Origin of the sequence: Bacteroides sp. M10 (genome assembly GCF_014334015.1) — a bacterium.
GTDB lineage: Bacteria > Bacteroidota > Bacteroidia > Bacteroidales > Bacteroidaceae > Bacteroides > Bacteroides intestinigallinarum.
Genome location: NZ_CP060488.1, coordinates 6238955 through 6296625 on the forward strand (window position 1 = coordinate 6238955; position 57671 = coordinate 6296625).

30 protein-coding genes and 1 pseudogene (2 of these 31 running past the window's edge) are annotated in these 57671 nt (G+C 41.9%); 7 read left to right on the plus strand and 24 right to left on the minus strand.

The features are described from left to right. On the plus strand, positions 1–436 hold the 3' portion of the coding sequence (locus tag H8796_RS23285; protein ID WP_074637856.1) for a chromate transporter. 113 nt of this gene lie to the left of the window's left edge; 436 of the gene's 549 nt are visible here — the last part of the coding sequence; its start codon lies beyond the left edge, outside the window; the stop codon is at positions 434–436. A 92-nt stretch (positions 437–528) separates the two neighbouring features. Here H8796_RS23285 and H8796_RS23290 read toward each other — a convergent pair whose 3' ends face one another. Then, positions 529–2115 carry a glycoside hydrolase family 10 protein gene (locus H8796_RS23290; protein ID WP_187343885.1) on the minus strand — a complete coding sequence of 529 codons (1587 nt, stop codon included), beginning with the start codon at positions 2113–2115 and terminating at the stop codon, positions 529–531. 16 nt (positions 2116–2131) lie between these two features. Here H8796_RS23290 and uvrA point away from each other — a divergent pair, with 16 nt between their 5' ends. Beyond that, positions 2132–4900: an excinuclease ABC subunit UvrA gene (gene uvrA, locus H8796_RS23295; RefSeq protein ID WP_117937369.1), complete on the plus strand. Its 2769-nt coding sequence runs from the start codon at positions 2132–2134 to the stop codon at positions 4898–4900. A gap of 113 nt (positions 4901–5013) precedes the next feature. Here the strand turns inward: uvrA and H8796_RS23300 are convergent, their stop codons facing one another. Genes H8796_RS23300 through H8796_RS23310 form a run of 3 tightly spaced genes read right to left on the minus strand, consistent with a single transcriptional unit; the run spans position 5014 to position 7161 of the window. Then, on the minus strand, positions 5014–5499 hold the full coding sequence (locus H8796_RS23300; protein ID WP_117937367.1) for an outer membrane beta-barrel protein: 486 nt from the start codon (positions 5497–5499) through the stop codon (positions 5014–5016). Between the two features lie 4 nt (positions 5500–5503). After that, positions 5504–5734: a hypothetical protein gene (locus H8796_RS23305; RefSeq protein WP_117937365.1), complete on the minus strand. Its 231-nt coding sequence runs from the start codon at positions 5732–5734 to the stop codon at positions 5504–5506. Then, positions 5731–7161 (minus strand): carbon starvation protein A, encoded by a 1431-nt coding sequence (locus H8796_RS23310; protein ID WP_117937363.1) that lies wholly within the window; start codon positions 7159–7161, stop codon positions 5731–5733. The genes H8796_RS23305 and H8796_RS23310 overlap by 4 nt, the downstream gene beginning before the upstream one ends. 108 nt (positions 7162–7269) lie before the next feature. Here H8796_RS23310 and H8796_RS23315 point away from each other — a divergent pair, with 108 nt between their 5' ends. Further along, positions 7270–8736 (plus strand): glycoside hydrolase family 10 protein, encoded by a 1467-nt coding sequence (locus H8796_RS23315; protein ID WP_117937361.1) that lies wholly within the window; start codon positions 7270–7272, stop codon positions 8734–8736. Positions 8737–9054: 318 nt separating this feature from the next. Here the strand turns inward: H8796_RS23315 and H8796_RS23320 are convergent, their stop codons facing one another. From H8796_RS23320 to H8796_RS23360, 9 genes are all read right to left on the minus strand, one after another. After that, complete coding sequence (locus H8796_RS23320; RefSeq protein ID WP_117936004.1) at positions 9055–11418, minus strand: PDZ domain-containing protein; 2364 nt, start codon at positions 11416–11418, stop codon at positions 9055–9057. A 233-nt stretch (positions 11419–11651) separates the two neighbouring features. Beyond that, positions 11652–13775, minus strand: coding sequence for a heparin-sulfate lyase HepC (gene hepC / locus H8796_RS23325; protein ID WP_117936005.1), 2124 nt, complete (start codon positions 13773–13775; stop codon positions 11652–11654). 16 nt (positions 13776–13791) lie between these two features. Continuing rightward, positions 13792–15480 (minus strand): RagB/SusD family nutrient uptake outer membrane protein, encoded by a 1689-nt coding sequence (locus H8796_RS23330; RefSeq protein ID WP_187343886.1) that lies wholly within the window; start codon positions 15478–15480, stop codon positions 13792–13794. 12 nt (positions 15481–15492) lie between these two features. Beyond that, entirely contained in the window at positions 15493–18474 is a 2982-nt protein-coding gene (locus H8796_RS23335; RefSeq protein WP_117935867.1) for a SusC/RagA family TonB-linked outer membrane protein, read from the minus strand. A gap of 24 nt (positions 18475–18498) precedes the next feature. Continuing rightward, on the minus strand, positions 18499–20274 hold the full coding sequence (locus tag H8796_RS23340) for a RagB/SusD family nutrient uptake outer membrane protein (RefSeq protein WP_117936007.1): 1776 nt from the start codon (positions 20272–20274) through the stop codon (positions 18499–18501). 10 nt (positions 20275–20284) lie between these two features. Further along, positions 20285–23539, minus strand: a complete 3255-nt coding sequence (locus tag H8796_RS23345; protein ID WP_117935869.1) for a TonB-dependent receptor — start codon at positions 23537–23539, stop codon at positions 20285–20287. 34 nt (positions 23540–23573) lie between these two features. After that, positions 23574–24995 carry an alpha-L-fucosidase gene (locus H8796_RS23350; protein WP_117935871.1) on the minus strand — a complete coding sequence of 474 codons (1422 nt, stop codon included), beginning with the start codon at positions 24993–24995 and terminating at the stop codon, positions 23574–23576. Positions 24996–25154: 159 nt separating this feature from the next. Beyond that, complete coding sequence (locus tag H8796_RS23355) at positions 25155–29240, minus strand: hybrid sensor histidine kinase/response regulator transcription factor (protein ID WP_117935873.1); 4086 nt, start codon at positions 29238–29240, stop codon at positions 25155–25157. Between the two features lie 123 nt (positions 29241–29363). Further along, the gene (locus tag H8796_RS23360) at positions 29364–30566 is read right to left on the minus strand and encodes a glycoside hydrolase family 88 protein (RefSeq protein WP_117935875.1); all 1203 of its coding nucleotides are present in this window, start codon (positions 30564–30566) and stop codon (positions 29364–29366) included. Positions 30567–30924: 358 nt separating this feature from the next. Between H8796_RS23360 and H8796_RS23365 the strand changes: the two genes are divergently transcribed. After that, entirely contained in the window at positions 30925–32481 is a 1557-nt protein-coding gene (locus tag H8796_RS23365) for an ATP-binding protein (protein ID WP_117935877.1), read from the plus strand. Positions 32482–32531: 50 nt separating this feature from the next. Here H8796_RS23365 and H8796_RS23370 read toward each other — a convergent pair whose 3' ends face one another. Next, positions 32532–33731 carry a hypothetical protein gene (locus H8796_RS23370; protein WP_117935879.1) on the minus strand — a complete coding sequence of 400 codons (1200 nt, stop codon included), beginning with the start codon at positions 33729–33731 and terminating at the stop codon, positions 32532–32534. A gap of 162 nt (positions 33732–33893) precedes the next feature. Between H8796_RS23370 and H8796_RS23375 the strand changes: the two genes are divergently transcribed. The 3 genes from H8796_RS23375 (at position 33894) to H8796_RS23385 (ending at position 40107) form a co-directional block, all read left to right on the plus strand. After that, a complete protein-coding gene (locus tag H8796_RS23375) occupies positions 33894–35072 on the plus strand; it encodes an ATP-binding protein (RefSeq protein ID WP_117935880.1) in 1179 nt (392 codons plus the stop codon). A 32-nt stretch (positions 35073–35104) separates the two neighbouring features. Further along, complete coding sequence (gene nifJ, locus H8796_RS23380; RefSeq protein ID WP_117935882.1) at positions 35105–38656, plus strand: pyruvate:ferredoxin (flavodoxin) oxidoreductase; 3552 nt, start codon at positions 35105–35107, stop codon at positions 38654–38656. A gap of 248 nt (positions 38657–38904) precedes the next feature. Continuing rightward, entirely contained in the window at positions 38905–40107 is a 1203-nt protein-coding gene (locus H8796_RS23385) for an LruC domain-containing protein (RefSeq protein ID WP_117935884.1), read from the plus strand. Positions 40108–40220: 113 nt separating this feature from the next. Here the strand turns inward: H8796_RS23385 and H8796_RS23390 are convergent, their stop codons facing one another. The 10 genes and pseudogenes from H8796_RS23390 to H8796_RS23435 all read right to left on the minus strand — a co-directional run. Beyond that, entirely contained in the window at positions 40221–41087 is an 867-nt protein-coding gene (locus tag H8796_RS23390; RefSeq protein ID WP_117936009.1) for a glycine betaine ABC transporter substrate-binding protein, read from the minus strand. Positions 41088–41110: 23 nt separating this feature from the next. Then, positions 41111–41935: a proline/glycine betaine ABC transporter permease gene (locus tag H8796_RS23395; RefSeq protein ID WP_117935886.1), complete on the minus strand. Its 825-nt coding sequence runs from the start codon at positions 41933–41935 to the stop codon at positions 41111–41113. Next, positions 41932–43158: a glycine betaine/L-proline ABC transporter ATP-binding protein gene (locus H8796_RS23400; protein WP_117935888.1), complete on the minus strand. Its 1227-nt coding sequence runs from the start codon at positions 43156–43158 to the stop codon at positions 41932–41934. The genes H8796_RS23395 and H8796_RS23400 overlap by 4 nt, the downstream gene beginning before the upstream one ends. Positions 43159–43456: 298 nt before the next feature. Further along, entirely contained in the window at positions 43457–43795 is a 339-nt protein-coding gene (locus H8796_RS23405) for an MGMT family protein (protein ID WP_117935890.1), read from the minus strand. A 196-nt stretch (positions 43796–43991) separates the two neighbouring features. Continuing rightward, complete coding sequence (locus tag H8796_RS23410) at positions 43992–46862, minus strand: substrate-binding domain-containing protein (RefSeq protein WP_317127767.1); 2871 nt, start codon at positions 46860–46862, stop codon at positions 43992–43994. A gap of 4 nt (positions 46863–46866) precedes the next feature. Then, positions 46867–52449 (minus strand): annotated as a pseudogene (locus H8796_RS23415) (carboxypeptidase-like regulatory domain-containing protein). Positions 52450–52773: 324 nt separating this feature from the next. Beyond that, entirely contained in the window at positions 52774–53892 is a 1119-nt protein-coding gene (locus H8796_RS23420) for a toxin-antitoxin system YwqK family antitoxin (RefSeq protein WP_117935891.1), read from the minus strand. 149 nt (positions 53893–54041) lie between these two features. Then, complete coding sequence (locus H8796_RS23425; protein WP_117935893.1) at positions 54042–54929, minus strand: carbohydrate kinase; 888 nt, start codon at positions 54927–54929, stop codon at positions 54042–54044. 35 nt (positions 54930–54964) lie between these two features. Next, positions 54965–56134, minus strand: a complete 1170-nt coding sequence (locus H8796_RS23430; RefSeq protein WP_074637871.1) for an MFS transporter — start codon at positions 56132–56134, stop codon at positions 54965–54967. A gap of 101 nt (positions 56135–56235) precedes the next feature. Beyond that, a protein-coding gene (locus tag H8796_RS23435; protein ID WP_004311738.1) for a GH32 C-terminal domain-containing protein crosses the window boundary here: on the minus strand, positions 56236–57671 show its 3' portion. 391 nt of this gene lie beyond the right edge of the window; the window shows 1436 of its 1827 coding nt (coding positions 392–1827); its start codon lies beyond the right edge, outside the window; the stop codon is at positions 56236–56238.

A 57671-nucleotide genomic window follows, 5' to 3' on the forward strand; every position in this document is an offset into this window, starting at 1 on the left:
GGTGAGTTCACAGGAGTTTACTGATATTGTAGCAATCAGCCAGATGACTCCGGGACCTATCGGCATTAATGCAGCGACCTATGTAGGGTTTACTTCTACCGGAAGTGTTTGGGGTTCCATCATTGCAACCTTTGCAGTGGTCCTCCCCTCTTTTATCTTGATGCTGACCATTAGCAAGTTCTTTTTAAGGTATCAGAAACATCCTGTGGTGGAATCTATCTTCGACGGGCTGCGCCCGGCAGTAGTAGGACTACTCGCTTCCGCTGCGCTAGTATTAATGAATGTAGAAAATTTCGGCTCGCCTACGAAAGATACTTATTCATTCGTCATCAGTATCATTATATTCCTGATCGCTTTCATCGGAACAAGAAAATACAAAGCCAATCCGATATTAATGATTATCGGCTGCGGCATTGCAGGATTACTACTTTATTAGTTGATAGGTGATAGGTGATAATTGATAGTTAGCTGCGCTATGCTGCATAGTCACTTTCAATTATCAACTATCACCTATCAACTATCAAATAATCAAAGTTTCAACTTCTTACTTACAGACTTGGATTCATTATGCAAGCGATCTAAAGCTGTCACTACATAACGGCATTTTGTTTTCCCTGTTTCATAAGGAAGTTTATAGAATGGATTCCGCGTGATAGCTACAATATGAGAAGGATCGTCCAAATCCACCTTTTCTTTACCGTCAAAACGATAGACTACATATTGAACTGCCTTATCCATCTCTGTATCAGCTTTCGGAGCTGTCCAGAAAAGGATATAGCCATCTTCTGTCCATACCTTTTTCATTTTACGTACCTTGCCCGGAGCTTTATCATCCATAAAATCAAAGACTGGAATCAAAGCAGGATATTTATGATATTCACTGATTAAAGCATCGCGATATCTACCCTGGTTCTCAACAACAGCTGCCGCATACCATTGACAGCTACCTCCGATTGTTTGGTAAGCACGTTGCAAAGCCATCTTGCGGGGAAGCTGATTGATAGAAGGATTCTGCGGATCGGCAAACTGAACTGTCTTTGGCACCGACTGACCAATGAACAACGGCCGGTTTTCCGAATGAGTAGCCCACCATTTCACCAGTGTCTCATAGTCGGCAGCTTTGTGGCCAATCTCCCAGTAAATTTGCGGAATATTATAATCAATCCATCCTTCACGTGCCCAAAGGAGTACATCGGCATAAAGATCATCATAGTTCTGCAAACCATTAGTGTTACTTCCCAACGGATCGCTCTTCTGATTACGATAAATACCGAACGGACTGATACCAAACTTCACCCATGGCTTGATGCCACGAATCGTTTCGTGAAGCTTCTTTATCAACACATTCACATTACTACGACGCCAATCTGCCTTATTGGTGAAACCTCCACCATAACGGGCGAAACTTGCATCATCCGGAAAATCCAATCCATTAACCGGATAAGGATAGAAATAATCATCCATGTGAATAGCATCTACATCATAACGAGACACAATATCGGTCACGATTTTACAGATATGCTCCCGGCTTTCAGGAAGTGCCGGATCGAAATATAACTGATCGCCATAAGTAACAAACCATTCCGGATGCTGGTGATAAATATGCTCCGGTGCCAACTTATTCTTTAATGAGGTCTTCACGCGGTAAGGATTGATCCAGGCATGAAATTCCATATTCCGTTTCTGACATTCTTCAATCATAAACTGCATCGGATCCCACATAGGAGAAGGCGTCTGACCTTGCGTTCCTGTCAGGAAACGGCTCCACGGCTCATGCTGGGAAGCATATAATGCATCCGCCTCAGGGCGTACCTGAAAGATGATTGCGTTAATGCCGGCTTCCTGAAGAGAGTTCAACTGACTAACCAATATTTGTTTCAGTCTCTCTGTGGGAATGCCACGAAACTGACCGTTAACAGCTTGTATCCACGCTCCACGGAATTCACGTTTAGGATATTTATTGCCTGATGGCACCTGTGCCCTCACTCCTACCACCAGAAGAAGAGCTAAAAGTAAAAGATAGTTTTTCAGCTTCATAATATTCTTAAATCGTAATAATGTGACGCAAAGATAATACAAACTCCCGATAAATTCGCTAACTTTGCCGACTACCATAAAAAAGGAGTATTTTATGTCAGAAAACAACTATATTTCGATCAAAGGCGCACGCGTCAACAACCTAAAAAACATCGATGTAGATATTCCCCGCAACAAACTTGTTGTTATCACCGGATTATCGGGTTCGGGAAAATCATCTCTTGCTTTTGATACGCTCTACGCAGAAGGACAACGCCGCTACGTGGAAAGTCTAAGCAGTTATGCGCGCCAGTTTCTGGGACGAATGAGCAAACCGGAATGTGACTTTATCAAAGGGATTCCTCCCGCCATTGCTATCGAACAGAAAGTGAACAGCCGCAATCCCCGTTCTACCGTGGGCACCTCGACTGAAATTTACGAATATCTACGCCTGTTATATTCGCGGGTAGGGAAAACGTATAGCCCCATCAGCGGACAAGAAGTGAAGAAGCACTCTACAGAAGACATTGTCAACTGCATGCTCTCATACCCGGAAGGTACAAGATATACGGTACTGACACCTATCCGCCTGCGTGAAGACCGCACCTTGCAACAACAACTGGAAATAGACCTGAAACAAGGGTTCAACCGTATCGAAGTGAACGGTGAAATGAAGCGTATTGATGAATATACGCCTGTGGCAGGTGATGAAGTATATCTACTGGTGGACCGTATGGCGGTTGCCAATAGCAAGGACGCCATCAGCCGACTGACCGATTCTGCCGAAACAGCCATGTATGAAGGTGACGGAACCTGTATGCTGCGTTTTTATCTATCAGACGGAACCACAAAGTTACATACTTTCAGCACTAAATTCGAAGCAGACGGTATCATCTTCGAAGAGCCGAATGACCAGATGTTTTCATTCAACTCTCCTATCGGTGCTTGCCCTGTATGTGAAGGATTCGGTAAAGTGATCGGTATTGATGAGCATTTAGTTGTTCCGGATCGTTCCTTATCCGTATATGAAGGTGCTATCGTATGCTGGCGAGGTGAAAAGATGGGTGAATGGAAAGAAGAACTGATTCACAATGCGGATAAATTCGACTTCCCGATTTTCACTCCCTATTATGAGTTGACAGATGCGCAACGCCGTTTACTTTGGGAAGGCAATCAATATTTCCATGGCATCAATGATTTCTTCAAGATGCTGGAAGAGAATCAATATAAGATACAATACCGGGTAATGCTGGCACGTTACCGCGGAAAGACACTTTGCCCGAAATGCCACGGCACTCGCCTGAAACCGGAAGCCGGATATGTCCGGGTGGGTGGAAAAAACATTTCCGAACTGGTAGATTTGCCTATCACAGAACTGAAGGAATTCTTCGATCATTTGGAACTGGACGAGCACGACAGCAACGTATCCCGACGTATCCTGGTTGAAATAAATAGCCGGATTCGTTTTCTAATTGATGTAGGTTTGGGCTATCTGACTTTGAACCGGCTTAGTAATTCTTTATCGGGTGGAGAAAGTCAACGTATCAATCTGGCAACTTCACTGGGAAGTAGCCTTGTTGGTAGCCTTTATATTCTCGACGAGCCAAGTATCGGACTGCATAGTCGTGATACGGACCGTCTGCTCCATGTGTTGCGTCAACTGCAACAATTAGGCAATACGGTAGTAGTGGTAGAGCACGACGAAGAGATCATCCGTGCTGCAGATTACATTATTGATATAGGTCCTAATGCAGGACGTCTGGGTGGAGAGGTTGTTTACCAAGGCGATATGAAGGATTTGAAGAAAGGAAGCAACAGTTACACGGTACGTTATCTTTTGGGAGAAGATGAAATTCCCGTTCCGGAACATCGCCGGCCGTGGAATAATTATATAGAATTGAAAGGCGCACGTGAGAATAACCTGAAAGGAGTAAACGTACGTATCCCACTTAATGTGATGACAGTCGTTACCGGTGTTTCCGGTTCCGGAAAGAGTACATTAGTGAGAGACATTTTCTTCCGGGCATTGAAACGTGAATTGGATGAATGCAGTGACCGTCCGGGAGAGTTCTCCTCAATCGGAGGAAGTTTGCGCGACCTGCGGAATGTAGAATTTGTAGACCAGAACCCTATTGGAAAATCATCACGTTCTAATCCGGTGACTTACATCAAAGCCTACGACGAAATTCGTAAACTGTGGTCTGAACAACCGCTAGCTAAACAAATGGGGTATACTCCCGGATTCTTCAGTTTCAACAGTGAAGGCGGACGTTGCGAAGAATGTAAGGGGGAAGGAACCATCACCGTAGAAATGCAATTTATGGCAGACTTAGTGTTGGAGTGTGAATCTTGTCACGGAAAACGGTTCAAGTCTGATACACTGGAAGTGAAATTCAACGATAAAAGCATCTACGATGTGTTGGAGATGACCGTCAATCAGGCGGTTGAGTTCTTTAACGAACATGGACAAAAGAAAATTGTGAAGAAGTTACTTCCTTTGCAGGACGTAGGACTGGGATATATTAAATTAGGACAGTCGTCTTCCACTCTTTCCGGTGGTGAAAACCAACGTGTCAAACTGGCATTCTATTTGAGCCAGGAGAAAGCCGACCCGACGATGTTTATCTTTGACGAGCCGACTACCGGACTTCATTTCCATGATATTCGCAAACTTCTGGATGCTTTCGACGCACTGATTCGCCGGGGACACAGTATCGTTATCATTGAACATAATATGGATGTCATCAAATGTGCCGATTATGTAATCGATCTCGGACCGGAAGGCGGAGATAAGGGTGGAAACATTGTAGCAGTGGGCACCCCGGAAGAAGTTGCCGCTTGCGGAGCAAGTTATACAGGACAATTCTTGAAAGAAAAACTTTAATAGTTGATAGTTGATAAATGATAGATGATAGTTGGCTGCGCAATATTTGCTGCATGGTAATTCTTACCTATCATTTATCATCTATCATTTATTATCTATCATTTATCAACTATTTAAAAGTAGAATCCGAATCCTATCTTCACACCAAAACGTGAATTATCGGAGTCATCAAAACGCCATTTATAATAAACAGCCGGTTCGATGGTTACTGTTTTGGAAAGAAAGTACGCATATCCGGCTTCAATGCCCAATCCCCAATCATTGTTATGGCCACCACCTTTGTAACGGACACGTTCCCAATCAAAACCACCTCCGAGATAAATCCCCGTTGTATTGAAATAGCAACGCATTCCTGTACCCAGTGTATATGTATCCTTCGGTTGCGACCAGTCTGCTCCAAGATTTACCATCAATGCAAAACCATCTGCCAAAAACGTACCGGCTTGCGCACCAATACCAAACTTAGCATCATCATTTTTACTGTAAGAAAAATCCAGTCCTGTGACGGAAGGGTTGAGAATCATCGTTCCTTTCTCAAATTGTGCCTGTGCAGTGAAAGAGACTGCCAATAAGCAAAGTGCCAAAGCTAATTTCTTCATAAACTTATTTTTTTAAGTGAATAGATTGTTCGTCTTTTTTGCGGCGTTCACGCATTTGTTCCTTTTTCCGAAGCACTAGCCAAAGAAGAAGAACGATAACATAAGAACCCGCCACCGTCAGGATTTTCTCTGTCTGGCTGACTTCCGTATTACGTGGCAACAGATAAGCCGCTGTTACCGAAACATAAATAAGGAATGCAATTGCCACTCCTGTCGATTTTCTTATTTTCTTCATTCTGATAATTTTCTTGTTTTTTGCTTGCTCATCCAGATATAGAACCAAATCACTGCAACGATCACACACGTTATGCCAACGCCATAGGAAACAGTGTGTGAAAGTCCCAATCCTTCGGGAGCAATACATATATAAGTAGAACATACGCATGTCATAAACAGTGCCGGTATCAAGGTAATGATATAAGATTTCTTAGATACCACCAAAAAAATCGTTATAGCCCACAGGGTAAACACAGCCAATGTCTGGTTTGCCCAAGCAAAATAACGCCATATCATATTAAATCCGTTTGCATCACGCAAGCTATACAAAAGCAGACCGATAGCAACTACAAACATAGGAATGCAAATGTACAAACGACGGCGCATACTTTTTTGCTCCATCCCCAAAAAGTCCGCCACAATCAGACGGGCAGAACGAAAGGCCGTATCTCCCGAAGTAATCGGAGCGGCAATGACTCCCAAAATAGCAAGCACTCCACCGATTGCCCCTAACCATTCTTTTGTAATAGCATCAACAATAACGGAAGCATTGCTTTCTTCCATTCCATTCTCATGGAAAAAGTAAGTAGCGGCAGCCGCCCAAATCAAAGCAACAATACCTTCTGTAATCATCGCTCCATAAAATACCGGACGTCCATGCCGTTCCGAAGTCATGCAACGAGCCATCAAAGGACTTTGTGTAGCATGAAAACCGGAGATGGCACCACATGCAATACTCACAAACATAATCGGAAAAATAGGAAGCTCACTCGCTTCGGGGTTTGTATTTTGCAATCCATCCCAAAGTTCAGGCAAAGCCGGATGGTTAACGTAAAGCATTACCAAGATGCCGACTGCCATAAACAACAGGGCAACCGCAAAGATCGGATAAATCTTACCGATGATTTTATCTACAGGAAGCAAGGTTGCCAGAATATAATAAGCAAACACAACAACAATCCAAAACGTAGTATCCAAATGTTCCGGAGTGAGTTTAGCCAATAGCCCGGCAGGACCTGCTACGAAAACGGAACCTACCAGAATCATTAAAATAACAGTGAATCCTCTCATCACCTGCTTGGTAGTCAGTCCCAAATAACGACCTATTATTTCCGGCAGGCTTTCACCTCCATTACGCAAAGAAAGCATTCCGGCGAAATAATCATGCACCGCACCGGCAAAAATACTTCCCAACACAATCCACAAGTATGAAGAGCTACCGAATTTCGCTCCCATGATTGCTCCGAAAATAGGACCTAATCCGGCAATATTAAGAAACTGAATCATGAAAATCTTCCAGGTGGGCAATGGAATATAGTCCACTCCATCAGCCTTGGTAAGAGCCGGTGTTTTACGGTCATCAGGACCAAAGACGCGTTCCATCAGGCGTCCATACGTAAAATAGCCTACTATCAGTGCCAGCAGGCATAGAGTAAATGTAATCATAGCGTGTCTTTTTTTAACTTGGCAAATGTAACATAATCTCACGAAACAGCCCAACAATACCGACACTTTTACTAACTTTGCAGGGATTTAAAACAAAAAATAAAGAATATGCGCCTAACTATTTTCATTCTTTCACTTTTGTTTCCTTTCCTCACAATTGCCGCACAACCCAAACACGAAGTTCGTGCGGCATGGGTCACAGCTGTGTACGGACTGGATTGGCCTCGTACACGTGCAACAACTCCCCAAACAATTCGCAAACAGAAAGAAGAGTTAATAGGTATTCTTGATAAGTTGAAGGCTGCCAACTTCAACACTGTCCTATTTCAAACCCGTACACGTGGAGATGTATTATATCCTTCAGCAATCGAACCATTCAATTCAATCTTAACTGGAAAGACAGGAGGAAACCCCGGCTATGATCCACTGGCTTTCGCCGTTGAGGAATGTCATAAACGGGGAATGGAATGTCACGCCTGGATGGTAACTATTCCACTGGGGAATAAGAAACATGTTGCTTCGCTCGGAAGTCAGTCCGTCACCAAGCGGATGAAAGATATCTGCGTCCCTTACAAAAGTGAATATTTCCTCAACCCGGGGCATCCGGCTACGAAAGAGTATTTGATGAAACTGGTACGGGAAGTCGTAAGCGGTTATGACGTGGACGGAGTACATTTTGACTATCTGCGTTATCCGGAGAATGCTCCCCTTTTCCCCGATAAATATGATTTCCGCCGATATAATAAAGGACGTACGCTGGATCAGTGGCGCCGGGATAATATCTCCGAGATTGTACGTTATATATATAAAGGTGTAAAAGCGATGAAGCCTTGGGTAAAGGTAAGTACCTGTCCGGTAGGAAAATACCGGGATACATCACGTTATCCTTCCCGTGGATGGAATGCTTTCTTTACCGTTTACCAGGACCCACAAGGCTGGATGGGAGAAGGGATTATGGACCAGATTTATCCGATGATGTATTTCCAGGGAAACAATTTCTATCCTTTTGCTCTTGACTGGCAGGAACAAAGTAACGGACGACAGGTGGTTCCGGGACTTGGCATTTATTTTCTTCATCCTGATGAGGGTAAATGGACACGTGACGAAATTGATCGTCAGATGAACTTCATCCGCAGTCAGAAAATGGCAGGTGAAGGACATTACCGGGTGAAATATCTTATGGAAAATACACAAGGTATCTACGATGAATTGGCTGAAAATTTCTATGCATATCCGGCTTTACAGCCTCCTATGCCGTGGCTGGACAATGTTCCGCCTACGGCTCCATCCAAACTGAAAACAACGAATATCAACAATGGATATACGGAATTAAAGTGGCAGGCTGCTACTGATAATGATTCGCGTAATCAGCCGATGTATGTTATTTACGCATCAAATGAATATCCGGTAGACATCAGCCGACCGGAAAACATTGTTGCACAGGGTATTCGGGATACAAATTATATCTATGCTCCTATCCTACCCTGGAATACAAAAAAACATTTTGCCGTTACAGCCGTAGACCGTTACGGAAATGAAAGTGCAGCGACGCAGGAGGCACAGAGGGACAAGTAGTAAGAAGCGAGGTGACAGGTAATAACAGCCGTCTCTTTAAGTTATTATTTACAGCCTATTCCCAAGAACTGTCGCGGAATGGATATGATATACAAAGGCTCCTGCAAAAACCTTTTGCAGGAGAAGCTGAAGTTGACAGAAAGATGGGATGTTTAATTCCTAGACCGATCTCTGTCCCAAGTTATTTTTTAAACGTTACATAGTTATTTGGATTTGCGTGGTAACTGCTAAATAACCATAAAGGGCTGACTCCTGCAAATGGAATCAGCACTATTTTTTAAGCCTAGCGAATATTTATCGGACAGCAATAATATAAAATCAAAGAGGAATAATAACTTTATGTTCCTTCTGATTTCTAAAAATAACAAACTCTACATTTTTGCGTGTGTTCACGTTTTTCAACACCTCTTTCATGTCACCTAAATGATTGACCGGTTTTCCATTTACACTAAGAACAGCATCATTCGGAGCAATAAAATCTCTGACCGGACTTCCTAAAGCATCTACAGAAACGACATAAACTCCCCGTTCCATATCCATACCTGTAGCGGAACGTTCTTCCAATGTATTCAAACTCTTAAACGTTACTCCTTTCCAAAGCATTATTTTAGCAGCATCCAAAGCATTATCCGTCACAAGCGGAACAGGCATTACAGGACTTTCAGCCAACTGTTTCAGATGGGAAGACAACACTCCGAATTTATTCATCGAAAAATTACGGAATCCTCCTTTGATTATGGCTTCCGAATCATCTGCTACATTAAAATTACCTTTCGTAGCATCCATAAACCTGATTGTAGTTACTATAGAATGAACATCCCCACCAAGTTGGCGAGCCGCAAGATATGCCAGGCTGTCTGTAAAGATATTATAGTCTACCTCTCTCCCCCAGCCATACACCCTTATAGGTTTATATTTGGTCATTACAATATTACGTGAAAAGACATCTCCGCTATTTTTAAACCACAAATGTGGGTGTAGAGTATTATTGACGATAATATTATTTTCAACAGTCCGATAAAAACCTTCACGCAATTTAATACCACCATTCAAACAAAGATTATTGTAGATTTGGTAATTACTGGAGCCATCATCCAAATCTATATCCCATCCCCTATCACAACGTAATCGATTATGGCGGATAATGATAGGTTCGACCACATCTGCCAAAATCAATGCCGGGTTTTCATCTGTTATCTGCGTCATTACATTATACTTCGGATGCCAGAAACGGTCACGTCCCCAAGAGTTGATAGTTCCATGATCACCTGTTTCTTTTACAGTATCAAAAATATCATTATGCTCGATAATATGTCCTCCCCATGTGCCTTCACTGATATTAATTCCGGCACGAGGAGTATCATAAATACTGTTATGGCTTATCGTTATATTACGACACATGGAAAGCTCCACGCCAGTTATCTGCTTTTCAAACAAACCAATAGTGCATATCAGATTATCATAAACCTCACAATAAGCAGGATGATTGCCATTCCGAGGACCTTTTGCATAATCCATCTTATCCAAAGGAACAAACTCACCGTACGTAAAACTCGGTGAACGAACTCCTTCCACATCCCCTACAAAACAAATTGCACTGGCTCCAATAAAAGTCAGGTAAGAACCTGTCACTGACGAATAGCGATTATATTTATCAAAAAAAACACCATTTCCTCCCACGTTACGGATATAACAATTATGCAGGTTACATTTCTCCGTTCCCCTGAAAACGACGGCTCCTCCCCGGTATATTGTCCAGTCCGAACGAAGCAGAGGCTCGTAATGTTCCATAAATGTCCGTATCGTTTGCGTTAGTTCAATCCCTTCAATGGTTATATTCTTCACAGGCTTGGATGGAGTTCCCGCAAATTCAATCAAGTTTTTAAGTTGCGGAGTTTCAAACGCCAATTCATTTATCTTTTCATCAGGTAGAGGATAATAATACAACCAACCTTCTTTTCTATCATAGTACCACTCTCCCGGAGCATCCAGTTCTTCGAAGATATTCTCTACCATCCTGTTTTCATGATGGATCCCCATTGGCCTGTTATTCTGCCAACCACCTTCCAATTGCAACTCTCCCTTTTTATTCTTACCTATAATACGATAATGAAAATCACCCCAATCATGACTATGCATAGCATGAAGGTAACCTCCTTCCGGATGTTTCCACTTTTTCACTCGTTCCGGATCTGTTGCCAAAGCAGATGTGCCATTAAAGCGAACTGCATTTTCATCGTAATTAGGGTAACGTGCCATAGACCTCAAATCTCCGTTTACGATAAGCATATCCATAACCGGATTCCCTTTCACAGCAGCCCGCATGATACCATTTTTGTATTTTTCCCATTTCAGATTCAAACCAACTCCACTCGATATGACAGCTTTCTCTCCGGGATAATTTTTTATTATTAATTCTTTCGCATCATTACCATCATCAGAGGTCAGCACCAAAGGCTTATCTAAAATGTATTTCCCTTCCCTTAAATAAATTGTAGTACAATTCTTATCTGTTCGAGCTTTTTCGACAGCTTCATGAATTAAATGGAAAGGAGCGGCCTTACTGCCATCTCCACCCGATGATGCGTGAGGAGAAACGTAGTATATTGATTGAGCATAAATACCCAGAAATGGTATTGTGGACAGTAAAAGAAGTACTGTTTTTATCCTTTGTGTTTTCATATGGCATGATAATTTGGCTATATCCATGAGCAAAGATAGCCTAAATGAAATACTTAATTAACAAAAAAATGAAACTTTAATAACTTTACGTATCATAAAAGAAATGGTATGGGGCTCATATCAGAAATAATCAATCCCATACCATTCCAGTTTCCTGAAAAAAGAGTCAATTCATAAATTTACCTCTATATCAAGCTTTTCACCTATGATACAACTATCAAAATAAAAAAAATCTACTTTAATTTATAAGATAAATCGTACTTCCTACCACCTACGGAAACTTCCACAGAAGCACCATCTGCATGGAATGTGCCGGGAGTTGTGTTAGTGTTATCTGTGAATTTGGCACTAATATTCAAGCTTGCACGATCAGTCTCATTCGTAAACGGGTGAATTACAGTAATAAATCGTGCCGCACCTCCCATCGGTTTAGTTATACTCACCCGATACCATTTGCGTTGAAGTGTTTTTTCATTCTGTGTACTGGATGACCAATTAGTATTCCATTTAGGAGTATATCCGGCATTTGTTTCAACAAACGTCTTAAACTGCATATTGTTATTATCTCCAAATTTTGTATAAGCACCATACTGAAAGTTTGTACTGTTGTCGTCAATAACAACTTTACCCGCATCACCCAAATTGAAAGTCAAATCAACCGTAGGAGTAGTTTTGCCGGCATCATATCCCTCGTCTACCAAAACAAAAAATGTCTTGTTCACAAAGAATACGGCACGACGATGTGTCAAGTCACCATAAGACTTATTCTCCGTAACAAGCACATCAATATCATCCTTGCTATCTTGCATCAAAAATTTTCCGTTCATATAACCATCAGCAATAGTAGCAGAGTTTTTAGTCATCGTATTATGCATGGTTGTTGCCCGATATGATTTACGCAAAGCATCGCTTGCAGCATCTCCTCCATAAGTAAAGAAACCTGCATCCGGTAAGAAATTACGTCCGTTACGATATAAACTAAAGGTTCCGTTATCCGGCTGACAGTGTACATAATTCTTAGGATTATTATTATTCTTCAAAACCATCATTGTTGCATCCGGTGCCCAATTGCTACGCAACATATAATAGCCTCCATCCTTATAAAGCTGAATTAATTCCTTAGGTTGCTCTCCCTGTCTCCCTTCGGTTGCCATCCATTCGAATTCTTTATCATCAGGGAACATAGCCATATATCTACGGAAATTACCCAACAATACACTTTTAGTCCATGAACTGGCTCCAGTATCATTAAAATTATCAAAGGAATAATCAGGATAAGTAATATCCATCACAAAACGAGCCGCTTTCTTCAATAATCCGACATAATTAGTTGGGAAATACCCGACCTTATTATTAACTTGCGCCATATTATAAAGCTTATTACAAGCATAAACAGCCTCTATATGATAGCCCGGAGTCAATTCTACATGTACTCCATCATTCAAGAATTGTGATTGTACCTGTTCAGTGATTTTCGCTGTACCTTCATTCAACCATTCTCCTGCTTTCTGAAATTCCGGCATTAATATTCCGGCAGAAACGACACTCTCCACTTGGGTAATAAGAATATTAGTTTCTTTATAATAATTCTTACGAATACATTCCACTCCATCCGACAATGCAACCAAAAATGTAGAAAGCCATTCAGGAGTGAAATTCTCCGATTGAATAAAATAAGACATCATATCGAGTTGCGCCTGTATTCTATGAGCAGGTTGAAGTCCATACCACTCCACATTCTTTTCTTTATCCACCTTTCCTTCAGGACAAGGAAATGTTTTCAGCCAGTCACCATACACTTCTATCCATGATTTGACATATTTCTCATCATGAGTAACCACGTACGCATTAGCCTGATGTATCATCCACTGATGACGATGCAACTGATAAACAAATTCAGCATCTCCCTTATACTTGTCAGGAACATAATTCCAGTTTATTTCATCATCCTGTTTAAATAGTACATACGTTTCTTTCCCTGCTGCATCTTTAGACTCATATTTATCTTTTATATAGAAACGATATTCCAAAGCCTGATCAGCTATATTTTTATTGAAATCACCAATAGAGGTCTGATTCAGATTTATATTAGGATTGATAACATCCTCCCTATTCCGATAGTATTCCAACAATTCAGAAGTAGCCGAGCTATAATCTTTCTTTTCACAATATGCTTTCACATTTTCCAAACCTGGATAATCAAGATTGATTACTTCAAAAAGTCTCGGAACCAATGCGTCACCTCCAGCATTATTTTCTTCCTTTACATGATTCTCAAAGAAAATAATCTTATCATCATTGCATGCGGTCATTAATAGCCCCAGCAAAACAAACAAACTAAATATTTTTGAATTCATACGATCTCTATTTGAATTAATTACCATTATTCCATCCTGGGTTTTGTCCCAAATCCGGATTCATATAAATTTCATTTTGAGGATAAGGGAACAAATACATCTTATCGTCCCAGTACATTTTCTGTAACAGCACCTTTTGATAAGACAGAGAAGTACCGTTCTTTGTTATCTTTACTCCATAAAGATTTCTTACTTCATCCAAACCTGCTATCTTCCAACGACGAATATCATAAAAACGATGTCCCTCAAAAGCCAATTCAATGCGACGTTCATAGCGAACCTTGGCCGTAAATTCCTCTCCGTTCGCATCTATGTGTTTCATATCAGCGCAATCACGAACCATATTCAAAACTTGACGTGCCGTCAATGGACATCCTTCTGCTGTTTCATCCGGACCTTTCCACTCATTCATAGCTTCTGCATAATTCAATAATATTTCAGCATAACGGAACAAAACATAATGATGATGCAATTTATTCGGTTTGTCCGGATCAAGTGATACAGACGGATTCATATACTTACGCAGATAATAACCAGTTTTCGTGGAACCGTCCAATACCTTGTTTTTACCACCTTCAAAAGTTTCCACCTTTTGTTTCTGCCACATAGAACCATTAGTCAGTACATTTAAATACAAACGGGGATCACGGGTCTGCTTATTAGCAGCATCATAATACATATTCGCCACATGGGTCGAATTATTCCAATCGAATGGAGTTCCATCCTTCATTTCATAAGCATCTACTAAATTCTGCGTAGGAGTATTTCCACCTTCTGCACCTTCATATCCCATCGGTTCATTTCTCGATTCAAAATCACTGGTAGTCGCAGTGGCACGGCGTTCAAAAATTAACTGCTTAGATTTCAAAATCTCATTGCCACCTAAATCCGAATACAAAGGGTCAGCTGCAATTTTAGGCAATTGATATTTATTCATGTTAATAACCTCATAAGCTGCTTTAGCTGCCGCTTCCCACTTTTTCAATTCATGACCGGGATTATGTAATTCACTCGCTGCATACAGCAAAGCTCTTGATTTTAAAGCCAATGCCGCACCTTTGGTCACCCGACCTGTCTCTCCCCTGACAGCATCTTCCGGCAGCCCGCCTTCCCGGGTAATCTCCGTACATTCTTTTGCTATGAAATCTACTACCTCCGCAAACGAAGTCTTGCGCACAGAATTAATATCTTCCTGCGTATAAGTACGTGTTATCAAAGGAATATCTCCATAGCGCTTAGCCAATTCAAATAAATAAAACGCACGTAAGAAACGTACCTCCAAAGAGAATTTGGAAGCTTTTTCTATTATTTCATCATAATCTTCATTATACTGAAAACGTTCAAGCACTTTCGGATCAAAATTTTCCAAGAATAAATTAGCACTACGAATTCCATCCCAAAAGCTCCAACCATCATCAACACGTTTTAGCGGACTCCATATTCCATTGGCTATATAATAAATACTATTATTCTCCCAAGTATAGACAGCATTATCCGTAGCAGATTCCATCATCGCATCATTCACTCTCCCAAAATCAGTTGGCAAGAAACTATATACATAAGCTACTGATGAGTTCATGTTATTAAAATAGCTGTAGGCTTCTTCCTTAGTTTTTCCGCTAGTTTCATCGTAATCAAGAAAATCACATCCGTCCAATAAAAACAGAGTGAAAGCCGCTACTACATAGTTCTTTATATTTCGCATAACTATCTTTATTTAAAAATTAATATTCAGACCCAGACATACAGAGAACAAATCCGGATACCCCAATGTCAGATCTTCACAATTGAAATAATCAATCTTATCTATAGAAAATACATTCTGCGCCTTAGCATAAATCTGAAGTTTATCTAGTTTTATCTTTTTCACCCATTTCTGCGGCAGATTATAATAGACATTCAGATTACGTAGTTTCAAGAATGAACCATCTTCAATCCACTGTGTGCTAGTCTGATAATTATTCTCATTTGACAATGTAGAAAGACGGGGCACGTTGGCGACATCTTTCATCGCTTCTGTCCAACGAATCTTATCTTTTAAATACCAAGTTGCAATATTAGTATTGCCATTACGCAATGGTTGATGCACATTGGCTACATTTAATTGTTTGGTCAACCCACTTACTCCATTGAAAACCATATCTATTCCAAACCCTTTGTATTCAAAGCCGAGATTCAATCCGAAAACCATTTCAGGTACAGTCGTAGATTTACCAATTGCCACCCGGTCTTCACTATCTATTCTTCCATCTCCATTTTGGTCTTTATATTTCACATCTCCCGGGCGAACCACCGAAAATGTTTGTTCCGGACTCTTAGCAATATCCTCTTCATCACGGAAATAACCAATAGCTTCCAAACCAAACAGTTGTCCGACTTTATGTCCGCGTGTATATAAATAGTCGTAAGGCTGATAGGCCTGTCCGTTTTCAACAATCTCACTATCATTCAATGCCCAATTTGCATTTACAAAATAATTGAAGTCTTTATGTTGTCCACTCCATCCTAAACTTAATTCTACACCACGACTCTTTACCTCACCAATGCAAGCTTTCGACGGTTCGATACCTAAAATACCAGACACATTATTATTAGCGACCAGAATATTAGTACGATGATCATAATACACCTCTGCCGTTGCTGTGAAGTTCTTCCACAAACGCAGGTCTACTCCCACATTATATTTATCAGCAGTCTCCAGATTCAAGCCATATACAGGTAACCTTTGTTCTTTCAAACCATTAACTGTTGTCATACCATCCCCAAAAGGATATCCCGTACCTCCTGTCCAGAAATAATTACCCAATCCATAGCTTAGTTCATCTATCGCAGAACGTCCCCAAGAAGCCCGAAGCTTTAGCAAGTCCAGATTGGAAGCCCCTTTCAGGAAATCTTCATTAGCCAGATTCCAACCGGCAGAAACAGCCGGATAAAAACGGAACTTATCTCCTTTCAACAAAACACTTGTACCATAATAGTTGCCGACCACATCTACCATATAGCGGTTGTCATAATTATAACCGACAAAACCCATCACATTCTGCCGATAGTAAGATGCGTTATTTTCTAACGGTTCTTTCATATCCTGCCGATAGACAGCCGAAGCCGACAATTGATGCTTACCTGATGTATAATCATAATTTAATTTAGCCTCAACGCTGGCACGTATCAATTGGGCAGACAATGCCGACTTACTTATTTGCACCTTACTATCCGTACCATAAGTTTCGCTTACAGGAAGTCCCTCTTCTGACAGATAACCTACTTCATATTTATAGGTCTTACTACCTATATCCTGAAAAGTGGCAGTATTATCATAAGCGACAGCCACTTCTGCACTCAACCCTTTCAGGAACATAGAGAAATCTTGCGTGATCCGCATATCTGTTTCCAGCATACGACGATTTTCCTGTACATATCCCACATCTGCAATAGCCGCAATCGGATTCATCTTAAAAAGAGTATTACTCCCCCAATTGTTATTCAAAGTCTTCACCGGAAACGCGGCAGCAGGTACTTTATAAAAATTCTGGAAGATTGTATTAATATCCGTATTCGGGCGCTTATCTTCTCCGATAATGCCATATAAACCAAACTTCATTTTGGTACTGGAAGTAATATCCACATCCAAATTCATACGCAGCCCCAGCTCATAAGTCCGTATTTGAGAATTATAACGGTCTGAATAGTGAGTATAATCTTCATTCAACAAACCAAACTTATTCTTATAATCCAACAATGCCATATAGCGTACTCTTTTTCCGCCACCCCGCATCATTACATTAAACTGGTTGTTTTCGCTAAAATTCCTCGTACCTTCTTCATACCAGTTGACGTTCGGATGATAATTCGGACTTGTTCCATCCTTAAATCGTTCCAAATCTCTTTTCGTATATTGCAACGGCAAGCCATCATAATACAGTGCTTCGTTCTGTGCCATGGCATAGGTATAAGCATCTGCCATTTCCGGCCGGTTGATAGAAAAATCAAACCCATGACGGTAGTTCACGTCCACATCGAATGAATTATAAATACCTCTTTTGGTATTAACAAGAATTACCCCATTAGCTCCTCTGGCACCCATCAAAGCCGTAGCGGCACCATCTTTCAAAACTTGGACAGACTCAATTTCTTCTATTGTCATATTAGTCAATCCCCGTTCAAATCCATCCACCAATACCAAGGGTTCTCCGCTACCCAAACCACCACGACCACGTATATTCATGACAGCATTAGCACCCCAGCCAACCGTTTGAGTCAGATGCAGCCCTGATATCAATCCGAAAAGTGCATTATTCATCCGATCAGGAGAAGTCGCATTCTTTTCTAATAAGTCTGCATAAATAGCAGTCACAGATTGGGTTTGGGTATCTTCTGTCCGTTTTAGGAATCCCAGGTCAACAACGGCATCTTTCTTGATATCAAACACCAAATCCAAGGTATTTCCTGTGACCTTAATCCGTTTGACAGCTATATCCGCATAATTTAGTTCAATATAATCACCTTCCTCCAACATGAGTGAAAACAAACCGTCTTCATCAGTAACATTGCTATTTCTGAATTCTCCTACCTTTGACACCTTTACACCCGAAAGAGGTTTACCGGAGACATCTTTCACAATGCCATTCATCATCTCCTGCGCCATCAGGCTTACCGAAGAGATGAATAACAAGCCTATCGTAAATAATAATTTATTCATAATCAAATCGTTTAATTAACCTTATTACCAGCCGGGATTTTGAATCAATCCATATTTCTTATTGATTTCAGTCACAGGAAATGGCAATAAATACCAATATTCATTCCAATAATATTTAATATCATCACGCGTACTCACTGTATACTCGAAGCCACTTCCCACCTTCGTCGTTTCCAACATTTCCATAGGACGTGTAGCCCATTCAGCTCCTTTCTTATGACGTATCATATCAAAGTAGCGAATATCTTCCTGTCCGAATTCACGGGCACGTTCATCCAATAAGTAGTTCAGCAACGCATCACCTTGCGGCACTTTAGCAGAAGTTACTGACGGTAACCCAGCCCGTTGACATACCAGATTCAGATAATCATAAGCGGTCTTTCCAAATTCATCGGGTACATTAGCCTTTCCCAATTGATTCATAGCTTCGGCTATACTCAAATAAATTTCAGGCATACGAATTAAAGGACAAGAGTAGGGTTTACCTTTCATCTCATTCTTCTTATCACGAATAAACTTACGGAATCCATAGCCAAATTGAGTTTTCTTATTGACAGAACTTCCCGAACCAAATCCTTCGCGTCCACCTTTATAGACTTCAGCCGTCCGGTTCTGCCATTTATCACCATTTACAAGCAAATTCTCATATAAACGTACGTCACGGGTCGGTTGCCCTTTTTCATCAAAAAACGGATGCGCACGATGGGTCTGATTATTCCAGTCAAACTTAGAACCATCCTCCTTCCATTGAAACATATCCGCATAATTTCCACGCGGGATACCATAACCGGATTCATACATACGGAACGGCTTATCTACGCCATCATAGGTTCCCCAACGGAAAGAAGACATCACAACCTCCTGATTGCCTTTGGTAAAATAACCGTTTACATAGTCCTCTCTGGGATTCCCTGTATTTTCAATCCGATAATAATCACTATTCTTTTTGTTCAGACGCAAAAACTCCCTTCCTGCTTCCAAAGCAGCCTCCCAACGACTATCCTGCTGATTTCCATACCAACTTAAAAGTTCAGTAGCCGCTTGTCCGTCATAGTAAGGTGCCTTATTGTTAAATAATGGGCTGGCAACAAACAAGAGTAAACGAAATTTCAACGCTTTAGCGGCAGCCGCCGTCATGTGTCCATATTCCTCTGCCGTTGTATACCAAGGTAAATCGGTTGCCGCCTCATCCAGCAACGCCACTGTTTTATTGACTGTTTCTTCCAACGTCAAACGAGGAAATTGAAGTATTTCATCTGCTTTATACGCATGGTCTATCCAAGGCATGCCACCATAAAAACGAATCATTTGAGTGTAGTGAAAAGCAATGACTACTTTAGCTTCCGCTTTTCGGATACGCTTTTCATCATCAGTCATGTCGGGTACTTTATCTACATTTTCGATATAGATATAAGCTTTTCGTATACCAAAGGAAGGATTTCCTGTTACTTCAGTAATCTGAGAGTGAAAAGGGAAATAAGGAAAGTTAATACAACTAGAAGAAGAATTAAAGTCTCCGCGTGTCCATGAGATTGGTTGTGCATATCCTATATCAGTATATCCGTCCAAAATAAGCCCCTCCGGATGGCAGCCTCTCAAAGTAGGCATAAAATCACACAAACTTTTATAAAACTGGTTCATGGCCTGATCCGCATATTTTTTGGAAGAAAACACAGTATCAATAGATACATCGTCACTATTAGGCTTCTCCAAAAAATTATCACCGAACTTCAGGTCTTCACATCCGATGAATAAACTAGCCAGAAGTCCGCCTAAAATAATTAAACTTTTGTTTTTCATAATAATCATTTTAAAAAGTTACATTCACTCCCAAACTGAAGATTTTCATAATAGGATATGTATTCGTATCACGTGTCAATTCTCCTTCGGGATCAAAAACTTTTAATTTGTCAAATGTCAAAAGATTATAGCCAGTAAATTGAACGGTCAACTTAGAGGCACCGATTGCTTTTAAAATTTTCTGCTGAGTGATATTATATCCAATCGTCAAATTTTTGAGCTTTATGTATGAGGCATCTTTTAGCCATACACTTGATGTCTCCTGATTGGCCGAACTCGTAACGGACAAACGTGGATACACAGCCGTTGCTGCAGTTTCGGGTGTCCAACGCCCGTCAGCCATATATTGATAAAGTACCTGTCCCTCATAGAAAGGCCGCTTATAAGCATTCGCCATCTCGATATCACACTGTGCCACTCCAGTCCAATTCATAGAAGCAAAAAAGCCTTTATATTCTCCACCCAAATTTAAACCGAAAGTGTAAGCCGGACGTTTGGGATTTCCTATTTTAGTCTGGTCGTCATTATCAATTATATTATCACCATTCAAATCTGCAAACTTAATATCACCGGGGTATTTTTTCCCTTGCGGTTGCGGCAGATCCGCACGAACATTACCATCCACATCAAAGTCATCCTCATTATAGAACCCTTGTGCCAGATATCCGAAACGAGCTCCCACTTCATGTCCGGTGTGCCACATATAAGGTTCGTTCGGTTCTACTTCATCCTGATAAATAATCTTATTCTTAGAATAAGAGATATTTGTGTTTATATAATATGAAAAATCCCTAATATGGTCATTCCATTTTAAATCCACCTCGTAGCCGTGATTATTGACTTCACCCAAGTTCACCACAGGCAATATACCATTCATTGCAATCAAAGAAGGGACCGTACTACGCTGTATCAGAATATCACGACGATTTTCCCGGAAATAATCTACTGTCAATTTCAAGCGGTCACTGAAGAAGTAAGCATCTATACCATAATTCTGTTTTAAAGCTGTTTCCCAAGTTACATTCGAATTTCCTAACATAAGTTCTTTCGCTGCTGCCTGATAGGCCGTATTTGTCAACCCGAAGATATACCCGTTCTTATCCTGATAAGCTTGCTGAAGCCAATCGGAATTATTTATAGAATAAGAGTCCGGCAAATAAAGGAAACGGTAATCAGGATGGCTAGACATATTGTCATTACCAACCAATCCAACAGAAGCACGCACTTTTAGATAGGTCAAGAAATCGTTTTTGGGAATAAATTTCTCTTCTGTTATAACATAGCCGACAGAACCGGCAGGAAATGTACCAAAACGTTTATCCGGCGCAAAATTCTCGGAACCATTATAACCAATATTAAATTCCGCTATATATTTCGACTTATAATCATAAGTCAAACGACCTACCAAACCAGCATAAGCAGTCGGGACATCCCAAAACTTATTAGGATAATTAGGATAGTACTTTTTACTTTGATTATATAGCAAGAGAGCTCCAACATTATGTTCCCCGAATTTATGATTATAACGGATACTTCCTTCCACATACCAGTCACGGGCACGACTCGTGTTTCCCGTTCCATACGTTTTCATCATATTCTCTCCTGTGATCCGATACACAAGACTCTTATCAAAATCAGGGTCCTTCACATCAAGACCTGAACCGTCTATTTCGGATTTATAAAAAGGAGTATACGTTTCCACATGTCCCCTTACGGTTTTAATGTAAGAATAATCTGTATTATACGCCCCTTTCACTTCAATAGAAAGCCCCTTTGTTATAAAATCCAGATTTTGAGACAGATTCAAATCGAATGTCATATTATTCGAGACTTTGCGGTCATAACCATACCCATAAAACTTATCAAAAACCTGATTTGCCATTGTCACTCCGGGAAAACGTGTACTCTGTGTCACCACTTTTTTTCCATCAACAACTCCTGGAGACGAGAATGGCAACGACCATGTAAGTTGTTTCCATACATTGCCACTACCTCCCGGGTCACGCTGGTTACCAACAATTCCGCCCATACCAAATTTTAATGTAGTGGTACGTGTAAGGTTTACATCGAGATTGGCACGATAATTATAACGGGTATAGCTGTAATTGTTGTTATAATCAAGCCCGTCCAATTGTTTAAATAAACCATTCTGATACAAAAAGCCTAACGATACAAAATAACGGATGTCTTTTGTTCCCCCCGAAATACTGACGTTATGTTGAGTTTGAACAGAAGCCTTATTCATCAAATAATCATACCAGTTCACATTAGGATATAGAATAGGCTCATCTCCCAAACGAAAACGTTCCATATCATACTCCGAGAAAGCCAGTTGGTCATCGGCAACTCCGTCATTACGTTGAGCCTCTCTGAATAGAAAAGCGGTTGTATAACTGTCTGCCACATCCAGTATGCGTGTAGGCATCTGGATGCCGACATTCGAACTAACCGAGATTTTAGTTTTTCCTTCTTCCCCTCGGCGAGTAGTAACCAATATAACTCCGTTTGCACCACGTACACCGAATACGGCTGTAGCCGAAGCATCTTTTAAAACATTAATAGATTCTATCTCATTAGGGTCCATCTGATAGAAAGAACGCTCTACACCATCCACAAGAATAAGCGGAGAAGCTCCTCCTTCTGTCAATGACCCCACACCACGTACAAATATTTTCGCATTGTCAGCTCCCGGTTGTCCACTTGCCTGCATAGAAGAAACTCCGGGCAACTGCCCTGCCAAAGAGTTGGTAACACTGGCACTAGGCGATTTCAGTAAAGCCTCTGTACCGACACTCGATATAGCACCGGTCAATGTGGCCTTCTTCTGCACACCATAAGCAACAACCATTACTTCATCCAGACTTTGGACATTTTCCTGCAAACGTACATTAATTCCCCTTCGGGAGTTTACTTTTATTTCTTGTGATTGATAACCGATAAATGAAACTGATAAAATAGAATTTCCATCAGGTACCGTAATTGTATAACGACCGTCAATATCTGTGATAACTCCTGTGGAAGTTCCTTTCACTTGTACAGTAGCACCAATAATAGGTTCGCCACTCTCACTCGTAATGATCCCTGTTACCTTTATACTATTGTTCTGTTGCAAAGCGGAATTTACCCACTCTTTGCCGGTGTCACTGTCCGACCAAACCCGACCCGTCTCTGCGGAATAACAAACCTCCCCCCACAAAGACGACCTGATACATACGGCAATAAATAAAAATTTCCGCATGCGACAACCTGTTAAGATGTTTTTCATACTTTGATAATATTAAATAGTTAAACAAAAAGTGCTAATACGATTTCTGCTTAAATTTGAAAACCAGCGATTCTTTCTTCAATCCTTTCGGCAGGGTCACTGTCACTTTGCCGTCTTTGGTCTGATATTTTACGCTACGACCGGTTTGAAGCAATACCATTTTGCCGGCAGGTTCATTTCCCTCCCAACCAATTTTTTGCGGTAATTCCATATTCTCCGGCAGCGCACAGATAGCATATAGTGTTTTTCCATCTTTATTGGCCGTGAACCAAATATTCCCACTTTGATAGACAGGAGTAGTACGTGTATTATAGATGGCTTCACCATTTACTTTCAACCATTGCCCTATCTCTTTCAAGCGCTGTATCCCCTCTTCTTCGATAGTACCCTCTGCTGTAGGTCCTACACCCAAAACCAAAGAACCTCCTTTGGCTACAATCTCCGCGAGAATGTTAATTACTTGGGCAGCAGATTTATATGGAGCATCTTTCCACCACCCCCAATGATTGGTCAGTGTGATGCAACTTTCCCAAGGATGATCCAATTGCTGTTTAGGAATGGTCAATTCCGGCGTTTGATAATTTTCATTCCTCCCGGGTACAGTCCGGTCTACTGCTATCAACCCTGGTTGGCTTTCACGTGCCTTATCTATGATTTGGTCCATTTTTATATCTTCTTTGGGAGCTCTTACCCAGCCTCCGTCTAACCAAAGAAGATCTACCCGACCATAACGTGTCATCAGTTCATTAATTTGATTAGCCGTATATTCCTGAAACCGTTTCCATTTGTCCGGATTCAGCTTGATATCATAATTCACATTCCGTGTTGGCGTTGCCCTGTCTCTACTCCAGTAATCATTGCAGTGCCAGTCAGGTTTGGAGAAGTAAGCACCTATCATAAATCCTTTCTGACGGAAGGCATCAAAGACATGATAAGTCACATCTTTTAAAGGATTGTTTCTAAAAGGTCCTTTAGCTATTGAGAAATCAGTCTCCTTCGTATCAAACATACAAAAACCGTCGTGGTGCTTGGTGGTGAAAACCATATACTTCATGCCGGCATTTTTCATAATATCCGCCCATACTTCCGGATCAAACTTTGTTGGGTTGAAAGACTCGCTTAATCCCCAATACCACTTTTTAAAATCGTCATAAGGCATATCACCGAAGATTTTGGTACGGCGAGGAATAAATTTCTCTTCCGAGCACAACAGCCACGACTCGAAAGTAGCGGGCACGGAATAAAGTCCCCAGTGGAACAGTACACCGAATTTCAAATCTCTCCATTGGTCTAATTTCTGCAGAACTGCCGGTTCTGTCGGATATTCATAGGAAGTTGATGATTTATGCACATATCCTTGATCTTTAATATCACTTTGCTGTGCATATACATTCCAGGAAAAAGAGAGTCCGAACAAAGTAGCCAATACTACTTTCATGTTTTTCATTTTTCTCATACTTATCGTTGTTTTAGAGGTTTTAAATTCCTCCGCTAAGATATGAGGATTAGAATGAAAGAGTGTTTTGTATCATTTTTTGTTTGTCCGATAACTGCCAAAAGAGTGCTAAAAACTATCAAAGTTTTTTAGATTTTATTCAGAAGAGCTTTCTGAACACTATTTTCTCTGCTTTTTCACATAATCCGAAGGCAGGCATCCCATATACTTTTTAAAACTGGTAGAGAAATAAGACCGGGATGCAAAGCCGACCATGGCGCTTACTTCTGATATGGAGTAATGACCATCCAACAATAATTTGCAAGCCATATTGAAACGTATTCGCCGAATAAAATTTGCCGGTGGTTCACCCGATATAGAATTCATTTTGTAGTATAGTGACGAACGGCTCATAAAGAGTTTCTCCGCAAGATCATCAGCCGTAAAGTCCTCATCAGAGATGTTTTCTTCCACAGTCTGAATAGCTTTGGTAATAAATTCTTCGTCCAGTTTATTTGAAGTCATTTTTGCCGCATCAATATCAATCGTACTGGAATAATAATATCTCAAACGCTGCCTGGCCTTCAGGATATTATTAATCTTCCCTTTCAGGAGGTACATAGAGAAAGGTTTGGGAATATAATCGTCTGCACCTGCCTGAATACCGGCAGTCTGCGCCTCAAGACTACCTTTCGCTGACAACAGAATAACCGGAATATGGCAAGTTTGCATGTTCTTTTTCACAATCTCACATAACTTAATACCGTCTATTCCCGGCATCATGACATCAGAAAGAATTAAATCCACTTTCTGTTCCTTCATCATTTCCAAAGCTTCCTCCCCGCTTCCAGCTATCAATGTGATGTATTCCGATTTGAAATTATTCTTCAAATAATCAACCATTTCCTTATTATCATCCACCAGCAGGATAGTCGCTCTCCCTTCCTCTTCCCCACTTTCTTGTTTCTCCAGATCAGCAGAAGGGAGCATAATCTCTTCCATATATGAAACGTCCAAAGATGGTATCGGTTCAGATAAAGAGAGTGATGCTTCTTTATCTTGTCTTTGTTCTTCAGCCGGAAACACCTGAATATCCGCCGGCAAAGCCACTTTGAATTCTGTAAATTTCCCGGTTTCACTCACCACTTCTATTGTACCCCGATGCTTATCTACCAACAATTTTACCAAAGACAAACCAATGCCAGAACCTTTCTGATTATCATCCACCTGATAAAAGCGTTCAAAAATACGGGAAAGTTTCTCTATAGGAATCCCTATGCCATTATCACGTATCGTAAATCCGTAAGCAGTTTCCTTTTTCCACAAGGATAATGAAATTTCTCCACCATCAGGAGTAAACTTAAACGCATTGGAAAGTAAATTCATCAATATAGTTTCCAAATACATCCTGTCGACAGGAAGTAATTCATCTTTCAAATCCGAACTGAAATGAAAATTAATGTCTCGTTTCCTTGCATTTTCTTTAAACAAATTGAATACATTCATTGACATACTCTCAACGGGTCCTGAAACTATATTAATAGGTAATGTTCCCGACTCCGCCTTCCTAAAGTCAAGTAACTGGTTGACAATATGTAGTAACCTCTGCCCATTCTTATAAACATAAGATAGTTTTTGTTGTATGCCAGGCTCAAAAGAGTTCTTCTCTCCCAGCAATTCTTCCAACGGAGCCAATATCAGGCTTAAAGGTGTCCGCAATTCATGAGACATATTAATATAAAAACGAACTTTCTCTTGGCTGATTTCTTCAATTTTATTCCGTTCGATATGCTCAATCTGTACCTGCATTCTCATCTTGGCACGAACAACAAAGAAATAAAATATAAAAACTAAAACACTAAGAATGAAGAAAAAGAACAGAGTTTTAGCCCACCACGTCTGATACCACATCGGAAGAATATCAATAAAAAACTCTGCTGGTGTTTCAGACCACTGTCCACTGTCACTACAAGCCTTCACTTTAAAAATATATCTACCCGGAGACAAATTCCAATAGTTCACCCCACGGCTTCCCGCCCATACATCATAAATCCAGTCCGAATCGTAACCTTCCAGCTTATACGCAAATTTGTTACGGCTGTTTGACAGGTAATTAATTACAGAAAAAGTGATTCTGAACATTTTAAGTTCTGAAGGAAAAGAGACACCCAGCAATTTTCCGTTGTCCGCTTGGTAAAAATCAATATCTCCGTCTTTTGCTTGTCTTATGGGGTGATTCTGTATGGACAATCCCGTTATTACCGCATTGGGGGTAAAAGGACTGTCGGAGAAATGATCGGGATTGAAAAAAACGACTCCATTCAAAGTACCTAAAAAGAAAGTGCCGTCTCTTGAACTGCATACTGCCGATTGCATAAACTGATTATGCGGCAGACCATCTTGTTTGATATAGTTGCAGAAATTCCTTTTTTGCAAATCAAAACAAGAAAGCCCTCTGCTCGTTGTAAGCCACAACCGCCCCTTTTTATCTTCCAAAATACCACTAATGCAATCATTAGGCAAACCGTCGCTCATAGAATAACGCTCCCACGAGAAAGAAGTTCCCTCTTTATAACGATACAACCCGGAAGAAGTACCTACCCAAATGGCATGGCTGCTGTCTTCATATACGCACAATGCTTGTATCAGCCCAAGAGAATAAGCCTCTGCCGAATCAGTCATCACATGTAGTTCTCCATCAGCACACATATACAAACTTTCTTCCGTTCCAATCCAGATACGCTGTTTTGAATCACGAAACAAAGTAGAGACCAGCACTCCTTTCAATTGAGAATATCTTAAAGCCAAAGGATGCAAAGACATTTCTTTTGTTTGATAATTAAAACGATACAAACCAGCCATCGAACCCACCCAAAGGGTGCCGTCTTCTCCATCCAACAGTGAATAGCAGCTATTTCCCAACGACGCGGCACCGGGAATATCATAATTACTTATACGCCCGGTCGTCACATCCAAATGGCTCATCCCTCCGTTATGCGTACCTATATAAACAGAACCGCTTTTTTCAGGAAACACACATTTAATGTTATTCGACCGTAAGGAGTTAGTTTTGTTTTCCTTACCGGAATAACAAGTAAAATGCCCGGTTCTCCTATCATAATGATTCAACCCGCCGTCATTTGTACCAATCCAAAGATTATTATTAAAAGGATCTTCCGCAATGCAACTAATAGTATTATCGCTCAAGGAATTGCGGCAGACAGAATGTTGTAGGATACGAAAGTCGGGAGCCAATACATGATAATAATTAAGTCCTCCGTGGTAAGTGCCTACCCACATTCCTCCCTGGTGATCCCTCATAAGAGAACGTACTGAATTATGTCCCAAAGAAGAGGGATCATCATAAGAAAATCGATATGGTGAAATACTTTCCGTATCCGGTTGAAGAATCAGCAACCCTTCTACTGTTCCAATCCATAACCGTCCCCGGTCATCCAACTGCAAGGCCCGGACAGCATCAGAAATAAACTGTTTCGGATGACTTTTCCGGTTATAATGTTCTCGAACCTGAAATTTATCATCTATCAAATATACCCCGTTCGTCAAAGAAGCTAACCAACAATTCCGGGTTTTATCATCATAAATGATATCAGATATTACTTCATTTTTCAGTTCAGGAAGTAATTGAACAATATTACCATTACGGAAATAATAGAAATAAATACCTTTTGAGGTACCAAGTAATGCCCCGTCCCCTATCGCACGAACGGCATAAACGCTCTTTCCTTCCAACTGGGGAAGAATATTCATCTTGCCATCTGCTTTCTCAAAAAGAACCAATCCTCGATTAGTACCTAACAACAGTTGCTCTCTGTCTAACGGCTCTTCTATTGCAAACACCTGAACCGACTGATTGCCCGGCAATGAGTAATTTGTAAAATCATTACCTATAATATTATACCGGGAAAGTCCAACCATCGTCCCTGCCCATACGGTTCCCTTGCGGTCAGTATAAAGAGAATAGATATAGTTATTCCCCAAACTGGCTGTATCACCCAAAGATTTATAAAAGGATGCAAACCGGAAGCCATCATGCCAATTCAATCCCTCAGTAGTACCTACCCATATCTTATTATTATGATCCTGGGTTAAAGCAAGCACCGTATTATACGACAGCCCATCGTCTACGGACAAACGTTTAAAATGAATCGAAGTTTCATCTGCCCATAAAATAGCAATCGGAACAATTTGGAAATAGAGGAATAAAACAATCAAATAACAAATGCGTATATATCGGTTTTTCATAAGTAATCACAATTCAATAACACTTTAACTAAAGCAAAGATATGTATTTCCAATAGAATCCAGAATAACTCATTTGTTAAAATCCAGCTATTACCAAACTACAATTGCCATAAACGCCTCATTTTATCGCATATACCCGTTAGACTTGACTTCTTTATATCGTTTCAAAGCTTCCAAGTAGTAATAATCGGCATAATTCAGCGGAGTATCGACTTCACTATTATGTGGAAAACTACCGACCGAATGCATAAGAATAAATCCATGGTTCTCTCCTTCCCTTGCCAGATATGTTTCTGAAGAAAGCTGTTTCAAGATTTGCTCTGCATAACGGAAGTATTTCTGCCCTCGTTTTTCGTCTCCATACCCGCTTAACTCCAACAATGCGGAAGCTGTGATGGCAGCAGCCGAAGCGTCTCGAGGTTCGTTGGGTATGTTTGGAGCATTATAATCCCAATAAGGAATAAAATCTTTTTCGGACGGACAATGACTCATTATAAATTCTGCGATTTTATATGCCGCTTTCAAATAAACATGTTGTTTCGTGAAACGATAACACATGGTATATCCATATACACCCCAAGCCTGACCACGTGCCCAAGACGATTCATCATCATATCCCTGATAAGTACCTTTCGATTCGACCGTACCATCTTCCGGCAAATAACTGACTACATGATAAGATGTCATATCTTTCCGAAAATGGTTTTTCAATGTTTTGTCAGCATGTGCTATGGCAATCTCCCTATACTTCGAATTACCTGTCTGTTCCGATGCCCAGAAAAGCATTTCCAAATTCATCATATTATCAATAATGACAGGATAACTCCAATTACCAAAGTCCCAGGAACGAATCAATCCGACTTTCGGTTCAAAACGTGTACAAAGACTTTCGGAAGAGTGAACGAGAATCAGACTGTCCGCAGGTTCCGGCTTTAAACGGATACCCTGCCCGTAACTACAAAACATCATAAAACCCAAATCATGGTTTTTTGTATAATATTGCATCGCTTCCAGACGATCTGTATACAAACGTGCCTGTTTCGCCAATTTCTCATTAGCTGTAAGTTCATACGCCAGCCACATAGAACCCGGGAAAAAACCGGAAGTCCAATCGGAAGGTTTTTCCAACCGGTATTCTCCATCTTTTAAAGAACGTGGAAAACAGAGGGTATCCGGTTCGTGTTTCAATTTTTCTGCCATATAGAGCAATTGATGTTCGGATGTATTCACCGCACGGTCAAACCACTTCATCTCATTTTCTCCCGGAACACTACAAGCAGTCAGAAAAGTAATTCCCACTACCACCATAAAAAGTTTGCTATTCATTGTCTCAATCGATTTCTGTTTATTACATTTCATCACTAACAACAAAGTTAGATTAACTCACAGATATCGGTTTTACAAAACAATCTTTTTATGTCCGTTTCCGTTTCGATGAAGTTTGATTTTGTTCGGAAGTTGTCCGTTTTCAGACAATTGTTTCTAATATAGTGCATATTGAAAATAAATTGGGACACTTTTACATAGTGTTATAGACGAACAAACCAGGCAACCGCACCAAAAGTTAGCTACACTGTATGCGAAAGAATGATAACCAATGAAACATATAAAATGATCATTAGCGGCATAGATAAACAGAAGAATTATTATCTTTGTTACTTGAATAAACAAAAGCAAGAATATTATGAAGAAGCTTTATCCCATCGGAATACAGAGTTTTGAAAAATTGCGTAAAGAAAATTATCTTTATATAGACAAAACTTCATTCGTGTATGAACTGGTAAAATCCGGTTCCTACTACTTTCTTAGCCGTCCCCGGCGTTTTGGGAAAAGCCTTCTTCTATCCACTTTCGAAGCTTACTTCCAAGGCAAAAAGGAGCTGTTTCAAGGTCTTGCTGTTGAAAAAATGGAGAAAGACTGGATTCAATACCCCATTCTGCATCTCGACTTAAATACGCAGAAGTATGACAGACCCGAAAGTTTGGATAATATACTTAACATGAAGCTGAATGAATGGGAATCGCTATATGGCTCCAATCCGGTGGAAATAGGTGCACCTCTCCGTTTTCTCGGCATTGTTCGCCGTGCCGCCGAACAGAGTGGTCGGCGGGTAGTGATTCTCATTGATGAATATGACAAGCCGATGTTGCAGGCCATTGGGAATGAAGAATTGCAGGATAGTTATCGTGATACTTTAAAAGCGTTCTATTCAGTACTCAAAACGATGGATAAGTATATCCAGTTCGCTTTTCTCACAGGAGTGACAAAGTTCGGGAAAGTGAGTGTATTCAGCGATTTGAATAATCTTAAAGATATTTCTATGGATAAACGGTATACCGAACTTTGCGGTATCACAAACGAAGAAATCCACCATTATTTAGAGACGGATTTACATATCCTTGCAGATACGCAAGGCATGAGCTATGAAGAGACGTGCCAAGAATTGAAAGAGTGCTATGACGGATATCACTTTACTTTCGATTCGGCAGGTATATATAACCCTTTCAGTTTACTGAATACATTCGACTCTATGTCATTCGGTAATTACTGGTTTGAAACCGGTACTCCTTCCTATCTCGTCAAACTTCTGAAACGGGATAATTATGACTTACACCAATTGGCCAATGATAAAGCGACTTCCGATACGCTGAACAGTATTGATTCTTCTTCCAAGAATCCTGTGCCCGTGATTTATCAGAGTGGTTATCTTACCATCAAAGATTATGATAAACGTTTCGGTATCTACTATTTAGGATTCCCCAACCGGGAAGTGGAAGAAGGATTCATCAAATATCTGATTCCTTTTTATACTTCAATCGACGAAGGAAAGACCGCTTTCTACATTACAGAATTCGTCCATGATGTAGAAGAAGGTAATTATGAGGACTTCTTCATACGTCTGCAGAGTCTCTTTGCCGACACTCCTTACGAACTGATACGCGATTTGGAATTACATTATCAGAATGTATTATTTATCGTCAGCAAATTACTGGGGTTCTATGTACAGGCAGAGTATCACACCTCTGACGGACGCATTGATCTTACTGTACAAACTGATAAATACATTTATGTAATGGAATTCAAATTTGACGGAAGTGCGGAAGAAGCTCTTCAGCAAATTGAAGAAAAAAGATATATACTACCCTTTGCAAAAGATAATCGTAAGATTGTAAAGGCTGGGGTTAATTTCAGCTCAAAGACCCGGAATATAGAAAAATGGCTGGTGAAAGAAGTAGAATAATCAGACTTTATATCACTGCATGGATAGATGCATGTATGCCATGTATAAGGTTATAAATGTACGCTTTTTGAGATAAGAACCCACGCCCGATAACTACTTTTTTTATGAATCGGCACCAATGGCAAATAGCCTGATCTTATTCTTCCTTGTTCTATCTCCAAAGGATAAGTCTCCTCCATTTCTTTATGTGCGCTCCAGGCTGCTCCTTCCGAAGGGTAATAGCTTATCTGAAAAGCTCCTGTCGAAACAGGATATATATAACGGTCATATATATGACGCGCCACCACTCCCATATTCATCCGCAAGTTGATTTCCACGCAGGGATGAATACGATAAACAGGGGAATCCGGGAAACGGCAGATCATCATATCCACTCCCAAATAACCATTATAAATAGTTCCGAAGCGAAGAAATAACTCTTGTTCAAGGCAGTCGCGCAATTTAAAAATTTCTTCGGCAGGGATATATTTCGAAAGGTTCCGTTCGATGGCAGCATCTGAAATCAGCAGATTACCTTCATACGCTCCACTCCCACCCGTACGAAATTGAGAATATCCGGCAAAGTCAAATCTACCGTTACCCAAAGAACGAAATTCCATAGCGAAATCTTCCACCTTATTAAATAAAGGTTCACCAATAACACCTCCCTGCTGATTACCGATACGTGAGCACCAACCGGAAATGGAAGGAGTATATACCCCTTTGCACCAATTCAGCCCTTTCCCACTACCGGACAAAGGAGCCTTCAACAAACAAGCTTCATGTGACTCTACAAATGATTTCCATTCTTCGGGAAGCGTCAGGTAAAAAGACTCCCCACAAAAATAAGTTCCGAGTTGCAGACGAGGTAACAATTCCACAGCACAGGAACGATGGGAACAGAAACGCAGTTTATCCAATTGCCCAATAGAAGGAAGCTCGCTTTCTTCCACTCCCAAATCCAACAGTCGTTTTCTTATTGCTATATCCCAGCCCCAAGGATGAATATCCAAATTCCGCTCCGAAGCAAGTTCAGGTTCTGTCAGCAAATCAACCGAAAGTCCTAATAATTCCTGTATCTTCTTCACATAGTCGAGATTATAGGCGGAAGAAGCTAACACCGCATTTCCCTCTTCTGCATACCACATCGGCAACAAAGCCAATTCGGATGCCATTTGCCGGGCGGAAGCCGGTGCCATATAGTTTGTTTCACCGCTGGCTAACGCCAAATCATGTTCCGGATTGAATATATAAAGAGCCTTTTTTGTCATTTCAAACGAATTCAATACTTTATTCTGCAAATATATACAGGAAATAGTCAGGAATGGCTACAATAAACAGAAAGTTCTAATTAAACTCACAATTTTGCCATCTCTACTTTGCAAATCCTAAAAAAAGCAGTATATTTGCCACCCGAAAAACAAAGAACTGAAATGGAATCATTCTATCGCACACACGCCTACCTCGTTGAGCACACCAATGCCCCCGTTCGCCGCGATCTTATGGACGAGATCGACTGGAGCGACCGCCTGATTGGTATCAAAGGAACACGTGGCGTAGGAAAAACCACTTTTCTTCTCCAATACGCCAAAGAGAAATTCGGGAACGACCGTTCCTGCCTGTTCATCAACATGAACAACTTCTACTTCTCCGGACACAGCATTGTAGACTTTGCCTATGAATTCCAGAAACGTGGTGGAAAAGTTCTGTTGATCGACCAAGTGTTCAAGCATCCGGAATGGAGCAGAGAGTTACGTATGTGCTACGACCGTTTTCCTAATTTGAAGATTGTCTTTACCGGTTCATCCGTAATGCGACTGAAAGAGGAAAATCTTGAATTGCGTGATATTGCAAAAAGCTATAACCTGCGCGGATTTTCTTTCCGCGAATACCTGAACTTACAGACAGGCATGAAATTCAGGGCCTACAGCCTCGAAGAAATTCTTAGCACTCACGAACAGATTGCCAAAGGAGTACTCTCTAAAGTTCGTCCGCTGGATTACTTCCAGGATTACCTGCATCATGGGTTCTATCCATTCTTCCTCGAGAAGCGTAACTTTTCGGAGAATTTGCTGAAAACGATGAACATGATGGTGGAAGTAGATATCCTGCTCATCAAACAAATTGAACTGAAATATCTTTCAAAGATAAAAAAATTACTATATTTGCTCGCTGTCGACGGACCGAAGGCTCCCAATGTGAGCCAACTGGCAAGCGACATACAGACATCCCGCGCCACGGTGATGAACTACATCAAGTATCTGGCAGATGCGCGACTCATTAATCTGGTTTATCCGAAAGGAGAAGAATTTCCTAAAAAACCTTCCAAGATAATGATGCACAACTCCAACCTGATGTATTCCATCTACCCCGTGAAAGTGGAGGAGCAGGATGTGCTCGACACATTCTTTGCAAATTCTTTATGGAAAGACCATAAGGTACATAAAGGAGATAAAAACGTCTCTTTTATGGTGGACGAAGTAATGCCGTTCAAAATTTGCCAGGAAGGAGCAAAGATCAAGAACAATCCGAATGTGACGTACGCGTTGCATAAGGCTGAAATAGGTCGGGGCAACCAGATACCTCTCTGGATGTTCGGCTTTTTATATTAAAAGATTTATTTACTTAAATATTTAATTTAGTTATGACTAAACAGAAGAAATTCATCACTTGTGATGGTAATCAGGCTGCAGCGCATATCTCGTATATGTTCTCTGAAGTAGCAGCTATCTACCCCATCACTCCTTCTTCGACTATGGCTGAGTACGTAGACGAATGGGCTGCCGCAGGACGTAAGAACATCTTTGGCGAAACAGTATTGGTACAGGAAATGCAATCTGAAGGTGGTGCTGCCGGTGCAGTTCACGGTTCTCTTCAGGCTGGTGCGTTGACTACTACTTACACTGCTTCTCAAGGTCTGCTCCTGATGATCCCTAATATGTACAAAATTGCCGGTGAGTTCTTGCCTTGCGTATTCCATGTATCTGCTCGTACATTGGCTTCTCACGCATTGTGTATCTTCGGTGACCACCAGGACGTAATGTCAGCTCGTCAGACTGGCTTTGCGATGTTGGCTGAAGGCTCTGTACAGGAAGTTATGGATTTGGCTGGTGTTGCTCACTTGGCTACCATCAAATCTCGCGTTCCGTTCATGAACTTCTTCGATGGTTTCCGTACATCTCACGAAATCCAGAAGATTGAAATGTTGGAAAACGATGATCTTGCTCCGCTGATCGACCAGGAAGCTTTGGCTGAATTCCGTGCCCGCGCACTGAATCCGATGAATCCGGTTGCCCGTGGTATGGCTGAAAACCCTGACCATTTCTTCCAACATCGTGAATCATGCAACAACTACTATGAAGCAGTTCCTGCTATCGTAGAAGAATACATGAATGAAATTTCTAAGATCACAGGTCGTAAATACGGTTTGTTCGATTACTATGGCGCAGAAGATGCAGAACGCGTAATTATCGCTATGGGTTCTGTAACAGAAGCTGCCCGCGAAGCTATCGACTACTTGGTAGCAAACGGCGAAAAAGTGGGTATGGTTGCCGTACACCTGTATCGCCCGTTCTCTGCTAAACACTTCCTGGCTGCTGTACCTAAGACTGCCAAGACTATCGCAGTTCTTGACCGTACTAAAGAACCGGGTGCTAACGGTGAACCTCTTTATCTTGACGTTAAAGACTGCTTCTACGGTGCAGAAAATGCTCCGGTTATCGTTGGCGGTCGCTACGGTTTGGGTTCTAAAGATACTACTCCTGCTCAAATCCTTTCAGTATTCGAAAACTTGGCTATGCCAATGCCGAAGAACCACTTCACTATCGGTATCGTAGACGACGTTACTTTCACTTCTCTTCCTCAAAAAGAAGAAATCGCTTTAGGCGGTGAAGGTATGTTCGAAGCTAAATTCTACGGTTTGGGTGCTGACGGTACTGTAGGTGCTAACAAGAACTCTGTAAAGATTATCGGTGACAACACTGATAAACACTGCCAGGCTTACTTCTCTTACGACTCTAAGAAATCTGGTGGTTTCACTTGTTCTCACTTGCGTTTCGGTGATAATCCGATCCGTTCCACTTATTTGGTAAATACACCAAACTTCGTTGCTTGTCACGTTCAGGCTTACCTGCACATGTACGACGTAACTCGTGGTTTGCGTAAGAACGGTTCTTTCTTGCTGAACACAATCTGGGAAGGTGAAGAACTGGCTAAGAACCTGCCTAACAAGGTTAAGAAATATTTCGCACAGAACAACATTTCTGTATACTATATCAACGCAACACAGATTGCATTGGAAATTGGTTTGGGTAACCGTACCAACACTATCCTTCAATCTGCATTCTTCCGTATCACAGGCGTTATTCCTGTAGAACAAGCTGTTGAGCAGATGAAGAAATTCATCGTTAAGTCTTACGGTAAGAAGGGTGAAGACGTTGTCAACAAGAACTATGCTGCCGTTGACCGTGGTGGTGAATACAAGACTTTGGCTGTTGATCCTGCTTGGGCTAACCTACCGGATGACGCTAAAGCTGAAAACAACGATCCTGCATTCATCAACGAAGTAGTTCGTCCGATCAATGCACAAGATGGTGACTTGTTGCCTGTATCTGCATTCAAGGGTATCGAAGACGGTACTTGGTATCAAGGTACTGCTAAATACGAAAAACGTGGTGTTGCTGCATTCGTTCCTGAATGGAATCCGGAAAACTGTATCCAGTGTAACAAGTGTGCATACGTTTGTCCTCACGCTTCTATCCGTCCGTTCGTACTCGATGCTGAAGAGCAGAAGGGTGCTAAGTTCGAACAATTGAAAGCAGTAGGTAAAGTATTCGACGGTATGACATTCCGTATCCAGGTTGACGTTCTCGACTGTCTGGGTTGCGGTAACTGTGCTGACATCTGTCCGGGTAATCCGAAGAAAGGTGGCAAAGCATTGACAATGAAACACCTCGAAAGCCAATTGGCTGAAGCTGACAACTGGACTTACTGTGCTGAAAACGTGAAGACTAAACAACATCTTGTTGATATCAAGTCTAACGTGAAGAACTCACAGTTCGCTACTCCATTGTTTGAGTTCTCTGGTGCTTGCTCTGGTTGTGGTGAAACTCCGTATGTGAAATTGATTTCTCAATTGTTCGGTGACCGCGAAATGGTTGCTAACGCTACCGGATGTTCTTCTATCTACTCTGGTTCAGTTCCTTCTACTCCGTATACTACAAACGAAAACGGTCACGGTCCTGCTTGGGCTAACTCACTGTTCGAAGACTTCTGTGAATTCGGTCTGGGTATGGAATTGGCTAACGAAAAGATGCGTGCCCGTATCGTGAAGTTATTCAACCAGATTTTGGAAGGCGACAACGCTCCTGCTGAAGCTAAAGAAGTATTGAAGGCATGGATTGAAAACATGCATGATGCTGACAAGACAAAAGAATTGGCTCCTCAAATCGAAGCTATCATCGAACAAGGTATCGCTGCCGGATGTCCTGTTAGCAAAGAGCTGAAAGGCCTGACTCAATATCTTGTAAAACGCAGCCAGTGGATCATTGGTGGTGACGGTGCTTCTTATGATATCGGTTACGGTGGTCTTGACCATGTAATCGCTTCTGGTAAGGACGTTAACATCCTCGTTCTGGATACTGAAGTTTACTCTAACACAGGTGGTCAGTCTTCTAAGGCTACTCCGGTAGGTGCTATCGCTAAGTTCGCTGCTGCTGGTAAGCGCGTACGTAAGAAAGACCTCGGTCTGATGGCTACTACTTACGGTTATGTATATGTTGCACAGATCGCTATGGGTGCTGACCAAGCTCAAACTCTGAAAGCTATCCGTGAAGCTGAAGCATATCCTGGACCATCTTTGATTATCGCTTACGCTCCGTGTATCAACCACGGTCTGAAAGCAGGTATGGGTAAGAGCCAGGAAGAAGAAGAAAAGGCTGTTAAGTGTGGTTACTGGCACTTGTGGCGTTACAACCCTGCTTTGGAAGAAGAGGGTAAGAACCCATTCCAATTGGACAGCAAAGAACCGAACTGGGAAGAATTCCAAGGTTTCTTAAAGGGTGAAGTTCGTTACGCTTCTGTAATGAAACAATATCCTACTGAAGCTGAAGAACTGTTCAAAGCTGCTGAAGAAAACGCAAAATGGCGTTACAACAGCTACAAACGTTTGGCTAGAGAAAACTGGGGTGCTGAATAATAGCAATTATACCCTATAATATAAAGCGGTAACCCCACAAGGATTACCGCTTTTTTTATTTCCTTGTTTATGAGCCCTATTAAACATATACAACTTTTCACTTGATTCTTCGTATATAGTTAAAATTCTATTTTCTAATGAGATATGAGCATTTTAACTATTAATCGATGAAAATAGATTCAAGTTTACTTGTAAATATTAACTAGATTCACGACCTTTGCAGCAGAATAAAACAAACGCTCTAAAATATGAAACTAAAAACAGCCATTGTAGCAGTTATCGCGGTTGCCGCCGGATTAACTTCATGTGAGAAGAACTTGTATGACCCCAGTCAAGATAAGACAGAGGTTAAAATCGAAAACCTAAAGATTGGAGATGATTTCGACTGGTTGACAACACGGAATGCTGCATGCAAGGTAGATGCAGATCAGCCTGTCAATGTATCCATCTATCAAGATGAAGCATGTAAAGTGATACTCACTCATACTTCTGTTATCTCTGGCAACAACCTCCAATTACCTTTATCAGTTATCAAAAACAGCCAAAAGCTATATTTAAAGGTTGACGGAGAAAGTCAGGTTTACCCTGTAACATTGAATGAAGACGGTTCATTTGAATGTAGTCTATCTACTAGTCGTACTACCAGAGCAGCTACAAGAGCTGGAGAAGATTTTGAAGATCATGGTACCACAATCTTCTATCCAAACGGAAGTTGGGGAACAGTAATGTTTGAAGATAATTATCCTCAAATCGGTGATTATGATTTTAATGATTTCGTAGCCTCTTATATGGTAGAAATTCAGACTTATCCGGGAACAACATTTATTAAAAGCATTCAATTCTATATGGCTATTCACGCTATCGGAGCCAGTTACAGCTATATTCCACATTTAAGAATTCAATCTTTTGAGAATTCAACTGTGAAATCAATGGAGGTTAACAAAAAAGGAATGTCTAATCTTAATGTCGATAGATTTGCTGATGGTAAGGTCAATGATGACAATACAGGTAAAATAGTATTGGCATTTAATGGTGCTGAAAACAAAAAAGGTCAGGAATTCCTCAATACAGAAAAAGGAAGTCAGTATATTCCTGGAGATAAATTTGATATCACTCTTACATTCGAGGAAGGAAAGGCAGATATTGCATTTATTTATGCAGATAAGTTCGATATATTCCTGGCTGACAAAAACCGCACAAAAGAAATTCACATGCTAGGATATGGTCCAGCATTTGCCAGCGGAAAAGATTATGGTAATACTAACTACTACAAACAAGCCGGTACTAATCTTGTTTGGGGAATCAATGTACCGAGCATTATCGGACATGCTTATGAAAAGAGTAATTTCCTTGATGCATATCCCAACTTTGCCAAATGGGTAGAAGGTGATATGAATGCAAATGAATGGTACAAGAACCAAAACAGCGAATACATCTTTCAAATGAAATAAAATTCAAAGAATCCTATTTATAAGTAAGGCTGCCTCAAAATAGAAGATGAGGCAGCCTTACTTATAATTTGTAAATTGAGATAAAAAACATTCTTATTTCAATCCTATTCAAGTTATTTATTTGCTGACTTAGGAATCCAGCTATCAACCAGTTGCCGGTGTTCATCCCTCCATTTACGGGCTATTTCTTCTTCATCCATCCGGGCATCCTTCATAGCTGTCATAAAAGAGCTAAGTTCTTCTGTCGTTAATTTGATATTACCAAAAAACTCAGCGGCAAACGGGTCTTTTTCACTGAAACCTTTCCAGGCAATGGCATGTATTTCTTCCAGATCTCCATATACTTTCTTCGGATCATCCAGGAATTTCAAGTCAAACTGATCGAACATCCAATGTGGTGTCCAACCTGTAATGACAACCCATTCTCCTTTATCCATCGCTTTTTTCAAAGATGCCAACATCGTTGAACTACTTGAAGTCATGAGGGTATATCCGTCAAGCCCATAAGCAGTAATGGCCTTATCCGTAGTCTTCATAATTCCTGCCCCGGCATCAATTCCCACTATTTCGGAAGAGAAACGGTCTTTATGATCTGCGAGTTCACTGATAGACTGAATCGTAACATATTCAGGTACGACCAGCCCGATGCGAGCTTCTTCATATACTTCACCCAGGAATTCGATGCTATCCCCATATTGGTCCATATAATCTTTCATCGTTATCGGCAGCCAGGCATCCAGAAAGACATCCGACTTTTTCCTAGCCATGGATACAAAAATAGGGGCAAGATCCGCATTTTGCAGTTCAACCTCATATCCATGTTCTTCCAATACCACCTTAGCCAAATGACTCATGGCAATACCTTCCAGCCAATTGGCATAGGCTATTTTTATTTTCTTTTTCTCTAAGTCTGAATGAGCACAGGAAGCCAGCAAAAGCATAGCCGACAGTACTATTCCTACTATTTTATATATTCTCACATGCATTTTTATTCCTTTCCGTTTTAGTTCTTATTTTTTCGTCCTGCCATTCCTTGTGTGATACGGTCTAAAATGATAGCCAAAATAACAACTGCTATACCCCCTTCAAATCCAAGTCCGATTTTCATCTGGGTAATACCTTTCAATACAATTTCTCCCAGACCACCGGCAGCAATCATGGCAGCGATTACAACCATAGAAAGTGACATCATTATTGTCTGGTTTACACCGGTCAGGATGGTAGGCAGTGCCAAAGGAAGCTGTACTTTATAGAGTAACTGCCAACGGGTAGCCCCGAATGAGCGGGAAGCTTCCACTACATTTTTAGGAACCTGCCGGATTCCCAACCCGGTAAGGCGGACCACAGGAGGCATGGCAAATATGATTGTCGCAAAAACTCCGGGCACTGTTCCCAATCCGAAGAACAGAACAGCAGGAATCAGATAGACAAAGGCTGGCATTGTCTGCATCAAATCGAGAATAGGACGAAGTATTTTATCTGCACGTGGACTGTTTGCTGTCCATATTCCTAAAGGTACTCCAAAAATCAGAGCCAGACAGGTGGATGATAAAACGAGAGCCAGAGTTTGCATGGTTGCCTCCCAAAATCCCATTCCATAAATCAGCAATAATCCTAATACGGTAAAAATGGAAATACCCCGTCCTGCCTTTACCCATGCAATTGCGGCAAGCACCAAGATCGTCAAGTAAAATGGAATTCCGAAAAGAATGTGTTGGAAACCTGTAATGAAACTACCGATGCCTGCATTCACGGCATCAAAGAATGTGGAAAAATGTACCATCATCCAATTGATGGCGATTTCTATATATTGTCCTATATTTATCATAAGTCTATTGCGTTTTGAATTATTTCATTTATTTCTTCTTTATCTTTCCCGGTCACTTCTATGATTAAGGATGAAAGTGGAATTGTTCCCAAAAACTCGTGTGTTTCATCTATCACCCATACCGGTGAATTACTCTTTGTCATTAAAGGAAGTATATCCTCGAGCACTGTATCACACAACACTGAATGTACTTCTTTACGCACAACCGCTTCAATGGATTTTTCCTGTTTGCTACGCAGTTTAAGCAAATCGTTCAAATGTACTTCTCCGACCAGTTTATCGTCGGCATCTATTACAGGTAATACGGTTATATTCTTCGCACGCATCTTACGAATCAAAACTTCGGGACCTTCTTTCTTCAGACGGGCTACCAACGGTTTGTCAATCATTAAAGAAGAGGCGGTAATAATTTTACTCCTGTCCACGTTTTCAACAAAACGGGCTACATAATCGTTAGCCGGTTCAGTCAGGATTTCCTCCGAAGTACCTACCTGCACCACTTCTCCGTCTTTCATAATCGCAATACGGTCACCTAGTTTAATCGCTTCACTCAAATCGTGAGTAATAAAGACAATCGTCTTTTTCATCTTTGATTGCAAGGCCAATAGTTCATCCTGCATCTGTACGCGAATCAGAGGATCGAGCGCAGAGAAAGCCTCATCCATTAAAAGTACTTCGGGATTATTGGCCAGAGCACGTGCCAGTCCGACACGCTGTTGCATTCCACCGGAAAGTTCACCTACCATCTGATTCTCATATCCTTTCAGCCCGACAAGCTTCATACTTTCCATGGCTTTCTTTTCACGCTCTTCTTTCTTCACTCCCTGAAGTTCAAGGCCGAACGCAATATTACTCAACACAGAACGGTGAGGCAACAAACCGAAATTCTGGAAAACCATTGCCAACTCTTTACGACGAACCTGCAATAATTCTTTTTCGGATATTTTAGATATATCGACCCCGTTTACAAGTACTTGTCCGGCAGTAGGACGTATCAGGCGATTGATACAACGCAGTAATGTCGATTTTCCACTTCCCGAGAGCCCCATTATCACAAAAAACTCTCCTTCGTTTATTGAAAGATTAGCATCTTTCACTCCTACCGTACAACCGGTATCTTTCAGTATTTCCGCTTTAGTCTTATCTTTTTTCAGCATCTTGAGTGCTTTCTGCTTCTCGTGACCAAAGATAAGGTACAAATCCTTTATTTCTATTTTACTCATATAATATATTGGTTTAGATTATAATATTTGTTTTGTTTTCAACTGCTGCGTTCCTCATTCTCATTTACATAAACAAGTTGAATGTCCGCATGGTTCAGTCCTGCTACATGGTAACATGACGATCCAATGAGTTTTTTAAATGATTAAAAAAACAGACTGAGTAATTTAAAAGGAATAGAATTTGATAAGATTATCCTCTCAATGAACAGTAGAAAACAGTATTTTCATAAATAAATAACAGCCTGTTCTTGCATATTGTTGGCACAAAGGTAAGGAAAATAGATTAAACATGCAAATTTTATTCAGAAGTGGAGTAATTCCAAAGATGCTTTTTCAGGTCTACACATCCATTTTGCTTGAAAGAAACTCCCTCTTCCAGCAAGAGCTGCTTTTGCTCTGTCCAACCCGGTACAAGGCGTCCCGACGCATTGACAACCCGGTGACAGGGTGCAGATAAATCATCCGGAATCTGCTTCAAAGCACGCCCCACCATACGGGAACATTGAGGCATTCCCAATAATGCGGCAATTCCTCCATAGGTAGAAACATTACCTACCGGAATTTCCCGGACAACCTGGTATACCTCTTGACAAAAGGATGCGGAAAGGCTCGCCTTGTCTACTTTATAATCTTTCATCACCTGGACTTTATTTATTCACTCCCAAAACTAAATAAAAAGAAAAGAATCTGCAAATAATATCGGCCTTTACAGCCATAAATGCCCCAACCTTAGCCGTTTTCTTCTATATGTCTGTACTTCAGGTTTGCGCAATTCACTCCTAAAACATAATACATACACTTAATTTCCTATATCTCAATCAAAGAAATAAATGCTATCCTTTCCGCTTCAACAAATCTGTCGGACTTTCTCCAAACTGTTCCCGATAGCATTTGGTAAAATAAGAGGGAGAACTGAACCCAACCTCATAACCAATCTCCGCCACTGTCATATCCGAGGAAGCAAGCAGAGAAGCTGCTTTTTTCAAACGAGCGATACGGAGTAACTCATTCGGAGAATAATTAGTCAGGGATTTGATTTTACGATAGAGTTGCACACGGCTTAATCCCATATCTTTGCCCAAGTCTTCCACATTCAGATTAGAGTCTCCCATCTTAGCCTCAATCAAAGCCTTAAATTTCTCTACAAAGTCTTTGTCCATATCACAGACATCTTCTTTGGCCAATGTCTGCCCGTCACCAAAGAATTGTTTCAGACGACGATGTGAGTCTATCAGGTTGCGGACACGTGCCACCAGTAATTGCGAACTGAAAGGTTTGGATATATAGGAGTCTGCCCCACCATCATATCCTTGAATCCGTTGTTCGTCCAGAGAACAGGCTGTCAGCAGAATGACAGGGATATGACACGTTTGCAATTCGCTTTTCAAGCGACGGCAACATTCAATTCCATCTATTCCGGGCATCATTACGTCGGAGATAATCAAGTCCGGGACATATTTCATAGCTTTACGAATACCTTCCGAGCCGTCTGCAGCTTCTATAACAGTATAATCAGTATGAAGCAATCCATGCACATATAAGCGAATATCAGCGTTATCATCAATAATCAGAACGCAAGGTTTGGAAGAGTCGTAACTTTTTTCCAATTCCTCTTCTTCGTAAGTTAAAGCATCATTCAAGCTCGAAGAACCGGAATAACCGGAAGTTGCAGGAGTTACGGGAGCCCCAGCAACGACAGAGGTTACAGCATCGGTGGAGGTTACAGAAGTAGCAGGCACAGAGAATGCCGGAGAGTTTTCTGAAACAACAGTCTCGCAAGTCTGTACAGGCAAATCAACGGTAAAGATAGTTCCTTGCTTTTCATCACTTTCCACCGTGATGGTACCTTTATGCAATTCCACAAAAGCCTTTACCAATGCCAGTCCAATACCCGAACCGGCATGGTGCATATCTATCTTATAGAAACGGTCGAAAATATTCCGGATATGCTCCGCAGAAATCATTGAACCGGTATTGGCAACGGTAAAGCGAATCCAGCAATGATCGTCTTTAGTCAGGGAAGACAAGCGTACAGTTACTTTTCCGTTTTCCGGAGTAAATTTGAAAGCGTTGGAAAGGAGGTTGAAATAGATGCGTTCCAACTTTTCTACATCTGCCAATGTGCAGTAATCCGTATCCGGCATATAATCGAATGAGAAATGAATATGTTTCTTCCGGGCTGCTGCCATGAAAGACTCATTCCATCCCTCAAAAGAAGAAAGAATGTCTAACGAAATAGGAGTATATTCCATTTTTCCATTCTCGTATTTACGAAAATCCAGAATCTGATTGACAAGACGCAAGAGGATATTCACGTTTCGCTGAACTAACAATAACATTCGGCGCTGGTCTTCACTCAAAGACGAATCAGCCAGTAAATGCTCTACCGGGTCGGCAACTAATGTCAGTGGAGTACGAAAATCGTGAGATATATTTGTAAAGAAAACCAGCTTGGCATGAGTCGCTTCTTCCAGTTGATGAGAAAGCTGGATAAGCTGATCCCGCTGTTCTTCGAGTTTGTCACGCTGTTCTTCAAGAATATCCCGTTGCTCTTCGAGTTTATCGCGCTGTTGCTCTACTTGTTTCTTCTGTTCGGACAACTCTTTATTCAGGCGATTCTTGGAACGGAGGGATTTATAGACTACCAACAACAATCCCGCTACTAATAAAAGAATAACCAAGCCGCCATACATCACGACCTGCTGCGTAGCTACACGCGACAGATATCCACCGATACGTCCGTTCAATGTTTCAATCTTCTGATCCAGTTCCGAGATATGAGTAGTCTGAAGTTGCATGACGTGCGCGTTCGTGCGGTCTACAACGGCAGTATTCATGACCGTTTCGCGAGGATAAGACTTCTTCTCAAGAATATTCATGGCCAGTTGCATCACTTTGTCCCCATTAGTCGGATAAATAAAAGTTGCATCCAGCACATTGTCAAGCACCAATTCAAGTCCGTTTCCTTTGCCGGGCAGGGCATCAATGCCAACAAAAATCATTTCCTTTTCACGTCCGGCTTTCTTCGCAGCCTGATAGGCTCCCGGAGCGATACGGTCGTTATGTGCATACACCGCATCAATCTTTGGATGACGGCGAAGCATACTATCCATTTCCACTTCTGCCGGTTCACGTTCCCAGGCAGCATCCGCTTTATCAATCAGTTTGATATCCGGATAATTGCTGATAGCGGCCATAAATCCCTGATGGCGCTCCATAGCAGGGGTGGAACCACCCAGTCCGGTAAGCTCCACTACATTCCCTTTCCCTTTCAGACTTGATGCGATATAATTTCCTACCGCACGACCTATTTCATAATTATCGGCACCAATATAGGCAGTATATTTATCAGAAAGTATCTTCCGGTCTACAAGAATGACGGGTATTCCTTTCTGATAGGCCTCCTCCACAATTGGAGTCATGGGAGCCGCTTCATTGGCGGAAATTATCAGTAAATCAACTCCTTTATCTATAAAATAATGAACATCTTCCGCCTGCTTACGGTTATCATCCGCCGCCGAACGGATTTCAACCGACACTCCATCATAAAACATCGCTTCGCGAAGAATCTCATCATTCATCTTGTGCCGCCAAGAGTCATCGCTACATTGGGCCACCCCAATACGGAAACGAGGCGCATCCTGACGACAGGCCGCCAAGCCCAAAAGACAAAACAAGACTGTTATCCACTTCGTATATTTCATCGCTTCAATCATTCTCTTTCTTTCGTATATCTTTTGTATTTCTTTCTGTAATCCAAATTTCTCTCCCCGCATTATTTGCATTCACCACCGGGAAATACATCAGTTCGACTTTCACAGGGTTCAGCGTGTATTTTCCAGTAAAGCGTGGAAGCAAAGGAACCGTAAACTGATAAGTACCTACCGGTAATTTTTCGCTAAAGATAACAGTTTTCTCTTTAAAATACTCACGATACACTTCAGAACGGGAGAAATTAACAGGTTTTGAGGCATAACTACAACCTGCCGGAACAGGAACTTCAAGCATCACATATTGCGCACCCTCCTGTTTCACCTGCAAGGTAACTGTCAATGTAACAGGTACACCCGCCACCAAAGAGTCTTTTTCCAAAGTCGCCTCCACCTTGAAAGCATCACTCTGACGAGCATTCATCACACGCTTCATTGAATAGACGCTATACAATAAAGGCTCTTTTCCCGTTTTTGAAATAAGCAGACTGTCGCCTGCTGTCAGCCGGGCATGATAAGGAAATTCCGTAATTCGTTGATGATCCTTACCGCTCACAGACACCAATGTTCCTGACATCCCTCCGGAACCTGCCAGCAAATCGGTCAGAACAGTTGCCACAGCCGAAGAAGCCTGATACGTATTCCATCCGCGCTCCTTAGTCCGCAAAATATACAATTGCATATTTTCTTTCAACTTACACAGGGAAGGGTCATTTTTAATAATCCGGTAGGCTATCAATGTATTTATCATCTGATTTCCCTCCCAATAATAAGTACGCCGTCCGTCGTCACAGTAAACACCTCCCAGCATATCCTTTTTCAGATAAGGACGTACGCTATCACTCACATTCACCGAATCCACCTGTTGCTTGATTTCCCAGAGAAGCAGCTTCTCTTTCAAGTATGAAAGAGGACGATAATACTTGTTTCTATTTGCCAACGAGTCTTCTTTCTGTTCCAATTGCCGGACGAAAGGTTCCAATAATCTGACTGCCGAAGAATAATCCGCCTCTACTTTCCACTCATGCAGAGCATGAAGTATTTCTATATCTTCCAGTTTCATTCCTCGATAAGGACGCGTATGAGCATACTCCACTTTCAAACCATTCAGATTCAACTCCACAGGATAACCTGCATCTTGCGCCATCTTCAAAGCCCGCAGAATATGCGCAGACATCCAGAAAGAAGTATTTTCAGAGTTCCCCCACCACGACCATAACTGATGTTTGTTCTGATGATTCGTCAGTCGATGGATGATAGGTCGAATTGCTTTATCTACTTTCACCTTTTCACCCTTACTCTGCATATACTGTTGGTAAGCCAGCAAACCGATTAACTTGGATGCCAGCTGCTCATTGCACAAATATTTGTATCCTGTCAAGTAATTCACCGATTCTTTATAGATGTCCAACTGATTGTCAGTGATACTCACCATCACTTCTTCATCCTCACCGGATTGCACTTTGACCGTCTTTGCATCGGACAAAATACCCAATGTGCCCTCTGCCAATTCAGTTCCCTGTGGCAGTATCGGAATCGTATATTCCTCTCCATCCTGATAGCCATCGTCGCGAGTGAAAAGATAGCTGATGGTCACGCTATCGGCATGAACTGCCTACATCGGCACTGTTTCATGAAATCCCTCCATGAAACTCACTTCCTGCCGTTTCAACGTATCCGTTCCGACGCAGAACAGTGTTTTTCCAGCTATGTGCTGCCCATCCAGATAATTGCGGATAGTCCCGACCACCGTACTCTGATCCCCCTCCACCAGGAAGCGGGGAGTTTTCAACTCCGCCATCAACGGTTTGTAAGAACGGACGGAACGTCGGAAAGTACCCGTCTGCAAACGACGGTTCATGCCATAAACGACAGTTTCCCATTTCGTCACATTATCGGGGAAAGTTGTTTCAAACTGCACCGTTCCGGTTTTATCCGTAAACAAACGAGGCTGCCAGAAAGCCACATCCGAAAAATTCCTACGTAAGCCATTCAATTGCATCAGTTCATTATACAACTGTTCGTTATCCGCTTCTTCTTTCGCTTTCTGATCTTGCTCTTCCAGTTTCTCCAAAGGTGCGGTTGCAGCAGCAGAAGAAGAACCTACCATTAATCCGGCAACAGACCCCGTCAACGAAGATCTTGAACGCATGCCGTATCCAACAACGACCACTTCCTCCAGCGCCTGACTATCTTCTTCCAAAGTAACCAACAGATTGGCTCCGGGAGTTGCTCTCATCTCCTGCTGTTTAAAGCCGACATAGCTAAACAAGAGCTGATCCCCTCCCCTGTCACAATCCATTTCGAAATATCCGTCCATGTCGGTGATCGTTCCCTCCGTCGTTCCTTTCACCACCACGCTGCACCCGATTAAAGGCTCTCCGGTAGCATCCGTCACATAACCGGAGACTTTACCGCCATAATTGCGTACATACTGCCTGATCCTCATTTCCCTGTGACCAGGAAAGTTTGTACCGATCCTGCCAATTCCTCTTCCCAGCAAGAGCCACCCTGCTGACAACGAATCGCGTTCGTGTAGAGGCAGAGACTCCATATCTACATCCAGATAGGTATATGATTGTATCGTCAGAGCATCCTGTTTCAGATACTTTCCATTGTTATAAAGCAAAATCGCATCATACGTTCCGGCAGAAAACTTGGAATATATTCTATTCATTTGCACCAAGGTATCCGGATAAACCAATTCTCCGGTAGTGCAGTCTTTAAAGAGCAAGTTAGCCACTCCGGTAGAATCTTTTTCTTCCGGAAGCCGGAAATTCAACGTCTTATCCGGCAGGGAGAAATAAATCCGGGTGGGATGCCAACTCTTTCCCTTGCGAAGTTCGGCCACCAGACTACGGAATCTTTCCGGTGATAAATGGTAATCATTCAAAGTCGGAATCTTTGCCACAGACGAAAAATTCAGATAAGCCGGGCACAGTTCCTCATCCTTATATTTATAAACCACATTGCCCTCGAATTCATAAGAGAAACCTCCCTCATGCCGATACAACACACCATTCATATATTTCCAAGGTCCCGGCTCCACAGGACCTGCCAATATCTTTTTCTTGTAGCGCGACAGCTCCATAAGTGAAACCGGAAACAGCTTTCCATTATGTTCGAGCGAAGTATACACCGCCCCATCTATCACCGGAAGACGGCAAAGATACCGTTCATAACGCTTCTTCTCTTCCGAAGTAAACTTATACTCATCATATTTCCCTTTCCTCTGCCGCAACCAGACTACTTCCACACCTTGCGGCAACTGATTCATATCGAAACTCAAAATCGTTTTCTTACCTCGGTCGAAAGCCAGAGAATCAATAATGAAAGCCCTGTCGTGCATTCGCAACGTTATCTTCTGCTTTCCCGACGGATGCAATACAGGAAAAGAATACTGCTTAGGCTGTTCCGTCCACGAAAAATAGCAGGGAACATCGTTCTGCTCAATCACATAGATATTCACCGCCCGCCCGTTCAGCATCACATAAGGAGCAAACTGGGTGGTTCCATCCGGTGTATCAACCGTCTGACGGAACAGATTTCCCGAAGGATAAGCAAACTGATAATAAGGCAACTTATCCAAATGAAGCAACTGGTTCCAATGCTGATAATCCAATGTGCCCGTATGTAGATACTCTTTTTGCTTCATTGAGTAGGAAGCACGTTGCTCGCGCGGACGGGGTGCACTCCCGTAATAGGGTAAATCGGGTACGTGATAATCCAGCTGCGTGTTGACCGCAAAAGCTGTCAGATCGACGTTGGATACCGGACGCCCTTGCATATTAGTTACATTCAGTTTTGTTTTCACTTTCTGACCGGGATACACTCGTTCCGGCAAATCAGATTCAATCACCAGCCGTTCGGAGGGTGAAGTGTACGAGCGTTTCAACATACATTCCTTATCCCCCATGAAATAAAATACTTCTACGTAATAGACGGAAGAGGGATCGATCTCTCCGGATTTGTGTTCCATCTCTTTTCCCGAACCTTTCTGCAACAGGCGGTTACCTTGATACACATACCAGGAAAGTTCCAGCTGCAAAGGATTGGAAAGAGAGACACAGAACGAATCTTTTTCTATGCCGCCATTCAGTTCCAGTTTGGAGTCAAGTGCGGCGGAAGCAATCGTCGTTTCATATCCTGTTTCCGGTATTTTGAAACGATAGTCCGTCACCGCCTGATTGAACGGTTCGCGATAGGGCAAACGCACTTTCTTCACTTCTTTCTTTTCACCATAGGTCAGTTCGGCCGCCACAGGACGTTCCACTCCCAAGTCGAAGAATGAAAAGCAAATGGTATCCGCCTGCGTGGTGCACTGCATATCATAGCACGAATAGTAGAAAGTCGCTTTGCTCTGCTGCTCCAAACGGTTATTGTCTGCCGTAAGCAGAACTACATTCACCGTATAGAAGCAATCGGAAGCTCCGAATATCCGAGCAGGAATATCTACCGAGGCTTTCCCGGAAGCATCCAGTTCCGCCTGCACGGACATCAGTGTATCGGGCAAAGAAAGTATCTGCGCATACGACTTCAGTACCTGCTGTCTGCCGACAGCCACTTCTACATTCACCTCCCGCAAAGGAAGTCCGTTGGCATCCGTTGCACTGATATCCATGCGGTTACTCTGCGATGCATATTGCACATTCGAAGCCAGCTTCACCAACAACTTGTTTCCGTTCAGTTCGTAGTCTTCATATTTGAAATTGGTGGAGGCTACGATGCGTCCCCGCTTATCACGAAGCTGTACAGTATATCTCTGATCGAGCTTCAGGTTCAATGAATCCGCCAACAGGAATTCTCCGGCGAAGCCTCCCGGATGGTAAGGGACGACGGACATTATCTTCTTATAGTCACGCCAGGAAGAACCGACACGCATCCACAATGAAAGTTCCTGTTTCAGAGGACGTTTATGTTCGGAGAGAGCATAAGACTTGAAACGGACAGTTTCGCCCGGTCTGTATTTATTCTTGTCAGTAATCAGGTAACTATAAAACTCCGGTGCATCTTGCCGTCCATAATCATTTTTATACCAGGGTGGTACAAGGTGTTTCCTCAAATCGAATACCGCACGAAACTTATCCACTTCAACCGTCAGGATATGCTGTTCTTTCTGCGACCAGTTATCGTCAGTATACGTCTGACTGTCTTCATCGTAATAAACAGCCTTGCTGCCTACCCGCACTTTGGCGTCTTTCCTGATAGTTCCCCCGGCATCAACCACCTGCAAGGTGAGTACACCATACTCCTTGAAAAGGAAAACATGAAAAGGAATCACCGGAGCATAACGGTAATAAACTTCGTTCCGCTCTACATCAGCCAGCAGAAAATGCCCTTTGACCGGAGGGTTGCTCCAAGCATCCGTGAAACGGGCAAAAGGAGTCTGCTGTATTTTATCCCATTGTTTCTGTCGGAGTTTGCCTTTGAGAAGTTTCAAAGCCTCTTTGTTAGTCAGTTCGAAAACGATCGTTTCGGGAGAGGTATCATCCCAGATCATCGGTTGTCCGAATGCTCCATTGGCAAAAAGCAGGACTCCCAATAACAACAGGCTCTTTAGCTGGCATAGCATTGTGTTCATAGTATTCGATAGATTGATTGAGAACAAAAATAGAAAATAAAACTGTGAGTTTGCTATAAATCACTCGATTATTCGCAATCTTATCCCTTGAAAAAAAGTAAAAATGGTCCCCTATATTTACGCGGGAACCATTAACAAACGTATAAAGGGTAATACAAACACTTAATTGATGTTATAAAACATCTCTTTTTATTTGGATTATTTGCAAAGTTGACAGAAGTCCGTATCTTTGCAATGTGTTTTTCATAGTATTAGATTTAAGGTTAACAAAGGTTGGAGCAAGGCGTTGCTCCTTTTTTTATGCCTGTACGTTTCGTATCTCATTTAATTTTCTTCCCATTCTTTCTCCAGTTTGCCGTCAATGTCATAGCGTTTCCAACGACCGACGCGATGTCCGTTTTTGTATTCTCCACATTCGCGCAGCTTATCGTTCTTCACATAACGGGCCTCATAAGAACCATTCGGACGTCCGTTCACATACGTAGTTATCTCCCAATAGTCGAACCGGTTACTTACTACTAACTGGCGCTCTTTTCCGTTCAATCTGCCTTGCTGGTAGGTTGCTTCGTATTTCAATTCACCATTCGCCGGGTTGTACTCTCGATATAATCCGTCCTTGCGGTCATTCTTCATGTAATATTCTTTTTCCCGGGTTCCCTTAGTAGGGCTGAACAAGACTTGCAATCCGTCTTCTTTTCCATTCTGATAAGTTTCAATCGTAAGCGTGTCACCAGTTTCGGCGAATTTCATCCATGCTCCTTCTTTCTGCCCATTCTTGTAGCTACCCAGTACGTAAGGCGCTCCAAAGGTAAACATAGAGGAAAATTTACCCTCTTTCAATCCGTCTTCATTATAATAAATCGTTTCGTAGAGTTCGTGAGTACCTTTCATGAAAGTATATTGCTTGCCTATCTGACGACCATCTTTGTAGTTATGATCCATCCGCAAGGTTCCATCGGATTCGTAGGACAAATGTTTGCCATGCTCTTTCCCCATCCGGTAACCTTTCTCCGTCTCCACCTTTCCGGTAGTAAAATAGGTCTTGCTCGTACCGTCCAGTTTACCTTCTTTATATGACTTCTCTTCTTTCAATTTACCATCAAACTTAGAGTAAATCTTGAACAGCCCCTGTTTCCGTCCCTCCTTGTAAGTGCCCTCCGTGATGAGAATATTATCCAGATATTCTTTATAGCTGCCATCGTAAAAGCCATCTTTGAAAGAAGCCAACAGATAGGCAGAGTGGTAACCGTCTATGATGCAGTGTTCATCGTTCAGTGGATTTTCCGTTGTCAGGTCACGGTACAAAAGTCTGCCATCGCCTACGTTAACGACAGATACCTGGTCAATTTTATACTCTTTTTGTGCAAATAAAGGAAGGGTCATGCATAGAAGTAAAAGTACATTCCAGCTTCTTGAGCGGAGTAAAATAGAAACATGTTTCATAAAGTGACATTCTCTTTTTAGTTATTATTTGTGTGAATCGCACAAAGGTATACAATTAGCACAAAAATCCAACAATAAAGGGGAAGAAATGAAAAAGGTATACCCCATACTATGAGATATACCTTTACTCCTTTGTATTTATAGAAAAATTACATCAGTCTATCTTTCAAAACCTGCGGAAGTTCGGGCATCGCACCGCTCTGTGTGCAAACATAAGCAGAAACCTCGACAGCCAGTTTATGCGCTTCGGGCACCGGTTTTCCATTGAGAATGGAAGCACAGAAAGCAGCCGTAAAAGAATCGCCTGCGCCCACTGTGTCGGCAACCGGTACTTTGGGCGTCTCCTGGAAAGAGACAACGCCCGGAGTGAACACATAGCTGCCATTGATGCCGCAAGTGAGAATCAACATCTTCAGGTTGTATTTTGCCAACAAAATCCAGCATTTATCCTGCAAGTCGATGCCGGGATAACCAAACATACGGCTGATAGTCACCAGTTCTTCGTCGTTTATCTTCAGGACGTTGCAGCGGTGGAACGATTCACGCAGTACCTCTTTAGAGTAGAAATCCTGGCGGAGATTGATATCAAATATCTTGAGCTGTCCATCTATATCGGGCATCGTATCCAGAAAGCGGTTGATAGTGGCACGGCTCACTTCATTACGTTGAGCCAGCGAACCGAAGCAAACAGCACGTGTGCTCAAGGCCAGACGTTTCAGCTCATCCGTAAAGGGAATGTTGTCCCACGCCACGCCCTCTTTGATTTCGTAACAAGGCACGCCCTCGTCATCGAGCGTCACCTGCACCGTACCGGTAGGATAATCTACTTGTTCGATCTGCATCTTCAACTTCTTCTCGTTGAATACTTTCAGAATTTCTTCTCCCAGTTCATCCCTGCCTACGGCACTCACTACACGACTGTCAAAACCAAACTGTGATACATGATAAGCAAAGTTTGCCGGAGCACCACCGATTTTCTTTCCTTCGGGCAACACATCCCAAAGTGCTTCGCCCATTCCTACAATTATATTATTCATGATATACGGGTTTTATTGTTTCCAAAGTTATAAAATTATTTTCTGATACGGAACGTATAATACAAGAGATAAAGCACGCCCACCGTCATTACGGCGATAGCACCATTCTGTCCCATGGAAGTATCCGAAGCCACTCCCATTGCCAACGGAAACACCGTCCCGCCGAAAAGTCCCATAATCATCAAGCCGGAAACTTCGTTTTTCTTACCCGGCAGATAAAGCAATGCCTGCGAGAAGATAACGGAAAATACATTGGAGTTGCCGAAACCAATCAAGGCTATGCAAGCATAGATAATTGCCTTTTCATGGAAGATAAACAAACCGATCATGGCAATCAACATCATCACCACACTAATGCCGAAGAAAGATTTCGGAGACATCTTACGCAAAATGAAAGAACCCAGAAAACAGCCCGCCGTACGGAAAATAAAATAAAGACTGGTTGCAAAAGCAGCATCATCCAATCCCATGCCGATGCGCTCCATCAGAATCTTCGGGGCGGTAGTGTTCGTACCTACATCAATGCCGACATGACACATGATACCAATGAAACAAAGCAGGATAAACGGTTTACCAAGCAGGGCGATGCATTGTCCGAAAGTAGACGGTTTGCCATCTTCTTTTTCCTCTTCAATCTGTGTGACATTGAGCAGAAGAATAGCGATGACAGCTACAATCATATAAATAGGGAACAGGATGCGCCAGCCTAAATCGAAAGTCGGAATGGCCTGTGTCGCTCCCCACATGGCGATATAAGGTGCCAGGAAAGAAGCAATGGCTTTCACAAACTGACCGAAAGTCAGACTACTTGCCAGGCGGTCGCCACGCACGATATTGGAAAGTAACGGATTCAGAGAAGTCTGCATCAACGCATTTCCAATGCCTAGGAGGGAGAAGGAAATCAGCATCAGCATATAGCTGTCGCCGAAAACGGGTAGCAACAGAGAAGCGAAAGTCACAATCAAACTAAGCAATACGGTTTTCTTCTGACCAATGCGGCTCATCAGCATGCCGGTGGGTACGGAGAAAATCAGGAACCAGAAGAATACCAGTGACGGAAAGATATTCGCCTGTGAGTCCGACAGACCAAGGTCTGCCTTTACGTAATTGGAGGCAATGCCTACCAGGTCAACGAATCCCATGGCGAAGAAGCAAAGCATCACCGGGATTAGTTTGGAGAGGGAAGAGTTTTTACTGTTTTCCATTATTTTATCTTTTATATGATGAATTCTGTTTCCATAGGGCGGAGCACATAACCCTACGGCAAAGAAACGAGGAAAGAGCGCATAGAGTAAGGAGAATGAGCTTATTTCTTCAACTTGTAGATCACAAACGAATCTACTTTATACGCTCCTCCTTTACTGTAAAAGTCGATATGAGTGTAAGGTTCCGACGGGAATACCTGATTAGTCATCACAAAACGTCCGCCATCACCAAAGGCTTCCACACTGGATTTGTCGACAAACAGACGGAGTTTCAATTCGTCTTTTCCACTTTCAATGGTCGTCCAAGTCAACATTGGGAAGTTCTCATTGAAACCCACCTCTCCGCTCTTGCGGCGGTCCATCGAGAATTTCTTTTCTTTCATGTCATATTGCATATCCACTTCTTCGCCTTTGTCATTGTAGAGACGGAAGCCGATTACATCTGCATGTTGATTTTCGATAGTCAGTTCTATTTCGTATGCACCCTCATTGCCGGCAATCATGTCCTTGATGGTACGCGTTCCGTTCACTTTGAACGAGCGTTTCTTGGAGATGTCACGCAGTTTCAGCAGTTCGGGAGAGGGAGCAGACTGAAGATAAGTTTCGCCATCTACGGTGAACAGGCTCAAATCGCGAGGAACAGAGTTCGGGCTACGGTATTGAGAGGTAGGAACATCGTTTGCATATTGCCAGTTGCTCATCCATGCGATAGCGATGCGACGGTTGTCGGGAGCATCACTCCAAGTTACAGTGGCGTAATGGTCTTTTCCCCAGTCCATCCATTTGGTTTTGGAGGGTGATTCATTTACAAATTCTTTTCCGTTGAACGTTCCGACAAAGTATTGAGTGGCACTTCCTCCGAAAGGACCTCCGGGATTCAAATTACAAAGCAATACCCATTTCTTTTCGTTCGTGCCGTCTACTGGAAGTTCAAATAAATCAGGACATTCCCAAACACCGCCATGTGCACCTTGTCCTTCACCGAAACTACTTTCAAAGGCCCAGTCTTTCAGATTGGAGGAAGAGAAAATTTGCATTTCCTGTCCTACTGCCAACAACATAATCCAACGTTGAGTCTCTTTATGCCAGAATACTTTCGGATCGCGAAAATCACGGGCATCAGACGTCAATACCGGATTATTTTCATATTTTGTAAAAGAACGTCCATTATCTGTGCTATACGCAATACTTTGTACTTGTCGGTCACTATTCTGCGTATAAATTGCAACAATAGCACCCGCACCGAATCCGGCAGTATTATCAGTATCTACTACGGCCGAACCGCTGAAAATTGTACCAAGCGCATCAGGGGTAATAGCATCGGGACGATGTTCCCAATTTATCAGGTCTTTACTAATTGCATGTCCCCAATGCATATTGCCCCATTTGGAGCCATAAGGGTTGTGCTGGTAGAAAAGGTGATATTCACCATCCTTATATACCATCCCATTGGGATCGTTCATCCATCCATAAAGAGGTGAGAAGTGATAAGTAGGACGGAACTTTTCACGATTGCCCGTATCGAACGTGTCGGACA

Excerpts from the sequence above, each read along its gene's own strand:
- H8796_RS23410 (WP_317127767.1), bottom strand. The coding sequence starts at position 46,862 with ATGAAATATACGAAGTGGATAACAGTCTTGTTTTGTCTTTTGGGCTTG.
- H8796_RS23350 (WP_117935871.1), bottom strand. The coding sequence starts at position 24,995 with ATGAGAAAAATGAAAAACATGAAAGTAGTATTGGCTACTTTGTTCGGA.
- H8796_RS23305 (WP_117937365.1), bottom strand. The coding sequence starts at position 5,734 with ATGAAGAAAATAAGAAAATCGACAGGAGTGGCAATTGCATTCCTTATT.
- H8796_RS23430 (WP_074637871.1), bottom strand. The coding sequence starts at position 56,134 with ATGGAAAACAGTAAAAACTCTTCCCTCTCCAAACTAATCCCGGTGATG.
- H8796_RS23320 (WP_117936004.1), bottom strand. The coding sequence starts at position 11,418 with ATGAAAACACAAAGGATAAAAACAGTACTTCTTTTACTGTCCACAATA.
- H8796_RS23365 (WP_117935877.1), top strand. The coding sequence starts at position 30,925 with ATGAAGAAGCTTTATCCCATCGGAATACAGAGTTTTGAAAAATTGCGT.
- H8796_RS23375 (WP_117935880.1), top strand. The coding sequence starts at position 33,894 with ATGGAATCATTCTATCGCACACACGCCTACCTCGTTGAGCACACCAAT.
- H8796_RS23370 (WP_117935879.1), bottom strand. The coding sequence starts at position 33,731 with ATGACAAAAAAGGCTCTTTATATATTCAATCCGGAACATGATTTGGCG.
- H8796_RS23385 (WP_117935884.1), top strand. The coding sequence starts at position 38,905 with ATGAAACTAAAAACAGCCATTGTAGCAGTTATCGCGGTTGCCGCCGGA.
- H8796_RS23420 (WP_117935891.1), bottom strand. The coding sequence starts at position 53,892 with ATGAAACATGTTTCTATTTTACTCCGCTCAAGAAGCTGGAATGTACTT.
- H8796_RS23355 (WP_117935873.1), bottom strand. The coding sequence starts at position 29,240 with ATGAAAAACCGATATATACGCATTTGTTATTTGATTGTTTTATTCCTC.
- nifJ (WP_117935882.1), top strand. The coding sequence starts at position 35,105 with ATGACTAAACAGAAGAAATTCATCACTTGTGATGGTAATCAGGCTGCA.
- H8796_RS23300 (WP_117937367.1), bottom strand. The coding sequence starts at position 5,499 with ATGAAGAAATTAGCTTTGGCACTTTGCTTATTGGCAGTCTCTTTCACT.
- H8796_RS23340 (WP_117936007.1), bottom strand. The coding sequence starts at position 20,274 with ATGAAAAACAAAAGTTTAATTATTTTAGGCGGACTTCTGGCTAGTTTA.
- H8796_RS23360 (WP_117935875.1), bottom strand. The coding sequence starts at position 30,566 with ATGAATAGCAAACTTTTTATGGTGGTAGTGGGAATTACTTTTCTGACT.
- uvrA (WP_117937369.1), top strand. The coding sequence starts at position 2,132 with ATGTCAGAAAACAACTATATTTCGATCAAAGGCGCACGCGTCAACAAC.
- H8796_RS23425 (WP_117935893.1), bottom strand. The coding sequence starts at position 54,929 with ATGAATAATATAATTGTAGGAATGGGCGAAGCACTTTGGGATGTGTTG.
- H8796_RS23345 (WP_117935869.1), bottom strand. The coding sequence starts at position 23,539 with ATGAAAAACATCTTAACAGGTTGTCGCATGCGGAAATTTTTATTTATT.
- H8796_RS23395 (WP_117935886.1), bottom strand. The coding sequence starts at position 41,935 with ATGATAAATATAGGACAATATATAGAAATCGCCATCAATTGGATGATG.
- H8796_RS23290 (WP_187343885.1), bottom strand. The coding sequence starts at position 2,115 with ATGGTAGTCGGCAAAGTTAGCGAATTTATCGGGAGTTTGTATTATCTT.
- H8796_RS23405 (WP_117935890.1), bottom strand. The coding sequence starts at position 43,795 with ATGAAAGATTATAAAGTAGACAAGGCGAGCCTTTCCGCATCCTTTTGT.
- H8796_RS23335 (WP_117935867.1), bottom strand. The coding sequence starts at position 18,474 with ATGAATAAATTATTATTTACGATAGGCTTGTTATTCATCTCTTCGGTA.
- H8796_RS23400 (WP_117935888.1), bottom strand. The coding sequence starts at position 43,158 with ATGAGTAAAATAGAAATAAAGGATTTGTACCTTATCTTTGGTCACGAG.
- hepC (WP_117936005.1), bottom strand. The coding sequence starts at position 13,775 with ATGAATTCAAAAATATTTAGTTTGTTTGTTTTGCTGGGGCTATTAATG.
- H8796_RS23315 (WP_117937361.1), top strand. The coding sequence starts at position 7,270 with ATGCGCCTAACTATTTTCATTCTTTCACTTTTGTTTCCTTTCCTCACA.
- H8796_RS23330 (WP_187343886.1), bottom strand. The coding sequence starts at position 15,480 with ATGCGAAATATAAAGAACTATGTAGTAGCGGCTTTCACTCTGTTTTTA.
- H8796_RS23310 (WP_117937363.1), bottom strand. The coding sequence starts at position 7,161 with ATGATTACATTTACTCTATGCCTGCTGGCACTGATAGTAGGCTATTTT.